Origin of the sequence: Achromobacter marplatensis, assembly GCF_002209535.1 — a bacterium.
GTDB lineage: Bacteria > Pseudomonadota > Gammaproteobacteria > Burkholderiales > Burkholderiaceae_B > Achromobacter > Achromobacter marplatensis.
Genome location: NZ_NJIG01000015.1, coordinates 1 through 55,088, shown reverse-complemented (window position 1 = coordinate 55,088; position 55,088 = coordinate 1). Strand labels below are relative to the sequence as shown.

Sequence of the window (55,088 nt, the reverse complement as noted above, 5' to 3'; positions counted from 1 at the left end):
TGGGGGTCTCCCGGAATGCAAGGATTTCCCTGGCCCCGTGCGACGCGCCAGGGTCGGGCAGCGCCATTGTAGGCGTGCCCCGACCCTGTTTTCAGCGCGAAAACATCCTGAAACGGATATCCGCTGCGCCGCGCGTTACGGCGTTGGGGGATCCTGGCGGCGCTCGAACTCCAGGACGTCGCCACCGCGCAGGTTGAACGTCAGGTGCCGCGGCGCACCGCCGCTATCCAGCGTGAACGTGTCGATGATGGTCAGGCCCCGCAGGTAATCGGCTTCCAGCTTGGCGCGCTCGGGCGCGGCGCAGGCCATGCGGGTCGAGGCGGGCGCGTTGATGAAGAGCTTGCCGCTTTCCAGCTTGTAGGAGCCCATGTAGCGATTGCAGCCCGAAAAACCGTTCACCTGGTACTGCTTGCCTTGCGCCAGGAACGTCAGGCGCACGGGTTCGCCGTTGTCGCCGTGCGGGATGTCGCGCAGCGCACCGCCGGCTTGCGTCCATCGCACCAGTTCCCAGCTGGTCTGCGCCAGGGAATCCGCGCTGCTGGCGGCGTTGGCTGCCGCTGCACCCTCGGCGCGCGCGCCCCCCGTGGACCCCGCGCAACCCGCCAATGCCACGGTCAGAAGGCTCAGGCAAAGCAACCGGCAACGCGATGACAAATGAGTAAGCATGGATGGGACTCCTAAGAAATTCACACCCTCGACTGTAACCGGCACTGGGGCGCAACGCCCTTACTCTCCCCCCTACAGCCGTATCCAAAAGCAGCAAGCCCCGCCCCCGCACTCACGCCGATGAGGCAGAGAGCTGCATCGAATGCCGCATGGCGGTGCCCCCGGGCGACGCGCAGAATCATTGCAGACCATCTTGCCGGCCCACCCGTGCAGCACGGGTAGACGCCACCGGTCACAGCGGTACCGCAGACGCAGGTGTCCGGCCCGAGGGGCCAAACAATAAGACGACCGGGAGACACGGCGATGGGCTTTTTAAGAACCTTACTGGCGCTGTCAGTGGTGCTGGACCACCTGGGCGGCGGCTATGCCGACCATCTGGTCGGCGGCCGGCTGGCGGTGCAGCTGTTTTATGTGATTTCCGGCTTCCTGATTTCCTATGTGCTGACCGCAACGGACAACTACCAGGGCGCAACCGGCAAGTTCTACGCCAACCGTTTCCTGCGGCTGTTCCCCATCTATCTGGCGGTGGCGGCGCTAACGTTGATGGCGCATGTAATGAGCGGCGGTGCGTTCTTCCGCATCTACGACGCCCTGCCCTTTTCCGCGGAACTGTTCCTGGTGCTGGCCAACCTGTTCATCCTGGGCCAGGACTGGCTGATGTTCTTCGGCATCGAGCACTCCGCCCTGGTCTTCACGGGCAGCTTCGCGCATAGCGAGGTGCCCTTGTATCAGGGACTGCTGGTGCCGCAGGCGTGGACGCTGGGCGTGGAGATGAGCTTCTATCTGGTGGCGCCCTTCGTGCTGCACTCCCCGCGCCGGCTGATAGCGCTGCGTGCGGCCTCGCTGGCGCTGCGCGCGGTGCTGGTCGCCACCGGCATCGGCATGACCGATCCGTGGACGTACCGCTTCTTCCCCACGGAGCTGGCGCTGTTCCTGGTTGGATCGTTGTCGCACCAGGTGCTGCTGCCGCGCTGCAAGGCCTGGACACGGCGCATCCACCGCCTGCCGGAACTGGGCACCGCTGTGTTGTGCGTCTATTGCCTGCTTCATTTTTCGATCGGCCTGAACCACAACGTGCGCGACGCGCTGGCAGTCCTGCTGTTCGCGGCCCTGCTGCCCCTGGCGTTCCTGTTCCAGTCGCGGCACCGGCTGGACAAGGCGATCGGCGAATTGAGCTATCCCATCTACATCTGCCATTCGCTGGTGATCATGTTCTTTAGCTGGCTGTTGAACGAGGTCGAAGTACATCAACCCATGCTCTTTGCGGCGCTGGTGGTCACGGGCTGTATCGGGTTCTCGGCACTGCTGAACGGTTTGATCGCTGATCCCGTGGAACGCCTGCGCAGCCGGTTGCGCAGCGAACCGCGGGGCCGTGGGCAAGCGCAGGCGCCGGATGTGCGGCGGCCCGCGCAACCGGGTCAAGCGTTGGGATCTATTCGCCGCGCGCCTTGATGTAGGCGGCCAGCACAAGCTCGATCTGCCGCTTTTCCTGGGAGCTCAGCCGCGAGTAGGTCGCGTACGAGACCGATTCGAACGGCCAGGCAGGCGGCTGAGCGATCTCTCCCACACTGACGGGCGGATCGGCATAACCGGAATTCAGCATCGGCCCCTCTCCGGTGCTGAGCCACATCGGGCTGACCCGCAAGGCGCGGGTCAACTTGATGAGGGCATCGCTGGAGGGTTGCAGGCGTTGCCCGCTTTCGTAGTTGCCGATGGCGCTTTGCGACAGGTTGCTTGCGACTGCCAAGTCCTTTTGAGTCCATCCCTGAAGCATTCTTGCGTTGCGCAGACGATGGCTAAACGTGTCCAATCGATCAACCTGAGACATTAATATGAATTTATTTATTTGATTAAAACATCTCAATACTGATGCCAAATAAACGGATTGCACCCCAATTCCAGGGTTAATCCGTAAATCGCAACAATCGCCTGCTTGCCTGCCGCTTCCCACAGCTCGCCCCGCTTCATCCCTTGCCGGCGAAAAATAAAAAACCCCATATCCGCCATTGACTTACCGCAAGTGCAGGGGAGTCTGTGCAGGGCGACCCTGCGCGCGCTGGGACGCTTACCGCGCCAAAAACCCGCACAAGTTTATGGGTATTTTTGGATAAAAAATAGAAAATAATGTATCGGTAATACTTAATAATTTGCTGTCGCAAACGCGAAAACAAACAGTGTTTCAACCCCTTCCTGGGGGTTTCGTCTGCTCGCAAAGTTACCAACAGAAACTACAGAAACGTATCTTCACAAAAAAACACGCCCGTGTTTAAATGAAACACGGGCGTGACTTCCATGCAGGATCGGGTCACCGGCGGCCAGCGGCGACAGCGCGTCGGCCACGCGCCGGACGGGATCCCGGACCCGGCCACAGCTGGCCGCAAGCACATAGAACCTGGGCAGTTGTCCAGACCTCTCGCCCACATTCAAACAACACCGCCAGACGGTCCCGTCATGGCGCGCAGCTTAGGGAGAGGGGGTATGCCGGGACTGCTGACGCCAACGCGCCTCCTCTTCAAGCGCCGCCTCCATGCCGCGCCACCTCATTGGAAGCATCAATGAACAACACGCTGGATGTCATTTTCCTCGGGCAGGACGATGCCAGGCACGCCAGGCTTGTGGACGCCCTGTCCCACCTGGGTTTCAGCATCCGCCGCTGCTACGACCTGGCGGATGTCTATGACCGCTATTCCCGCCGGCCCAGCCCGCTGATCGTGCTGGAGGCGCCGCTGCCCGATATCCACAACGCCGCCGTCCGCCTGCGCGCGGTGGACCGGGGCCTGGGCATCGTGGCGATCGCCACTTTCGCGGATACCGAAAGCCGCATCCGCACGCTGCTCTGCGGGGCAGATGCCTGCTTGCCGCCTGAAGTCAGCGGGCTGGAACTTGCCGCGGTGCTGCAGGCGCTGGTGCGGCGCGCGGTGGGGCTGGACGGCATGGACGCCGCGCCCGACACGCACGCGGACGAACCCGTCCAGGAAACCTGGCGCCTGGCGAACAAAGGCTGGACCCTGATCAACCCGGCGGGCCGCATACTGGGCCTGACGACGGGAGAACGCGACTTCCTGTCGCGCCTGGTGACGGCGCCCGACCGCAAAGTCAGCCGCGACGCCTTCTACGCCGATGGCGCGGAAGATGCCGACAGCGGCATCACGCGCCGCCGCTTCGTGGACGTGATGATCAGCCGCCTGCGGCGCAAGGCGGCCGCCAATCAGATGACGCTGCCGATCCGGGCGGTGCATGGCTGGGGCTACATGTTCGCTGCGGACATCACGCTGGATCTGGACTATCGGGATGTTGGGGATGACAGCCGCGGAGACGGGCTGGAAGACTGGCGCCGGGAGACGGCGGACGCAAGCGCGTCAACGTAAGGCGACCCCATAAGGCGAGCCGGACAGCAAGGCCCGGCGGCCCGGCCAGTCGTGCAATGCGACAGGCGAAAAAAACGCGGCGCTGCCCCCGAGAGGTAAGACGCCGCGCTAAAACAACACGTGAACCCGGAGTCATCAGCCGGCACTGATGCCTTCTACCTGGATCACGCGATTCCAACATTCGTGCCTCATACTACTCACGCACGGTCCGACCGTGAACCTGAGCGGGGTCTCTAGTCCCCACGCAAGCTGCAACGTGATCAACGCCCGGGGTCTGGGCCCGCCCTGACTGCTGGCGGGCTTATCGCCCGAATCAGCGGTTTTCCTCTTGGATAGCCGCGTGATGGAGGAAGTTTAGGACTTCGTGCGTGAATCCAGTAATTCTTTGTTGATAGCCTTCTATACCTATTAGATATAGCAAAGCGTTGTGGCCGCCATCCTAAAATGGCGGAAAAGGATACGCCTTCCCATGCCCATCACCCTCCCATCCCTGCGGCAGCGTTTCAGAAAAGTGCTGGCGTTCTTTCCGCCCAACTGGTGCCTGGCCATCCTGGTGGCGCTGGACGGATACGCCTTCATGCACCCGGTGCTGCGCGAGGTGCGCGCCCGCGAGTATTCGTTCTGGCTGGCACTGGACAACTGGCATGAAGTGATGCGCGTGGTGGGCCTGCTGGAAATTCCGCGCCTGGTGCTTGGCGTGGGCTTGCAGGTGATTGCGCTGGGCCTGATCCTGAAGGCCCGCATCGCGTGGGCGTTCTCGCTGGTGCTGTTGATCGGCATCGGCACCTTCGGCATCCTGGGTGACGGCGGCCGCGCGGGGCTGGGCATCTACACGCTGGTGCTGGTCATTGCGTTGATTGCGTACTGGCGGCGCTTTGACCGTGCCAGCGTCACCGCGGGTTCGCTGTTCGCGCTGGTCAGTGTCCTGTCGCTGCTGATCTACGCGGTGTTCGGCACGCTGTACCTGGGCAACGAATTCAATCCGCCCGTCACCGACGCGGGCACCGCGTTCTATTTCTCGATCGTGTCCATGTCCACGGTGGGCTATGGCGACATCACGCCGCACACCCTCACTGCCAGGCTGTTCACCGCGTCGATTATCATTCTTGGCATCACCGTATTCGCCACTTCCATCAGCGCGATCGCCGGCCCGGTGATCGGCGGGAATCTGAAGCGGCTGGTCAAAGGCAGGTTCTCCACGGCCATGCGTAAAAACCACATCATCATTGCAGGCGCGACCCCGCTGGCGCTGAGCGTCTACGAGGGCCTGCGGCGCCGCGGCGAAGAAGTCACGGTCATCGTGCCCACCGGTTCGGCGCAGGAATATCCCGCCGCCGCAGATCTGATCGAAGGCGACCCTTCAAGTGTGGAAGTCCTGCACACCGCGGGCGTGGCCCGCGCGCGCTATGTGCTGGCGCTGCGCGCCGACGACGCCGAGAACGCGTTCATCGTGCTGGCGGCCAAAGAAGCCACCGGCGACAGCGGCGCCAAGACGGTGGCGCTGGTCAACACCAGCAAGCATCTGGAAAAAATCCGCCGCGTGCAGCCCGACATGGTGTTTTCGGTGCAACTGCTGGGCGCCGAACTGCTGACGCGCGCCATCAACGGCGAGCCCATGGACAGCCAGGCCATCACCGACCTGTTCTTCGCCAAGGCCGCGACCCCGGCCAAGCCTGCCTGAACGTTTCAGGCGGGTTGAGTGCCGGGCGGCGAATGCCCGGCGTACCAGCGCACGAATTCCGCTGAAGGCATGGGGCGCGCGAACAGGTAGCCCTGGATGAACGCCACCCCGCGCGAGGTCAGGTAGTCGAACTGCACCTGCGTCTCCACGCCCTCGGCCACGACCGCCAGGTTCAACCGATGCGACAGCGTGATGATCACGTCCAGCACCGGCGCCTCTTCGCCCGTGGGCTGGATGGCATGCACGAAGCCTTTGTCGATCTTCAGGTAATCCACGGGAAACTTCTGCAGGTACGACAGCGAGCAGTGGCCGGTGCCGAAATCGTCGATGGCCACGCGCACGCCCTCTGCACGCAGCGCATCGATATTGCGGCGGGCCTGCCCGTTATCCGATATCAGGCTGCGTTCGGTGATTTCCAGCACGATCAACGGACGGCGCGCTGCGACGTTCGCCCGGAAAGCCTGAATTTCGGGCACCAGCCCGGGGCTGGACAAGTGTTCGGGCGCGATGTTCACGCCGATGTGAAAGTCCGGCGGCGTCTGCCACGTTTGCAGGTCGCGTTCGATCAACCGCAGCAGGTGTTGCGTCAGCGGAATGATCATGTCTTCGGCCTCGGCCGCGGCGATGAAGATGTCCGGCCGCACGAAGCCCACCCCTGGCCGGTTCCAACGCATCAGCGCCTCGACGCCTTCGCATTGCCCCGTCAACTGGCCATACACCGGCTGGTAGTACACCTGGAACTCATCGGCCTGCATGGCGCGGCGCAATTGCTCTTTGAACGACAGCCGGTTCGCCTGCAGGAGGTAGGCTGCAAACGCCAGCCCGGCGCCGATCAGCATGGCCACCGGCAAATAGCTCAGCATCAGTTGTTGCCAGGCGCTCACCACGCTTTCGGATGGCGCCATGACCTTGATGGACAGCGCCACACCGCCATTGTCGCGTGTGACCTCCTCGTATACGAGTTCAGCAGGGCCCTGACGCGCATTCCAGGAGTCGCTGCGAATAGGCGCCCCTTTACCCACCGTGAGCTCGAACCGGTAATCGCCCAGCGTCGCCACAGCGTTCAACAAGTCCAGCACGTAACGGCCGTCCACCGCCACCGCGCCGCTATATCCCGGCGCTCCTGGTTTGCCCAGCAGGATCGCGGGGCGGCCTGGCGCCAGCGGCGTGCCCGCCACCGAAAACAGCCAGCGCTCGGGCGGGATGCCCTCGAACCAATGCCGGAAATTGCCAAGGGTGAAGTCCACGTCTCCTACGACAGACGAACAGTAGATATGTTCGTTGTTCGCCAGGATCAGTGACCGGAAATACGGATTCAGCGAACTCCAGCGCTGCAACGTGGACAGCACCTCGGCGCAGGGCTTGGGCGTGAGTTCCGCCACGCGGTCCAGCAGGGTCCAGGCCTGGGAGAGCATGTTGTCGACCTGGACGCGAACGATCTTCGCCGCGGCTTCAGCCGCGCTGCGCTGCTCATTCTTGGCGTGCAGCCAGGTCCAGCCCACGCACAGCAGGACGGGAACGACCAAGGCGAACGCCACTGGCAGATAGCGCCAAGATGGCACACGAACCGTCATCCCTGATGTCGACAAAAGCGCCTCGCTGGATATTCCGTCAATGTGCAATGACTCCGTGCATGGATAGGACACCAAGCGGGACTCAGCGTCAAGAAACTTGCGGCGGGGTGCGCCACCACGCCCGCGCCGGGCGCAATTCTGCCCTAAGACCGGCTGCGCGTCAGGCCGCGACTTCCGGCTCGAGCAGCCGGCGGATCAGCGCCACGTGCCCCCGGCGCCGCGCCGCCAGGTTCACGCGTTCTTGCGGCCCCATCAGCGCCGACATCACGATCGTGTGGATGACGGGCGCCAACAGCAGCCAAGGGTGCTCGAGCGCCAGGCAATCGCCGCACAGCCCGCGCGCCCGGGCGCGCTGCAGCACCCTGCCGATGTCCGCCTGGCGCGCGCCGGTAGTCTCTCGGCGCCAGCGAGCGGCCAGATGCGGCACGCGGCCGCTTTCGGCCAGCAGCAGCCGCATCGTGCTGACCGTGGCCGGGTCGGCGAGGCTCGCATACAGATGGTTCACGATGCGTTCGGCCAGATGGCGCGGCGACGAGGCGCCGTCGACCACGGCATCCACATCCAGCGGGGCCGGGTCCAGATGGCGCGCCAGCAAGGCTTCGAACACTGCTTCCTTGCTGGAGAAGTGGGCGTAGAGGCCACCTTTGGACAAGCCGGCCTGCAGCGCGATGTCGTCCATCCTGGTACCGGCATAGCCGGCTTGCGAGAAAGCCTGCAATGCCGCGTCCAGAATCTGCCCGACGCGCACGGCAGGAGGTAAACGGCGGCGTTGCACGCGCATGGCGGATCCCTCGAACAATTTCCGCCATTAAAAACCGACTGGTCAGTCGCTAACTTGATGCGCATCAAGGAATGTGCGCCGCGTCCTCGGCACAATGGTTGCATGACCCGGGTAGCGGGTCCGTCCAGGCGTCGGGCCACAAGCCTGTCCGCCAAAAGACGCGCCCGGCCCACCCTGCGCTGGAGACCCATGCATGACCCGTTGTCCGCTTCCAGTCAAAACCGCCCTGCGCATCGCGCCCGCCATGCTGGCCCTGCTGATGGCGGCCGGATGCGTGTCCATGGCGCCGCCCTACAGCCGCCCTGCCCTGCCCGTGCCGGCCGCCTACGATGCGCCGGCGGCCCGCCCCGCCGAACTGTCCACGTCGTGCATCCCTTGGCGGACGTACTTCTCCGATCCCGCGCTACAGGCATTGATCGATACCGCGCTGGTCAACAACCGAGATCTGCGCACGGCGTTGGCGCGTGTGCAAGAAGCGCGCGCCCTGTACGGCATCCAGCGCGCCGATCAGTTTCCCACCGTTGGGGTGCAGGCCGACGGCACCCGCGCCCGCGTGCCGGGCGACCTGAACCTGACGGGCCAGCCCCAAGTCAGCAGCCAGTATCAGGTGGGTTTGGGGTTGGCCAGTTGGGAGTTGGACTTCTGGGGCCGCGTGCGCAGCCTGAAGGACGCCGCGCTGCAGAACTACCTGGCTACTGACGCCGCAGCGCAGGCCGCCACGCTAAGCCTCATCACGCAAGTGGCCGACAGTTATCTGACGCTGCGCGAACTGGACGAACGGCTGGAACTGACCCGCGAGACCATCGCGTCGCGCGCCGAATCACTACGCATCTTTCGCCGCCGGTTCGAAGAGGGCGCGATCTCCAAACTGGACCTGACCCAGGTGGAGACGTTGTGGCAGCAAGCGCGCGCACTAGGTGCGGACCTGGAGCGCATCCGTGCCGAACAGGCCCATGCGCTGGCACTGCTGGTGGGCGCCCCGCTGAACTTGCCTGAACAGGCAGAACCCCTGGACGATACGGCCGTCATGCGTGAACTGCCGGCCGGGCTGCCTTCGGACCTGCTGGTCAACCGCCCCGACATCGTCGCGGCAGAACACCAGCTGCAAGCGGCCAACGCCAACATTGGCGCGGCCCGCGCGGCCTTCTTGCCCAGCATCACGCTGACGGGTGCGTTCGGCACGGCCAGCGCCGAGCTCGACGGCCTGTTCTCGGGCGCAAGCCGCGCCTGGAACTTCGCACCCAGCATCAGCCTGCCGATCTTCGACGCCGGCCGCCGCCAGTCCGCGCTGGACTTGGCGGAGGCGCGGCGCGACCAGGCCGTGGCCGGCTACGAGAAAACCATCCAGGCCGCCTTCCGCGACGTGTCCGACGCGCTGTCGGCGCGGCACTGGCTGGCCGAGCAAGTGGAGGTATTGCGCGCTACCGTCGCCGCGCAGACAGAACGCGCCCGCCTGGCGCAGCTGCGCTATGACCACGGCGCGTCGCCCTACCTGGAGGTGCTGGATGCCCAGCGCGACCTCCTGGCCGCGCAACAAACACTGGTACAGACGCGCCGCGCCTTGCTGTCCAGCCGAGTCGGCCTGTATGCCGCGCTGGGCGGCGGCACGCAAGCGTCGGCTGCGGCCTCGGCCGACGCCGCCCTCCAATAATCCAAGGAATCGACACCATGCGCCTGCCCTCCCGAAAACTGATTCCCATCCTGATCGCCCTGGCGGTGGCCGCGGCGGGTTACGCCGGCTGGCGCCTGTTGGCCGACAGAGGACCGGGCGACGGTTTCATCAGCGGCAACGGCCGCATCGAGGCCACCGAGATCGACGTGGCCACCAAGCTGGCCGGTCGCGTGCGGGACGTGCTGGCCATTGAAGGCGACTTCGTCACGGCCGGCCAGCCGCTCGCCCGCATGCAGATCGACACGCTGAACGCGCAGCGCGAAGAGGCCCGCGCGCAGCATCAGCAGGCCATCAACAGCGCCGCCAGCGCCGCCGCGCAGGTGGCCCAGCGCGAAAGCGACAAGCTGGCCGCCGAGGCTGTGGTGGCGCAACGCGAAAGCGAAGCGGATGCCGCGCGCCGCCGGCTGGCGCGTTCCGAAACCCTGTCCAAGGAAGGCGCATCGTCGATCCAGGAACTGGATGACGACCGCGCACGCGTGCGCAGCGCGCAGGCTGCCGTAAACGCCGCGCGTGCGCAGGTGACCGCAGCCGCCGCCGCCATCGACGCGGCGCGCGCCGCGCAAGTGGGCGCCCAGTCGGCCGTCACTGCAGCGCTGGCCACCATCGCCCGCATCGACGCCGATATCGCGGACAGCGAACTGCGCGCCCCGCGCGACGGCCGCGTGCAATACCGCGTCGCGCAACCGGGCGAAGTGCTGGGCGCCGGCGGAAAAGTGCTGAACATGGTGGACCTGTCCGACGTGTACATGACCTTCTTCCTGCCCGAGCAGGCGGCCGGACGCGTAGCGCTTGGCCAGGACGTGCGCATCATCCTGGACGCCGCCCCGCAATACGTCATTCCGGCCAAGGTGTCGTTCGTGGCCAGCACCGCGCAGTTCACGCCTAAAACGGTAGAGACCGCCAGTGAACGCCAGAAGCTGATGTTCCGCGTCAAGGCGCAGATCAGCCAGGACTTGCTTGCGCAGCATCTGAAGCAGGTCAAGACCGGCCTGCCGGGCGTGGCCTGGCTGAAGCTGGACGCCGACGCGGCATGGCCCGCCAACCTTGAAGTCCGCGTGCCCTGATGGACACGTCCGCCCCTCCCGTCGTCACGCTGGCAGGCGTCAGCCTGCGCTACGGCAAGACCGTGGCCCTGGACGGCATCACGCTGGACATTCCGGCCGGTCGCATGGTGGGCCTGATCGGCCCCGACGGCGTAGGCAAGTCCAGCCTGCTGGCGCTGGTGGCGGGCGCCCGCGCCGTGCAGGAAGGGCGCATCGACGTGCTGGGCGGCGACATGGCCAGCAGCCGCCACCGCGACGCGGTCTGCCCGCGCATCGCCTACATGCCGCAGGGCCTGGGCAAGAACCTGTACCCCACCCTTTCGGTGGAAGAGAACCTGCAATTCTTCGGCCGCCTCTTCGGCCATGATGAGGCCGAACGGCGGCGGCGCATCGACAGCCTGACGCGCAGCACCGGCATGTCTGCATTCCTGTCGCGCCCAGCCGGCAAGCTGTCGGGGGGCATGAAGCAAAAGCTGGGCCTGTGCTGCGCGCTGATCCATGACCCCGACCTGCTGATCCTGGACGAACCGACGACCGGCGTGGATCCGCTGGCGCGTGCGCAATTCTGGGACCTGATCAACGAGATACGGGGCGAACGCCCGGGCATGAGCGTGATCGTCGCCACCGCCTACATGGACGAGGCGCAGCGCTTCGACTGGCTGATCGCCATGGACGAGGGCCGGGTACTGGCCACCGGCACCCCGGTAGCGCTGACCGAGCGCACCGGCGCAGACGGCTTGGAAGCCGCCTTCATCGCGCTGCTGCCCGAGGCCAAGCGCCGCGGCCACAAGCCGGTGGAAATCGTGCCGCTGGCCATCGACAACCAGGCTGAAATCGCCATCGAAGCCCGCGACTTGACCATGCGCTTCGGCGACTTCGTGGCCGTGGACCACGTGAACTTTCGCATCCGTCGCGGCGAGATCTTCGGCTTCCTGGGGTCCAACGGCTGCGGCAAATCCACGACGATGAAAATGCTGACGGGCCTGTTGCCCGCCAGCGAAGGACAGGCATGGCTGTTCGGCCAGGAAGTCGACCCGAAGAACATCGACACGCGCCGTCGCGTCGGCTACATGTCGCAGGCCTTCTCGCTGTATGGCGAGCTGACCGTGCGGCAGAACCTGGTGCTGCACGCGCGCCTGTTCCATGTGCCGGAAGCCGAGATTGCGGGCCGCGTGGACGAGATGGTGGCGCGCTTTGACCTCGCCGACGCGCTGGACAGCTTGCCCGAGAGCCTGCCGATGGGCGTGCGCCAGCGTCTGTCGTTGGCGGTGGCCATGGTGCATAAACCCGAACTGCTGATCCTGGACGAACCCACCTCGGGCGTGGACCCGGTTGCGCGCGACAATTTCTGGCGCTTGCTGATTGCGCTGGCCAGGCAGGACCAGGTCACCATCTTCATCTCGACGCACTTCATGAACGAGGCGCAGCGCTGCGACCGGATGTCATTGATGCATGCGGGCAAGGTGCTGGTCAGCGCATCGCCCGCCGAAATCACGCGGTTGCGCGGCGCGAAGACGCTGGAAGAGGCGTTCATCGCGTATCTGATCGACGCCGGCGCCGGCACGCAGCCCGAAGAGGGGGCCGAAGCGACCGATGCCGCGCCCGCCGACGCGCCCGCCCCGGCGCCGCACCGCGGCTTCAGCTTCCAGCGCGCCCTGAGCTACATGTGGCGCGAATCGCTGGAGCTGCGGCGCGACCCGGTGCGCGCCACGCTGGCCCTCGCGGGATCCCTGCTGCTGATGTTCGTGATGGGATACGGCATCAGCCTGGACGTGGAAGACCTGCGCTACGCCGTCATGGACCGCGACCAGACCACGCTAAGCCAGAACTACAGCCTGAATCTGTCCGGCTCCCGTTACTTCATCGAGCAGCCCTCCATCAAGGACTACCAGGACATGGATGCGCGCATGCGCAGCGGCGAGCTGTCGCTGGCGATCGAGATCCCGCAGGGTTTCGCCCGCGATGTGGCGCGCGGCAAGCCAGCGCAGATCGGCGTCTGGATTGACGGCGCCATGCCACAGCGCGCCGAGACCATCCGCGGATACGTACTGGGCATGCATCAGGGCTGGCTCATGCAGCAGGCGCGCGAACGGCTGGGAGCCAACGCCACGCAGCCAGTCAGCATCGAAACGCGGTTCCGCTACAACCCCGACGTGCGCAGCCTGCCCGCGATGGTGCCGGCGGTGATTCCGCTGCTGCTGCTCATGATGCCCGCGATGCTGACGGCCCTGGCCGTCGTGCGCGAAAAGGAACTGGGATCCATCATCAACCTGTACGTCACGCCGGTCACGCGCCTGGAATTCCTGCTGGGCAAGCAGGCGCCCTACGTGGCCCTGGCGATGTTGAATTTCCTGCTGATGACCTTGCTGGCGGTCACGCTGTTCGGCGTCCCCATCACCGGCAGCTTCGCAACCTTGCTGGCGGCCGCGCTGATCTACAACGTGGTGGCCACCGCCATCGGTCTCTTGGCCTCGACGTTCACGCGCAGCCAGATCGCGGCGCTGTTCTTCACCATGATCGGCACGCTGGTGCCCGCCGTGCAGTTCGCCGGCCTGCTTAATCCGGTGTCGTCGCTGGAAGGCGGCGGACGATTGATCGGGCAGGTCTACCCCGCCACGCACATGCTGACGATCAGCCGCGGCGTGTTCAGCAAGGCGCTGGATTTCACGGCGCTGCAAGGGTCGTTCTGGCCGCTGTTGGCCGCCATCCCGATCATCCTGGGCGCCTCGGTGCTCCTGCTGAAGAAACAGGAGGCATGAATGAGACACCTGGCCAATATCTTCCGTCTGGGCGTCAAGGAGCTGTGGAGCCTGGCGCGCGACCCGATGATGCTGATCCTGATCGCCGTGTCGTTCACGCTAATGATCTATACGGCGGCCACGGCGATGCCCGAAACCCTGCACAACGCGCCCATTGCCGTGGTGGACGAGGACGCCTCCCCGCTATCCGCGCGCATCGCGTCGGCCTTCTATCCGCCGCACTTCACGCCCCCCGCATTCATCACCGCAGCCCAGGCCGATGCCGGCATGGATGCGGGGAAATACACGTTCTCGGTCAACATTCCGCCGAACTTCCAACGCGACGTGCTGGCCGCCCGCCCGGCGGAAATCCAGCTGAACGTGGACGCCACCCGCATGAGCCAGGCGTTCACCGGCAGCAGCTACATCCAGCAGATCGTCACCGACGAGATCAACGAATTCGTCAAACGCTACCGCGCACCCACCGAACTGCCGGTGGAGCTGGCCGTGCGCATGCGCTTTAACCCTAACCTGACGCAGGCATGGTTTGGCGCGATGATGGAAATCATCAACAACGTGACCATGCTGTCCATCATCCTGACCGGCGCCGCGCTCATTCGCGAACGCGAACACGGCACCATCGAGCACCTGCTGGTGATGCCAGTCACCCCCACCGAAATCATGGTGGCGAAGGTATGGTCGATGGGGCTGGTCGTACTGGCCTCCGCTGGGCTATCGTTGACTTTCATCGTGCGTGGCCTGTTACACGTGCCGATCGAAGGGTCCGTGGCGCTGTTCCTAGCGGGAGCGGCGCTGCACCTCTTCGCGACGACCTCCATGGGCATCTTCATGGCCACGCTGGCGCGCAGCATGCCGCAATTCGGCATGCTGCTGGTACTGGTCCTGTTGCCGCTTCAAATGCTGTCCGGCGGCACCACGCCGCGTGAAAGCATGCCGGACTTTGTGCAGCACATCATGCTGGCCGCCCCCACCACGCACTTCGTGGAACTCGGCCAGGCAATCCTCTACCGCGGCGCGGGCTTAAGCGTCGTGTGGCAGCCATTCCTGGCGCTGGCGCTGATCGGCACAGTCCTGTTCGCGTTTTCTCTGGCGCGTTTTCGCAAGACCTTGAGCCAGATGGCTTGAGGCTGATTCGTTACCCCTTACCACTCTCTTAAAAGGACGGATGATGAAGAAGACTACTGCCCCCACGACCCAAGGCATCGCCGGCGCCAATGCCGCCTACTGCCAACGGCTGGCCCAGCTTGCGCAAGAAAGCCAGCAACGCTGGATGGAACTTGGCCGCCGGTTGGCCGACGACAACGCCGCCCGGTACCTGGACACCCTCGGCCCGCTGAAGCAAGGCGGAGATTGGCAACAGATCGCCCCGGCCCTGGGCGAGATCACGCGCAAGCAATGGCAATGCCAGCTGGAAGCCAGCCAGGCCATCACCCATGCCGCGCTGGAAGAGCAGGCCGCGCTGGCGGCCGGTCTGGGCGAAGCCATGAGCGGCTGGTTCAAGAGCGCTACCGGCGCCGGCATGGCCGCCGGCACGTCGCCCCTGACGCAGATGTGGTCCACGATGTCGAACCAGATGGCCGCGGCTTGCTCGGCCATGCGCGACGCCAGCCAGCCGGGTGGGCGCCATGACGGCTAAGCGCACGGCGCTGGTCACCGGCGGCGGCGGCCTGGGGCGGGCCATCGCCCTGGCGCTGTCCGAGGCCGGCCACGACGTCATCGTCACCTACCACGCCAGCGAAGACGCCACGCGCGCCTGGGTCGACGAAGAAGCGGCCAAAGGACGGCGCTTCGCCATCTATCAGGTGGACGTGGGCGACTACGCCTCGTGCCAGGCGCTGATGCGGCGGCTGGAACGCGACGGCCGCCAGATCGACATCCTGGTCAACAACGCCGGCATCGCCCGTGACGCCCGGCTGCGCAAGATGAGCTTCGAAAACTGGTCCGAAGTGATGCACAGCAACCTGGATTCGATGTTCAACATGACGCAGCCATTGTGCGGCGGCATGGCGGACCGCGGATGGGGCCGCATCGTGAACATCTCATCCGTGAACGGCAGTAAAGGCGCGTTCGGGCAGACCAACTACGCCGCATCGAAAGCCGGGATACACGGCTTCACCAAATCGCTGGCGCTGGAGCTGGCCAGCAAGGGCGTCACGGTCAACACCGTGTCGCCCGGTTATCTGGACACGCGCATGGTGCAGGCGGTGCCCGAGGAGGTATTGAAGGAAAAGATATTGCCGCAGATCCCCGTGGGCCGATTGGGCCAGCCCGAGGAAGTCGCGGCGCTGGTCACGTTCATCTGCAGCGACCTGGCGGGCTTTATGACCGGTAGCAATGTGGCCATGAACGGCGGCCAGCACATGTATTGACGCCTGGCGGGCGCGCGGCGGTCAAGGCTGGCGCGCGCCAAATTCTTCCACCAGGAAATCCACAAACGCGCGCACCTTCGCCACCATGTGGCGGCGCGACGGATAGACGGCATAGACGTAGGTCTCGACCGGTAGCCAATCTGGCAGCACGGCTTGCAGCGCGCCGCGGTCCAGATCGTCCTGCACATACACGCGCGGCACGAGGCTGACGCCAAAGCCCGCCCGCAACGCATCGCGCACCGCCAGGCTGGAACTGACCTTGTACCGCCCCTGCACGGGCACGCGTTGCGTCTGCCCCGCGCGCGTGAAGACCCATTCATCGGCGTGGCCCGACAACGTGAACTGCACGCGCTCCATGCCCCGCACCGCCTCGGGCGACGCCGGCACGCCCACGCGCCGGAAGTAGGACGGCGCCCCGCACAGTACGTGATCCAGCGTCATCAGCTTTCGGGCCACCAGGCTGGAGTCTTCCAGCCGGTCGGTGCCGCGGATCGCCAGATCGAAACCTTCCTTCACGATGTCGACGCGGCGGTCTTCCAGGTTCAGGTCCAGCGACACCTGCGGATAGCGTTCCAGAAACGCGGGAACGGCGGGACAGATGCGAAGCACGCTCAGCGACATGGGTGCGCTCACGCGCAAGAGTCCGGCGGGTTCGCGCTGCATGGGGCCCAGCGACTGTTCGGCCTCTTGCAGGTCATCCAGGATGCGGGCGACCTGCTCGTAATAGCGCGTGCCGGCTTCGGTCAGGCTCATGCGGCGGGTCGTGCGGTTCAGCAACCGCGCGGCGACGTGGCGTTCAAGCTCGGCGATGTTCTTGCTGACGGCGGCAGGCGACAAGCCCAGTTGGCGCGACGCGGACGCGAACCCGCCCTGCTCCACGACCTGCCTGAAGACCTTCAACGCCGTCAGATGATCCATTGATTATTCACCTACAGTGAATGATATTGCGAATGGAATGGATATTATCGTATGGCGGCGATTCAATTAGTCTGTAGGCCTGAGCCAAACGAGAACGACCATCATGAGCCGCAGTTCCGATCTTCTGCTGACCGCCCTGGCGCCCGCCATCTGGGGCAGCACCTACGTCGTCACCACCTTGATGCTGCCCGCGGACTATCCGCTGACCGTCGCCATGCTGCGTGCGCTGCCGGCCGGCATCCTGCTGCTGCTGGCCGTGCGCCAGTTGCCGCAGGGCATCTGGTGGCTGCGCGCGTTCATCCTCGGCGCGCTGAATTTCTCGGTGTTCTGGGCGCTGCTGTTCGTGGCCGCGTACCGCCTGCCCGGCGGCGTGGCTGCGACCTTGGGCGCAATCCAGCCGCTGGTGGTGATCCTGCTGGCCCGCACGTTGCTGGGCTCGCCGATCCGCAGCCTGTCCGTCGTGGCGGCGCTAAGCGGCCTGGCCGGCGTGGCGCTGCTGGTGCTGACGCCCAAGGCCGCGCTGGATCCGGTGGGCATTGCCGCCGGCTTGGCCAGCGCCGCATCCATGGCGCTGGGCACCGTGCTTAGCCGCCGCTGGCAGCCGCCCGTGTCCGCGCTGACTTTCACCTCTTGGCAATTGACCGCCGGCGGCATCCTGCTGCTACCCGTGTCGCTGCTTGCCGAACCCGCCTTGCCTCCGCTTACCGCCTTGAACGTGACGGGCCTGGCCTATCTGGGGCTGATCGGCGCGGCGCTGACCTATGTGCTGTGGTTCCGCGGCGTCGCAAAGCTGGAACCCGCGGTGGTGTCCTCACTGGGCTTTCTCAGCCCGATTTCGGCGGTGCTGCTGGGCTGGGGCGTGCTGGGCCAGCGCCTCTCCGCCGCGCAATTGGCCGGCATGGCGATCGTGGTGGCCAGCGTGTGGCTAAGCCAGCGCGCCCAGCGGCTGCCAGCCGCCTCGCTCGCCGCGCGGCCAACGCCTTGACCGGCAGCGCGCGGACGTCAACCTTCCTGCCGCATGCGGTGCATGGCCACGAGGTTCTTCTTCGTCTCAAGAATGTGCGCTTGAACCAGGCTTGCCGCCAACTCGCCATCCTGCTTGCGGCAGGCCTCCAGGATGCGGTGGTGATCCGCCTGCGGGCTGTCCATGCCCGCCGCTTGCGACATCACCTCGTAGGTGTAGCGGGCAGTGTTCAGGCCGTACTCCTCGATCAACCGGCGCAGGCGCGTGTTATTCGCCGGGGCGCACAGGGCCAGATGGAAACGGCGTATCGCGTCGACCCGATCCGGCACGGAATCCGCTTCGTCGTAAGCGCGTAGCAGGGCTTCCAAGGCTTCCAGGTCGGCCCGCGCCATGTTCGGCACGGCGGCGCGCACCGCATAGCCTTCCAGCGCGATCCGGATGTCCAGCAACTCGCAGATCTGATCCACGTCCATGCGGATGACGACCGCGCCGCGGTTCAGGGGATACGCCACCAGGCCTTCCGTTTCCAGTTGGCGCAGCGCCTCGCGCACCGGGATGCGGCTGGCCTGGAAACGCGCGGCCAGTTCATCTTGCTTGAGCGGCGTGCCCGCAGGCAAGGCGCCGGTCAAGATATCGAAACGCAGCTGATCGCGGATCCGGTGCGGCAAAGCCTGGGCTGAATTGGACGAGCCCTTCTTCTGGGTAATGCTCATGACGATCGGGTGTCTCTGCGGCGAAGGACGACGGCCTGCGCCAAATGTGGGGGTGGCTCCGACGGGCGGGCCCCCATCGTAGCCCAGCGGGCAAGGGTGATCGCCCCCGAAAACCAGACGCGGATGGTCAGCTGATGCAAGGCTTGCCTCCCCTGCCCGAGCGGATCAGGGGACGCACCCCGCTATCTGTACTGTCTTTTTTGTAACGCCGGCGAATCCAAAAAACTGAGCTGCCAGCCTTTCCCCTATGAGGGAGCGAGCTGGCGCACGGTTTTGCCCTAACTGATCCGCTTTTTTTCTCAGATTCTGAATCTGTACCAATCAGCGCACATATCCTAACTTCGTGGTGCAGGTTCAACACCCGTCTGCGCCTGCCGTCTTGTGACGGAACCCTCGCGCCGGCGACGAAGTCAGGAAGACCGCTATGGATAGCGACGCGCTATTGCTTGCCCGAATACAGTTCGGCTTCACCATTTCTTTTCACATCGTTTTCCCCGCCATCACCATCGGCCTGGCCAGCTATCTGGCCGTCCTGGAAGGCCTGTGGCTGCGGACGCAGAAAACCGTCTATCGCGACCTCTACCACTTCTGGACCAAGATCTTCGCCGTCAACTTCGGCATGGGTGTCGTGTCCGGCCTGGTGATGGCCTATCAGTTCGGCACGAACTGGAGCTTCTTCTCCGATTTCGCCGGCAGCGTCACCGGACCGCTGCTGGCCTATGAAGTGCTGACCGCATTCTTCCTGGAGGCCGGCTTCCTGGGCGTCATGCTGTTCGGCTGGTCGCGCGTGGGCCCGGGCCTGCACTTTTTCTCGACCGTCATGGTGGCGCTGGGCACGCTGGTGTCGGCCACCTGGATCCTGGCGTCCAACAGCTGGATGCAGACACCCGCCGGCTACGAGATCCTGGACGGCCGCGTGGTGCCCACCGATTGGCTGGCCGTGATTTTCAACCCCTCGTTCCCGTACCGCCTGGCGCACATGGGCATCGCCGCCTTCCTGGCCACTGCGCTGATGGTCGGCGCCTCCGGCGCCTGGCACCTGCTGCGCGGCGACCGCAGCCCGGCCGTGAAGAAGATGTTTGCGATGGCGATGGGCATGCTGCTGCTGGTTGCGCCGCTGCAAGCCGTGGTGGGCGACATCCATGGCTTGAACACCCTCAAGCATCAACCCGCCAAGATCGCCGCCATCGAAGGCCATTGGGAAAACGAGCCGGGCGCGGGCGTGCCGCTGACGCTCTTCGGCATTCCCGACATGGAGCGCGAAGAAACGCGCTTTGCGCTGAACGTGCCGCGCCTGGGCAGCCTGATCCTCACGCATAGCTGGGACGGCCAGTTCCCAGGACTGAAGTCGTACCCGCCCGAAGACCGGCCCAACGCGACCGTGGTGTTCTGGTCGTTTCGCATCATGGCCGGGCTGGGCACGCTGATGATCCTGCTGGCGGGCTGGGCTCTGTGGACCCGGTGGCGCGGCCGCTTGTATGAGTCGCGCGCGCTGCAGCGGTTTGCGCTGTGGATGGGGCCGTCGGGCATCATCGCGATGCTGGCTGGCTGGTACGTCACCGAGATCGGCCGCCAGCCCTGGATCGTCTACGGCGTGATGCGCACGGCGGATGCGGCCACGCCCCACGGGTTGGGTGAACTGACGCTGACGCTTGCCCTGTTCGTGGTGGTCTATCTGCTGGTGTTCGGCGCCGGCGTGTCGTACATGCTGCGCCTGATCCGCATGGGCCCCAGCCCCGCACCGGGCCACGCCCCGCTGTCCGGCGGCCCGGGCGAACCGCGCCAGCCGTCGCGCCCGCTGTCCGCAGCGTCCACCCTGGCGGGCACCGAGCCCGCGCAACGCAAGCATTCAGGAGTCTGAGGCCATGGGCATCGATCTTGCACTGATATGGGCCGTCATCATCCTGTTCGGCGTGATGATGTATGTGGTGATGGATGGCTTCGACCTGGGCATCGGCATCCTCTTTCCGCTGATCCGCGACCGCGATGAACGCGACGTCATGGTCAACACCGTGGCGCCCGTCTGGGACGGCAACGAGACCTGGCTGGTGCTGGGCGGCGCGGGCCTGATGGCGGCGTTTCCGCTTGCGTACTCCGTCATCCTCAGCGCGTTGCACCTGCCCCTGGTCTTCATGCTGCTGGGCCTGATCTTTCGCGGCGTGGCGTTCGAATTCCGCTTCAAGGCCGACGAGCACCATCGCCCGCTTTGGGACCGCGCCTTCGTGTTCGGCTCGGTGTGCGCCACATTCTTCCAGGGCGTGACGCTGGGCGCCTACATCGAAGGCATCCCGGTCGTCGACCGCGCCTATCAAGGCGGCGCATGGGACTGGATCAGCCCGTTCTCGATCTTCACGGGCCTGGGGTTGCTGGCGGGTTATGCGCTGCTGGGCTGCACCTGGCTGATCATGAAGACCGAAGGCCGGTTGCACCGCCACATGTGCGACATCGCCCGGCCACTGACGCTGGCGTTGTTGGCCGTCATCGCCGTGCTCAGCATCTGGACGCCGCTGGCGCAGCCGCAGATTGCGCAGCGCTGGTTCAGCCTGCCCAACATGTTCTGGTTCTTCCCGGTCCCCGTTCTGGTGGCGGCCGCCGGTTTCGACCTGATCCGCCGCGTGCGCGGCATGCCGGCCGCCGGACCCTTCATGCTGTCGCTGTGCCTGGTGTTCCTGGCCTACAGCGGCCTGGGCATCAGCATCTGGCCGGCGATCATCCCGCCTGACGTGTCGATCTGGACCGCAGCTGCGCCACCGCAAAGCCTGGGTTTCGCATTGGTGGGAGCTTTGCTGATCATTCCCATTATCCTGATGTATACCGCCTGGTCGTACTACGTCTTCCGCGGCAAGGTCCGCACTGGCGAGGAGTTCCACTGATGAATGCGATGAACCGCCCCTCTCACCCGCTGCCGTCGTGGCGCAGCCGTCTGTTGTGGCTGGCGCTGATCTGGGCAGGCAGCGTCGCCGCGCTGGGCGTGACCGCCTATGCACTGCGCTTGGTCATGCGGGCCATTGGTATGTCGCTATGAATGCCCCCACGCTGCACACGCTTCGCGTGCTTGCTGCCCCCCGAGGGGGCGCTTTTTACCTTGGGGCGGCCCGGCGGAAAAAGGCCCCCACGCTGCACACGCTTCGCGTGCTTGCTGCCCCCCCGAGGGGGCGCTTTTTACCTTGGGGCGGCCCGGCGGAAAAAAGGGCCCCCACGCTGCACACGCTGCGCGTGCTATCTGAACCGCGTAAATAGGACCTGCCATGAAGCGCTATGAACGGCTGACAGAAGACATCACCGCCTCGATCCGATCGGGCCTGCTGCAAGTGGGTGACCGCTTGCCCTCGGTGCGGCAGACCAGCACCAGCCGCGGGGTCAGCCCGTCTACGGTGTTCAAGGCCTATTACCTGCTGGAAGCGCGCGGGCTGATTCGCGCGCGCGACCGTTCCGGCTACTACGTGCTGCGCGACCCGCATGGCGCCCTGCCCGAACCCGAGGCGCTGTCGACCGCCAGCGCGGGCCGCCACCCCGTGGACGTCAGCGACAACGTGCTGCAGGTGCTGAACGCCACCTTGCGCCGCGACATGATCCCCTTCGGCTCGGCCTTTCCCAGCCCGTCGCTGCTGCCCTATGGCCGACTGGCCAAGTTCATGGCGTCCACCGTACAGCGGCTGGATCCGTGGGGCTCGATCGATGACCTCAGCCCCGGCGATCCGGCGCTGCGCCGCGCGATCGCGCTGCGCTACCTGGCCGACGGCGTGTCCGTGCCGGTGGACGACATCATCATCACCAACGGCGCGCTGGACGCGCTGAACCTGAGCCTTGCCGCAGTCACGAACCCGGGCGACGCGGTGATCGTGGAATCCCCCACGTTCTATGCCGCGCTGCAATCGCTGGAACGCAATCAACTGCATGCCATCGAAGTGGCGACGCATCCGCGCGAAGGCATCGACCTGCAAGCGCTGGAGCAGGCCATCCTGCAGCACCGCCCGCGCGCCTGCTGGCTGATGACGACGTTCCAGAATCCGTTGGGCAGCCTGATGCCCGACAGCAAAAAGGAAGCGCTGGTCAAGCTGTTGACCAAGCACGGCGTGGCGCTGATCGAAGACGACGTCTACGGCGAACTCTACTTCGGCGAAACGCGGCCACGTCCGGCCAAGGCGTTCGACAAGGAAGGCATCGTGATGCACTGCTCGTCCTTTTCGAAGACGCTGGCGCCGGGCTATCGCGTAGGCTGGGTGGCGGCCGGGCGCTACACGCGCAAGATCATGCGCAACAAGCTGACCACCAGCCTGGCCACCGCCGCGCCGACCCAGGCCGCCATCGCGGCCTATCTGGAAAAAGGCGGCTTCGACCGCCACCTGCGGCAATTCCGCCAGACGCTGGCCTTGCAGCAGGGCGAACTGCTGCAAGCCGTGGCCCGCTACTTTCCCAAAGGCACGCGCGCGACCCGGCCGGCGGGCGGCTACTTCGTGTGGGTGGAACTGCCCGCCCATATCGACACGCTGAAGGTGCACCGCGCCGCGCTGGACCATGGCATCAGCATCGCGCCGGGGCCCCTGTTCTCGTCGTCGGGCGCGTTCGGCAATTTCCTGCGCTTAAATCACGGCCACCCGTGGAGCGTGGACCTGGAACAAGGAATGGCGACACTCGGGAAGCTGCTGGGCAGTGCGTGATGGGAAAGTGATTAACACGTTCAAGACATGAAATTCAGATTCTTGATACAGATCGACACCGGGGCTGCCGCAGCCATCCTTTAGAGTTCGAGGCCTTTCATTTTCCTGCGGTGCCGCGTCGCGGCCCCATGCCTATGACCGCCTCATTTCCCCGTGTTCTGCCACGTTATGCGTTGGGCTGCTACGCCGGCGCATTCGCCCTGCTTTACCTGTTCAGCGCCCAGTTGCTGGCCACGTTGGACATCTGGCTGCTGCCGCGCAGCCTGCTGATCGAAATGCTGCGCTATCGCGCGATGTGGCTGGTGTTCTTCCTGACTTTGCCGACCGTCGGCTATCTGCTCTGGCGCGGGTCGGATCTGGTCGCCTGGTGGCGCGCGCCTGCCGAGCTGACGCTGGACAGCCACGCCCTGCACATCGGCCCCCGCACACTGGCCTATACCGATGTGGCGTCGATCCGGCATCAACACAATCGCGACCATCTGGTGCTGACCCTGCGAGACGGTGAACGCGTGCGCATCCGCCTGGCCATCTGGGAAGACGGCTATGCGCTTGCCGACCAGCTGGAAGAATCGGTCGGCGGCAATCTGGAGGCCACCACGCTGCGCCGCCTACAGGCCCAAGACACGGTCGGCTTCGGCCCGCTGTCCATGAATGCGTCGGGCCTGACCTACAAAGGACACATGATCCCGTGGGCCGCCATCGATTCCATCCGCACGCAATCAGACAGCGAAGGCATGGAGACCGACGAGACCCTGATCATCGTCGCGCGCGGCAAGACCCACAAGATCGACCGCTCCAAGATCGTCAATGAACCGGTCATGCTGGCCTGCCTGCGCCAGTACCTGCCCGGCGCCTGAACGACACCCATCTCCCGGCGCCTCGCGCCCACGCCCCCTTCCCCTCTTTGTGCAGCCACCAGCCATGGAAATCTACAGCTCTACCGCCCAGCAATCCCAGACGCTCGCCGATCGCCCGGTGTACTTTTCGCGCAACCGCCTGGTCGCCGGCGCCATCGTCTGGAGCCTTGCCGCCCTGGCCTTTGGCGCCCTGACACTGAACGCACGCGGCAACACCGGCGGGATGGCCTTCTTCGGTGCTATCACTGCGATCGCCATCTGGCTGGTCGTCAAATGCCTCAAGCGTGCGTTCGGCCCCGCGACGCCCGTCATTACCTTCACGCGCGGCGGCCTCAAGCTGACCGACGGCACTGTCATCCCCTGGCACGCCATCAACGAGAACACCTACGTCAACCAGAACTACGTGGGCATCCCGACCGCCAAGCAGATCCAGCTTAAGACCTCGTTGCCGGACAGGAAGCGCGTGCTGATTTCAGCGATGGCGCTGGAGATCAACGGCGACGAGTATCTGGCGCTGTGCGATGCGTATCAGGCGCGGTAACGCTGACTGAAGTGACCTCTGCGACGTGTTCGCGCAGTTGCGTTACAAGTTCTAGGCCAGGCGCCTATCGCGCACTCGTCGGGGCGGCAGCACGTACCGCCTCGACCTCGTGCATCAGGGATGCCGCGTCTGGCCGCAACGACAGGACAAGCCGGCCATGCCGGTCGATCGCGCCCCACTCGCCGCCCGACATGAAGCTGTGTTCGCCGTCTGGCGTGAAGGTCTTGCGGCAGCCCTCGCACACGACGGCCAGGCCCGCGCTGTAACGGTCGACCCATTCGTAAGGGGTGGCCAGCACGCGGTTGAGCTGCGTGTCGTAATAGGCCATGCCGCCGGACCAGGGACCGCGTGTCAGGCCGTCTTCGAAGTCGTCGGCCATGTTGTCGTAGGTGATGACGGCGGCCGACTTGCCATCGGGCCGAACCCAATACCAGGACCGATTCGTGAACACCGGCGACAAGCCATCGGCGTCGAAATCCATCTGGCCCAACAGGCCGGGGCGGAACACCAACGTGTCACCATCCACGCGCGCGCAGTGTTCGGCGGAATTCAACATTCCGCCTTCGTCTTTTTCCGCGATCATGCAGTTCAGGTCGAACGTGACGGCGGCATCCGCCGACGTCACCGTCAGCAGAGAAAACAACAGAGTCGTCAACATGGCGGGCATCCTAGCACGCGAATACGCTCGGCCGGGATAGGCGCGCCATGCTGAAGAAAGGCGGCTTGCGCCCCCCGCGTCAGTTCGCCGTTGCCCCTGAGTCCTTCACGGCTTTCGCCCAGGCCGTGATTTCGGACTGGATGAACGTGCCGAACGCGGCGGTGTTCAGGTTGGAGGCGGCAGCGCCTTCTTCCATCAGGCGCTGCTTGACGGCGGGCGCGGCCAAGGCGCCGCCCAGCGCCGCATTCAGCGTGGACACCACCGCGTCCGGCGTGCCGGCCGGCGCGACGATGCCGTGCCACGACACCGCCTGGAAACCGGGCAGGCCGGATTCCGCCATCGTCGGCACATCGGGCATCGCCGGCGAACGCTGGGGCGAGGTCACGGCCAGCGCGCGCAAGGTGCCCGCCTTTACGTGCGGCAGCACGCCGGGTATGGTGGTAAACATGAAATCGATCTGGCCGCCGATCAGGTCAGTGATGGCCGGGCTGCCGCCCTTGTATGGCACGTGCGTGAATTGCAACTTGGCCGCGCTCTTGAACATCTCGCCGGCCAGATGGCCCGGGGTGCCGGCGCCCGCCGAACCCATGTTGGTCTTGTCGCCCTGCGAGCGGATGTACGCGATCAGCTCCTGCACATTGGCGGCCTTGACGTTGGGACCGATGACCAGCACGTTCGGCACGGTCGCCAAGAGCGTGACCGGTTTGAAGTCCTTCACCGCATCGTAAGAGATGCGCGAGTACAGCGACGGATTGATGCCGTGCGTGCTGGCGGTAGCCAGCAGCAGGGTGTATCCGTCCGGCGCCGAGGAGGCCACCTGCTTGGCGGCGATGGTGCCGTTGGCCCCGCCCTTGTTGTCGATGACGATGGTCTGGCCCAGCGTCTTGGCCGCTTCGGCCGCGACCGTTCTTGCCAGGATGTCGGACGTGCCGCCGGCCGAATGCGGCACCACGAGCGTGATGGGTTTGGTGGGGAAGGATTGCGCGTGCGCCGCCGGCAATGCCGGCGACAGACAGGCGGCCAGCGCAACGCGCGCCAGCAGTCGGGTACGGAACATGGAAGTCTCCTGGGTTGTTGTTGAATGCGGCGCCTTCAAAGGACGCCGTCATGCCCGCGCGGGACGGGTCCGGTCAATCGGCCCCCAGTTGCAGCTTGTTGGGCTGGCGCTTTTCAATGGACCACTTGAGCAGCGCGGCAGACCGGTAGATGCCGTGCGCGAACTTGCCGTAGGGCAGCGTCAGGAACAGCGCCATCACCACGCCCAGGTGTATCGCCAGCAGCAAGGCCATGGCACTGCCGTCGCGTCCGGCCAGCAACGCCAAGCCCGTGGCGCTGGTCAGGAACAGCAGCATGATGAAACCGCGGTCCATCGGTTTTTGCGCCGCGTCGCCTTGTTGCGGGTGGCGCTTGACGTTCAGCCACAGCAAGCCGGCCGGGCCGATCAACAGGCCGATGCCGCCCGCCGTGCCCAACAACACCGGCGCGCTCCAGAACGGATAAGGCGCCTGCTGGCCCAGCAGGTAGTGGTAGAGCGTCGCCACACAGGTGGCCGCGAAACACAGCATGAAGCCGTAGAACGTGAAGTGGTGGAAGCGCCGGCGCCACAGGGTGAAGGCGTCGTCCGCGTTGTTGCAACCCTTGCCGTGCCCGCCATCCAGATAGCGCAGGCGCAGCGCGTCGTGCGCCGCCTCCGCCACCGCAGCGCCGGACGCAGCACCCGGACTGACGTTGCGCCAGAAGCGCGTAACGCCCACGCCCAGCGCCAGCACCGAAAAGCCGAACACCACGCCGAACATCAGCGCCAGCGTGTTGTGCGGGAACACGGCGTAGAAGTTGCCGGCCATCGGCGCGTGGAACAGGCCGCCCGCCATCAGCACCGCCAACACCAGGAACAACGCCAGGCCGCCTGCCGTGGCCAAGGACAAGGCCAGGCCATTGCGCTTGTACAGCGCGCCCAGCGCAGCGGGCCAGGCGTAGTCGGTATAGGTCTGCACCCGGACGCGGGCCATGGCCTGCGGCACGTTCACCGCGAATTCATGCGGCGGCGCGTACTGACAGGCGTGCAGACAGGCGCCGCAGTTGTGGCACAGGTTGGCCAGATAGTTCAGGTCGGCCTTGCCGAATTCCAGGCGGCGGGTCATGGCCGGGAACACCGCACAGAAGCCTTCGCAATAGCGGCAGGCGTTGCAGATCTGCATGACGCGGGCGACTTCGGTTTCGTCGGCGGTCAGCAATTCCGCTTGAGGCTTTGCCTCCTTGCCCAGCCAGCGCACCGGCTGCTCGGTCATGGCAGGCGCGGCCTCGACATGCGGGGTGGAAAAAGACTGCGCCTCGCGGGCCAGGGCTTCAAGCTGCTTCATGGGGTGCTCTTCGCAAGGGTCTGGGCGCGCGCGGCGGCGGCGGCCCGGGTGCCGGCAATGCGGCCAAACGCCGTGCCGATGGACATGCCCACCCCGGCCGTGTAGCCCTTGCCCAGCACGTTGCCGGCCATCATTTCGCCGGCCACGAACAGGTTGTCGCTGGGCACGTCGTTGAACCGCACCGCGGCGGTGTCATCCACCTTCAGGCCCAGATAGGTAAACGTGATGCCCGGGCGCAGTGCGTAGCCGTAGAACGGCGCGGTGTCGATTGGCCGCGCCCAGTGCGTCTTGGCGGGCGTGACGCCCTCGGTATGGCAATCGTCCAGCGCGGTGTGGTCGAACGTGCCGACCCGACAGGACGCGTTGTAATCGGCCAAGGTCTGCGCGAACGTGGCGGGGTCCAGGCCCAGCTTTTCAGCCAGTTCGGGCAGCGTATCGGCCTGCACGCCTGGAAACACCGGCGGCATGAAACGGCCAATGGCCTTGGCATCGATGATGGAATAGGCGACCTGGCCGGGCTGCATGGCGGTCAGCCGGCCCCAGATGGCGTAGCGCTTGGGCCAGAAGTCCTCGCCTTCGTCGTAGAAACGCACCGCGTCGCGGTTGACTACCACGCCCAGCGACACGCAATCGATGCGGGTACAGATGCCGCCGTCGTACAGCGGTGCACGCGCATCGATCGCCACGCAATGCGATTGGGACGGATCGCCGATGCTGTCGGCGCCCGCGTCCAGCATGAATTTCAACAGCACGCCCATGTTGAAGCGCGTGCCGCGGATCAGGAAATTGTCGGCAGGCCATTCGCCGCGCTCGTTCTGGCCCCACGCTTCACGCAGCCATTCCCGGTTGGACTCGAAGCCGCCCGCGGCCAGCACACAGGCGCGCGCCTCGATGCGTTCGTCGCCGATGCGCGCCGCCTTGAAGCGGCCGTCTTCAAGCTCCAGCGCGTCGACCGGGGCGTTGTAGCGGATCTGCACGCCCAGCGCCTCGGCGCTGCGGTAATAGGCATTCACCAGCGCCTTGCCGCCGCCCATGAAGAAAGCATTGGTGCGCGCCACGTGCAGCGCGCCCGACAGCGGCGGCTGGAAGTTCACGCCATGCCGGCGCATCCAGTCGCGGCAGGTGGCCGATTCGCGGATGACCAGGCGCGCCAGATGCTCATTGGTCAGCCCGCCAGTGACCTTCAACAGGTCCTGCCAGTATTCCTCTTCGGGATAGGCGTCGGTCAGCACGTCCTGCGGCGCGTCGTGCATGCAGCGCAAGTTGCGCGTGTGCTGCGAATTTCCGCCACGCCATTCACGCGGCGCCGCTTCCAGCAGCATCACGCTTGCGCCGGCCTCGCGCGCCATCAGGGCCGCGCACAGCGCCGCATTGCCCCCTCCCACCACCAAGACGTCCACCATGCCATCGTCCCCGAATCAAGGGACCGACTGTACCCAGCGGGTGGCGCTTGCGATATCAGCCGGGCGTCAATGGGTGTTCACGATTCGTGAAGGGCCACCACCGCCCACTTGCCGTCGCGTGCCAGCGTGCGCGACACATCCGCCAGCACCAGGCGCGCAGCCAAACCGGCAGGTGACAGCTCGTCGTCGGACAGGCTGGCCAGCAGATTGGGGCGGAACAGGTGGGCATCTTCAATGCGCGCCATGTGCAGCTGGCCGGGCGCAATGCGAGCCGTGGCCGAACTGGGCTGGATCGTGGCGGCGTTGCCCAGCTGCACCACGTCCATCAGCAACGACAGGCCATCGACTTCAGCCACCACGCGCGGCGTCTGCCCCATTTGCTGGAACGCGTTGTTGACCAGCGCGCGCAAGCCGTGCCGGCCGCTGGGCAGCACCAGCGGCAGATGCGCAATGGCGTCCAGCCGCGTCGTGTCGGCGTCGGGCACGCCCGGCATGTCGCGCCGGGCACAGAGGTACAGCGGTTCGTCCAGGAGCGGCATGATGCTCCAGCGCCGCGCGGACTCGGCGTGAAACACGATGGCCAGGTCCAGCAAGCGGCCGTTGAGCATGTCGGCAAGGTGGCCCGACAGCGCCTCGACCAGGTGCAGGCGAATGTCGGGATAGCGCTCGTTCATGGCTTGCAGGAACGGTGCGCCCAGAATGGCCGCCGTGGTGGATGGCAGGCCGACGCTGACGTGCCCGGCCAGCCGCGCCTGCTGGGCGGCCGTCACCGCATCGTCGGCGTGGCGCAGGGCCAGCTGGGCCTGCCGGAAAAACGCCAGCCCCGCGTCCGTCGGCACGACGCCACTGGCGCTGCGCTGCAGCAGCCGGGTCGAGAGTTCACCTTCCAGCCTGCTGATCTGCTGGCTGAGGGCCGAGGTGACCATGCCCAGGGACATGGCCGCCCGGCCGATGCTGCCCGCCTCGACGACGCGGACGAAGTAACGCAACTGGCGCAGTTCCATGGCGACCCTGGTTCCTGGAAGAATGACAGGGCCGATTGTAGAAGCTCAGTAGCGCGAGTCCTTGGGTTTCTTGCCGTTGGGGAAATCCTTCTCCTTGCCGGCGAAGTCCGGACGCGGCATGTGGGTGAAGTATTCGGCCACGTCCACGGCGTCCTGGTCGGACAGCACGTCGCCCTCGCCCCAGTTGCCGTGCGTGTTCACGCCCATCGGCATGCTGTTGCGGATGAATGCCGCAGCCTTGTACGTGCGCGCGAGACCGGCCCCGATGTTGAACGATTCGTCGCCCCACAACGGCGGGAACACGATGTCGCCCGCGCGGTCCTTCTTGCCTTCGCCATTGGCGCCGTGGCAGGACGCGCACTGCGCCGCATACAGGCCCTTGCCCCGCACCGGATCAGGCACAAGCTTGGTATCGATCGGCCAGGCGTTTTCGATCTGCACCTTTGCGCCATGCGGCACGTCTTGGGCCAGCCACTTCATGTAGGCAATCATCGCCTTCATTTCGGCAGAATCCTTCTCTAGCGGCTTGCCGTTCATCGACCGCATGAAGCAGCCGTTGATGCGGTCTTCCAGCGACACCACGCGGTTCGCGCGCGGGTTGAACTGCGGGAAGGTGTTGACCGTATTGATGTACGGCGCCCCCATCGGCTTCTTGCCTTCCTGCACGTGGCAGCTGTTGCAGTTCATGCTGGCGCCCGTGTTCTGCGGCAGCAGGCGGCGGGTTTCGTTCAAGAGGCGCTTGCCGTAGTTGATCTGGTCCGCGTTCGGTTCGCCGGCGATCTGCGTATCCGACGGGATCGTGTAGTCGGGCAGGCGTTTGCCGTCCTTGTCGATCACCGCGTACGTGTTGCGGGCGCCGGCCTGCGCGCCCGGCGCCGGCGTATCGGGCGCCGCGCTTGCGGCCATCCAACTGCCGGCGGCGACGGCAAGCGCCAACAGCGTGGCGATTCGGGTGTGCTTACTCATGCTTGCCTCCGGCGACGATGTTGGGCTTCTTGCTGGCCAGGAAATCGCGAATATGCGCGACATCGTTGTCGGCGATCGGCGGCGCCTGGTTCGTCCACGCCGTGCGGATGAAATTGATGACGTCGGTGACGTCCTGGTTGCTCAAGTGCCTGAAGCCGGGCATGGCGAACGCCATCGCGTCCGTCTCGTTGGCCGGCATCTTGCCGCCTTCCAGCGTGATCTGGATGATGGACTGCGGGTTCTGCGCATACACCGCCGAATTGCCCGCCAGCGCGGGGAAAATGCGCGGCATGCCCTGCCCGTCCGCCCGATGGCAGACCACACATTGCTCCATGTAGATGACCGCGCCGCGCGAATCGTAGCGGCCGTCGCGCAAGGCCGCGGTGGTGGTGTCGGCCTTGGGCGGGAACGCCGCAAGCTTGCCCGCGACCGGAGGCAACTGCTTCAGATAGGCCGCGATGCTGGCCAGGTCGCCGTCCGTGAAGTAGCGCGTGCTGTGCTCGACCACATCGGCCATCGCGCCAAACGCGGCGACACGGTCGGTGCGCCCCGTCTTCAGGAACATCACGATTTCTTCCGCGCTCCATGATTGCAGGCCTTGCGCTTCGCCGCGCAGGCTCTTGGCGCGCCAGCCGTCGATGACGGCGCCCGACAGGAAGGCGTCGCCGTCGGCCAGCGACAGCGCCTTTTCCTGATAGGCCAGGCCGCGCGGGGTATGGCAGGCGCCGCAGTGGCCGGGGCCTTCCACCAGGTAGGCGCCGCGCACCAGCTTTTCATCGGCGCCGGCCGGTGCCGCGAAGTCGCGCTTGCCGGCGAACAGCAGTTGCCACCAGGCCATGGGCCAGCGCATGTTCAGCGGCCAGGGGATCGTGGAATCGGCGCTGGGCTGGCTGACGGGTTCGACCTGCGACATGAAGTACGCATACAGCGCCTGGATGTCCGCGTCCGGCATGATGGCGTACGACGGGTACGGCATGGCCGGGTACAGGGGCGTGCCGTCTTTGCGGATGCCAAGCTGCACCGCGTTCTTGAAATCAGCGTAATCGTAGTTGCCGATGCCCGACTGCTTGTCAGGCGAGATGTTCGACGAATAGATCGTGCCTACCGGCGTCTGCATCGCCAGGCCGCCCGCGAAGGGCTTGCCGCCGGGCACGCTGTGACAGGCCACGCAATCGCCCGTGCGCGCGATGTAGGCGCCGGCCTCGATCAGCCGCCGGTCCTGGATGTCGACCGATGCGGCCGTGTCCACCTTGCGATTCGCGGTCAGCAGCTGCGCGCCGCCGATTGCCAGGCCCGCGGCCACCAGCAGGCCGACCACCGCCTTGATCCCGAATTTCCTCATTACTACCCTCCGTATCCGCTGGGCAGCGTGCACGTCGGGGAGTTCGTACGGCCTGTCCAGCTTATGGAGGAAGCTTACGCCTTTCGGTAATAAGCTTATGACCGAAAAGCATAACTTCTGCGGGCTTGTTTGATCTCTCGCAAACCCGCATCAGGCGGCCCGGAAAGGGCCATGCTGCGGCCGCCGGATCAGGCGGCCGCAGCCATCCACATGCCGTCAGGCAGCCGGAATCGTCAGGCCCTTCACCACGGCCGGACGCGCCACAAAGGCTTCCAGCACGCGGGCCACGTTCTTGAACTGCGAGAACCCGACCAGTTCGCCGGCCTCGTAGAAGCCGACCAGGTTGCGCACCCAGGGCAGGATGGCGATGTCGGCAATGGTGTATTCATCGCCCATGACCCAGTCGCGGCCTTCCAGGCGCTGGTCCAGCACGCCCAAGAGGCGCTTGGATTCGGCTACATAGCGGTCGCGCGGGCGCTTGTCTTCGTATTCCTTGCCGGCGAACCGATGGAAGAAGCCCAGCTGGCCGAACATGGGGCCGATGCCGCCCATCTGGAACATGACCCACTGCAGCGTTTCGTAGCGCCCCGCCGTATCCGCCGGGATGAACTGGCCCGTCTTGCTGGCCAGATAGACCAGGATGGCGCCGGATTCGAACAGCGCCAGCGGCTTGCCGTCCGGGCCATTGGGATCCAGGATGGCCGGAATCTTGTTGTTCGGGCTGAGCGACAGGAATTCAGGCGAAAACTGGTCCTGCGTATCGAAACTGACGCGGTGCGGCTCGTAGGGCAGACCCAGCTCTTCCAGCAGGATCGACACCTTCACGCCGTTGGGCGTGGGCAGCGAATACAGCTGGATACGGTCGGGATGCGCGGCGGGCCACTTCTTGGTGATGGCAAACGAATCAAGGGAGGTCATGCGAGGGGTTCTCCAGGGGAGCGGAAACTGCAGCGGGAATTTGCGCGGTAATCCTAGCGCAAATACGGGAAATTCCGCGACATTCCCGGGTTGCCGACCGGGCCGAACGCAAGCTGTCCTAGCCCGCGCGCCGGGCGCACAACCGCCAAAATACCGCCCTGAACGCCACCACGGCCAGTGCGAGGGGCAGCACCAGGTGCCACTGCGCCAGGAACAGCTCGCGCGTCGCCTCGCCCGGCGCCCAGGTATTGCCGAACACCACCGGCGCGGGCGGCGCCAGGTAGAGGGCGATGAGCGCGGCGGCCAGGGTCGCCGCCAGCCGCCCGGCCAGCGACCGGCGCACCGCCTGGAAGCGTTCGGCCAGCATCAGTGCGATCAGCCCGGCCAGGCCTGCCATGACGGCGTCAGCGTAGAAGTCGCGCGGCCCGTACACGTATGGGGCGTCGGGGACCACCCAGCCGTAGGCGTCGGTCGTCAGGATCGAGGTCAGGCAGGCGCCGAAAGACGCCGCGGCGGCGGCCAGCAGCAGCAGGTCACACACACGTAGCAGGAAGGTTCGCATTGCGGAAAGGCGCGTCGCGCGGGTTGAAGATCGGCCGCAGCATGCCACAGGCCGGCCCCGGGCGCAGCCCACGCCACGGGCGCCCGTCCCGCGCTACAGTAAGCAGCCCCCTCTCCTGCCCCGGACGTCCATGCTTGCGCCCCGCCTGCTGCCAGCCTTGCTCCTGACCGCCGCCCTGCTGGGGCCGGCATCGGCCGCCCCGCTGATGGACCAGCGCTACGGGCCGGATGCCGCCCAGATCGCCGACGTCTATCTGCCCGAAACTCCCGTCCCCGGCGGCGCCCCGGTGCTCGTCGTCGTCCATGGCGGTTCGTGGAAGAACGGCGACAAGGCCGCGCCCGAGGTCGTCCAGAACAAGTTGGCCTACTGGCTGCCGCAAGGCTATGTCATCGTGTCGGTCAACACGCGATTAATGCCGCAGGCACGCCCCGAAGCGCAGGCCGAAGACCTGGGCCGCGCATTGGCATGGATCGGCCAACGCGCCCACACCTGGGGCGCCGACCCGGACCGGCTCATCGTCATGGGGCATTCGTCCGGCGGCCACTTGCTGGCGCTGCTGGCCGCCGATGAGCCCATGCGGCAACGCACCGGCGCGCGGCCCTGGCTGGCCAGCGTCGTCCTGGACGGCGCGGGTTTCGACCTGCTGGACGTCATGCCCCGCACGCACGCCCCCTTCTATGACGAGGCCTTTGGCGCCGACCCCGCGCAATGGGCGGCGGCATCACCGGCCGCGCAACTGCGTGGCCCGCAGCCTCCCGCCCTCTTCGTGTGTTCCACGCTGCGCCCCGATCCCTGCCGCCGATCGCAGCGCTATGCCGATCTGCTGAAAGCGCACGGCGGCCAAGCGGAACTGGTGGGCATTGCGCGCAACCACGCCCAGATCAATGCCGACGTGGGCGCCGACAACGACGAGACACGCGCGATCCACACGTTCATCGAGGCACAGCTGCGTCGATAGCGGCAGGCGGATTCGCCCCGGCTCGCGTTGTCGTGCACAATCCGGCCACGCGAACCTTCCCGCGGCCCCCCAAGCAGTCCCCATGACGCCTTTGCAGCACACCCCGATCACCCCGCTCGTGTTCGCCGCCGCCCTGTGGCTGCTGGCGCCCGGCGCCCACGCCGCCGACACCACCCCGCCTGAGAAATCCGCCGTCCGTTCGACGTCGCCGCCTGCCGGTATGCCGCAATATGGCGTGGGCACGCACGGCCGCAGCCTGACGCTCGCCTTGCCCAACAGCCGGTCCATTGCGCCCGCCCCCAACACACCGTACCGCCTGTTCCTGACCGGCAAGACCGACGCGATCCAGAACACCCCCAGCAACGACGGGATCCTGCACGGCGTCACCGACGCGCAGGGCCGCACCGCCTGGGTCTGGACCGAGCAGCCGCACGCCGCCGCGGACTTCACGCTGATCCGTCGCGTCGGCGACGGTGCGTGGGGCCATTTCTTCCAACTGAATTCCAGTGGCGACAACACGCCGCTGCCTGCCTGGCCCTACATCCTGACGCTGCGCCAACGCTGGGGCGAACAGTGGGTCGACCTGGGCTACACCACCCGCCAGGGCGCCACGGCCTACTTCAGCCATGACATGCCCGCCAGCCCCTTGTCCCTGTCGATCGACGGCGCAGTCACCGACAACGCGGCGTGCTTTGCCGAACTGGACGCCATCAATCTCAAGTTCGCGCAGAAGGACGTGGACGGCGCCCAGCAATTGATCAGCGCCATGCGCTGCGCCGACACCCCGCAACAACAACTGGACCTTGCCCACCTGCTGTTGATGGTCGGCCAGCAAGACCAGGCCCGGCAATGGGTCCAGCGCGCCCGCCAGTGGCGCTTCCCGGAATCGCTCAAACGCCCCACCAAGGCCGTGCTGCAAGACCGCCTGAACCTGGAACGCCTGCTGGGCATGCCGGAACTTGCACTGGCTGACACGCAGGTGCTGCAGCAACGCCAAGCCAAGCGCGGCCGCGCACGGCAGCCCGACGACCCGGACCTGGCCAACGAAATCGCCTACTACCTGGCGGACTTTCCCGACTTTTTGCCGCAGGCCGAAGCCCAGGTGCGCGAGTCCATCCGCCGCACGGGCGCAAACCCGTACAACCAGGGAACGCTGGGCTGGATCCTAGCGCTTCGGGGCGACACCGACGAAGGCCTGCGCCTGATTCACGAGTCCTACCGCGACATTCCGCGCAACGAAGAAATCGTGGCCGACTATGGCCTGACGCTATGGCGGAACGGCCAGCCGGAACGGGCCGCGCGGCTGTGGGACCAAGCGCAAGCGCAATGCGTGTGGGGCCGGCGCATGTACGACGCGATGCGCCAGGCGGGATATCCGCATCCATACTTCCAGCCGACGAGTTCCCCGGCCGTGGAAGGCTATCGGCAGCGCTGCGATCGGCCGTGGACCAAACCGAAAACCCAGGCAGCCGCTTCCCGCGACGGCACGGGCAAGTCCGGTTAGTCCGGGATCACCGGATACGTATCGAAGGTCTCTTTCACCAATTCCCGTAGCCAGACGATGGCGGGATCTTGATGAAAGCGCGGATGCCAATGCTGCCGCAACGCGAAGGACGGCAACGGCATCGGGGGTTCAAGCACCCGGACCGATCCGTAGCCGGCGAACACGTTGCCCAATTCCTGAGGCACGGTCGCGATCAGGTCAGGGTGCTGGTCGATCAGCAGCGGCACCACCAGGAAATGCGGCGTCGACAGGTAGATGTTGCGTTTGATCCCCTGCTCTTCAATCGCGCTGTCGTAGGCTTCGGACGACCTTCCCGCCAGCGTCACGACGATCTGCGGCATCCGCTGGAACTGCTCCAGCGTCATCGTGTCCCCTACCTCTGTGTTCTTGACGCTGACCAACGTGACGAACTTGTGCATGAACAGCTGCTGCTGGAACAAGCCGGACGGCGCGGCCCGCAGCGACCCCAGCACCAAATCGACTTCCCCGGATGCCAGCAGGGGTTCGATCTGCGCCACGGGCACCTGCCTGGACCGCAGCGTGCAATGCGGCGCCAGCTTGCGCAGGCGCTTGATCAGGGGCGGCAGGAAGACCAGCTCGCCCATGTCGGTCATGCACAGCGTGAAAGCGCGTCTGGCGACCGCAGGGTCGAACTGCGCCTGAGACAGCACCTGCGCCCTGATCGTCGCCATCAGGTCCAGCACGGTCGGCGCCAGGCTTTCTGATTTAGGGGTGGGTTGCATGCCCTGCCCCGTCTTCACGAACAACGGGTCGTCGAAAAACGACCGAAGCCGGTTGACTGCGTGGCTCATGGCGCTTTGCGACAGGCCCAGCTGTTCGCCCGCGCGCGTCACGCTGCGTTCGCGCAGCAGGCTGTCGAAAACCGCCAGCAGATTCAGGTCGAACTTCTCGTTATGCATGACGTGCATTTCCAGTATTAGACCCATGACATTGACGCATATTCGGCGTCTGCCTATCTTGCTGTCAAGCGCCGCGCAGATCGGCGTTCCGACAAGGAGACAAATCTTGAAACCCCAAAATCGCCTCATCTCAGGGGCGCTGTTTTCCTGCGCCCTGCTTTCCTGTAGCCCCGCTATCGCCGACATCAACGTCGGCGTCGTCCTATCCCTGACCGGACCCGCGGCGTCGCTGGGCGTGCCGGCGAAAAATGCCATCGACCTGCTGCCCCGCGAACTCGCCGGCGAGGCGATCCGCTACATCGTCCTGGACGATGCCTCCGATACGACCCAAGCCTCCCGCGCCTTTCGCCGCCTGGTCGACGAACACAAGGTGGACGTGATCCTGGGCACCTCGGTTACGCCTTCGACCTTGGCGCTGGTGCCCATCGCGCTGGAAAAGCAGGTGCCGCTGCTCAGCCTGGCTGCCAGCGTCAAGATCGTAGAGCCGATGGACCCGCAACGGCGCTGGGTGTTCAAGGCCATCCAGAACGAAAACCTCATGGTCGCCGCCACGCTTGCCCACATGAAAGCCCAAGGCGTCAAGACGTTGGGCTACATCGGCTTTGCAGATGCCTATGGCGATAGCTGGTTGGCTGAAACGCGCGCGCAAGCCGAACCCGCCGGCATCAAGGTGGTGGCGGCAGAGCGTTACGTGAAAACCGACACCAGCGTCACCGCGCAGACCTTGAAACTGCTGGGCGCACGCCCTGACGCCGTGTTGGTGGCGGCCTCCGGTACGCCCGGCGCCCTGCCCCAGAAGTCGCTACGCGAACGCGGCTATCAAGGGGGGATCTATCAAACCTATGGCATCGCCAACCGCGAGTTCCTGCGCATCGCCGGCAAGGATGCCGAAGGCGCGGTCTTCGCCGTCGGCCCGGTGGTGGTCGCCAGTCAGCTGGACCCCGCCAACCCGATCCGCGCGGTCGCCACCGACCTGACTCAACGCTACGAGGCCGCCTACGGCAAGGATTCCATGTCGGTCTTCGCCGCCAATGCCTGGGATGCCAGCATCGTGCTCCAACATGCGTTGAAGACCGCAATGGGCACGGCAAAGCCCGGCACCGCCGAATTCAGGTCCGCTTTGCGGGACGCGCTGGAGGGCACGCGCGACGTCGTGACGTCGCAAGGCGTATCCACCATGTCGCCCAACGACCACGTCGGATACGACGCGCGCGCCGCCGTCATGGTCCAGATCAAGAACGGCGCTTGGCGCTACGTGCAATAGGAGCAGGATCATGTTCGTCAAAAACACCTGGTATGTGGCCGCCTGGGATAACGAAGTCGGCGACGAAGGCCTGTTCTCGCGCACCATCATCGGCGTCCCGGTGCTGATGTATCGAGATAGCGCCGGCCGGTTGGTGGCGTTGGAGGACCGCTGCTGCCACCGCGGCGCACCGCTGTCCGTGGGGCGGCGCGAAGGCGACTGCGTGCGCTGCCTGTACCACGGCCTGAAATTCGACGCGACCGGCGCGTGCGTGGAAGCGCCCGCCCAGCCCCGCATCCCGCCGCAGGCCCGCGTGCGGACCTTTCCCGTCGAAGAACGGCACCGCTGGATCTGGATCTGGATGGGCGACCCGGAGCGCGCCGACAGGTCGCTGATTCCGGACACGCAGTGGCTGGACCATCCCGACTGGTGCAGCCAGGACGGCTACATTCACTATGACGTCAACTACCTGCTGATCGCCGACAACCTGCTGGACTTCTCGCATCTGCCGTTCGTCCACCCCACAACGCTTGGCGGCAGCGAAGACTACGCGGCGGTGTCGCCCAAGGTGGAGCGGCTGGCCGACGGCGTGCGCATCACACGCTGGACCATCGACACGGAGGCGCCCGCGTTCGCCACCAAGGTCAAGCAGTGGCCCGGCCGGGTCGACCGCTGGAACATCTACAACTTCACCATTCCCGGCATCCTGCTGATGGATTCCGGCATGGCGCCCACCGGCACCGGCGCGCAGGAAGGCAGACGCGTGGATGCCGCCGAATTCCGAGGCTGTCAGGCATTGACACCGGAAACGGAAAACTCGACCCACTATTTCTTCGCGCACCCGCACAATTTCGCGATCGATCAGCCCGAGGTGACCGCGTCCATTCATCAAAGCGTAGTCGCCGCGTTCGACGAAGACCGCGACATCATCACCGCGCAGCAACGCTCCTTGTCGCTGGCGCCGGACTTCAAGATGGTGCCGCTGTCCATCGACGCCGCGCTGTCGCAATTCCGCTGGGCCGTGTCACGGCGGCTGGAGCAAGAGCAGCAGCAGCCCGCCGTCATTCCGATTTCTCCGTCACGGGACGTGGCCTGACATGTTGCCGCTGATCATCACCCGCATTACGCGTGAGGCCGACGGCGTGCGGGGATTGGAACTGCGCAGCCCCGACGCCGCCGACCTGCCCGCCTATGCCGCGGGCGCCCACGTCGACGTGGATCTGGGCAACGGCCTTATTCGGCAATATTCGTTGTGCGGCGATCCAGCCGATCGGGGCGCCTACCGGCTGGCCGTCGGACTAGCCGCCGATTCGCGTGGGGGGTCGCGCCATATCCACGAGGCGTTGCGCGAAGGCGACGTGCTGAACGTCGGCGTCCCGCGCCAGCTTTTCGGACTGCACGCGCCGGCCGCCGCACACCATTTCATTGCGGGCGGCATCGGCATCACTCCCATCCTCAGCATGATCCTCGCCTGCGAACAACGACGGGAACCCTGGACGCTGCTGTACTGCGCGCGAAGCCGCAAGCACGCTGCTTTCCTGAGCGAGCTAGCCGCCTACGGCGATCGCGTCCACTTGCACTTCGACGACGAGCAAAGCGGCGCGCGTTGCGATCTGGACAAGCATCTGTCCAATACCCTGCAGATGGCTTCCCATGTCTATTGCTGCGGGCCCGGGCCCTTGATGGATGCGGTCGCGTGGGCCTGCGAACGCCAGCGCATACCCGAAGAGAAGCTGCATGTTGAACGCTTTTCCGCACCTGCAGCGCATGCCGACGCCCGCGATTCGGCGTTCACCGTCGTGCTGGCCCGAAGCGGCGGGCGCTACGCGGTACCCGCCGGAGAATCGGTGCTGAATGTGCTGGAGGCAGCTGGCGTCGCCTGGCCGCATGCCTGCCGCGAAGGGCTTTGCCGCAGCTGTGAAGCGGGCGTGCTGTCCGGCAAGGTAGATCACCGCGACTATGTGCTGAGCGATGAGGAGCGCGCCGGCAACCGCAGCATGATGGTTTGTGTATCCCGCGGCTGCGGCACGCTGGAGTTGGACATCTAGCGCTGCGCCCTATAATCGTCTTCATACGCTGCACGCTACGCGCCTGCTGAGGGGCAGCCGCAGGAGAGACCGTCATGAATTCCCCGTTCAAGCACCTGATCGCCCTGCTTGCCGCCGCTTTCCTGCTTGGCGGCTGCGCCTCTGGCAACGGGGGCCCGCCCCACCCGGGCGCCGTCAATCCCTACAGCAGCGGCGGCTTCCACGATGCCGGGCCCAATTACCCGGATACCGGCCGCTAGGCCATCTGATCAAGCCCCGTCCCGGATTGCCGCGATCACGCTGTTCAGCTCCGCGTCGCGATCCGGTTCGTTCGCGCTGGCGTAGCGCGGTTCCGGGTAGGCTGCCAGCTGCACCACCACCAGCGCGTGGCGGCGGTCAATGTAGATGCGCTGGCCGGAATGGCCCATCGCCATCATCGCGCCGTCATCGCGCAGCCACCAGCTATAGCCATACGCCGTCAGCCCCAGCGCCTGGCGGCTGGCGGAATGGAAGGCTTCGGGCACCGCATGGGCCACGGCGCCGGCCTGGTCGATCCAGCCTTCGGGCAGCACTCGCTTGCCGCCGATCACGCCGTCGTCCAGCACGAACTGGCCCACCCGGCCCAGATCCCGCAAGGTCATGCCGGCGCGGCTGCCGCCGATCTCCTGGCCGTTTTCGGATTCCAGCGTGTAGAAGGCGTCGAACTCCATCCCGTAGGGCTGCCAGATCTTCTGCGACAGGTAGTCGGCCAGCGTCATGCCGGTGGCCGCCGAAAGCAGCGCGCCCAGCAGATAGGTGTCGCCCGTGTTGTAGTGCCACACCGCGCCCGGCGCATGCAGCCGCGGGCACGCGCGCAGCAATGCCAGCACGCCGCCCGGCACCTTGTCCGCCAGCGACTTGCTGTAGCGGTTCACATCCGATTGCTTGTCCGTGTAGTCCTCGGTCCATTCCATGCCCGATGACATCGTCATCAGGTGCCGCACGGTCACCTGGTCGTAGGCGCAGCCCTGCATAGCGGGCAGGTACCGCGTGACGGGGTCGTCGATGCTGTGGATAGCGCCGTCCTGCACGGCCGCGCCCACCAGCAGCGACGTCACCGACTTGATGGTGGACATCGTGGACCAGCGGTCGTGCGGCTGCAGGCCCAGGCCGTAGCGTTCCAGCACCACGCGCCCGGCGCGCATCGCCAATAGCCCGGCCACGTTGTTGCGGTCCATGAATTCCGGCAGGCCGCGCTGCACGCCATCGGACTCGTACTGCACGCGCGCTTCGGGGCCGCGCTCCAACTCACGCGTCGCCGGGCCACGCGCCACGCTGCGGGTAGCGAACAACTGGTCGACGATGCGGTAGCCATAAGCCTGCAGGCACGGCGGCCAAAGCAGGAAGTCTTCGCTGCGGGGCAGATGGACGGCGGGCCGGGCGATGGCTGCGGCGGCGGAAGGAAAAGACAAGTCGGTCATGGGCAAGGCTCGATGCGTGGCGTCCCGCCGGCGATGCAGCGGTGCTGAAGGGATGAGACGGGGATCAATCGTTCTGGATGCCCAGCCGCTTGATGATCGGCCCCCAGGTCGCGGATTCGCGCTGCATGGCTTGCGTCACGGCCTGCCCGCCAAATTCGGCCGGCGGCAGCATGTAGATCTGCGCCATCTGCGCCCGCGCGTCGGGGTCGGCCCAGAACTTCTGCGTGGCCTCGGTCAGCCGCGCAAGCACGGCGGGCGGCGTCCCTTTGGGAGCCATCAGGCCGTACCAGCCGTCGCTGGGAAAATCGGTGGCGCCCACTTCATAGATCGTCGGCACATCGGGCAGCTCGGCCACGCGTTGGCTGCCGAAGACCACCAGCGGCACCGCCTTGCCCGTCTTGATTTGCGGAATCGCCCCCGAGAGCGCATCCGCCGTCAGATCGATCTGCCCGCCCACCAGGTCCATCATGGCGGGCGCCGCCCCCTTGTAAGGCACATGCGACATGTCCAGCCCGAAATGCTGCGCCAGGAAGGCCACGTTCAAATGCGTCGAATTGCCCATCCCGGCCGAGCCGTAATTCAAGACGCCGGGCTTGCTCTTGGCCACCTTGACCAGGTCCTGGACGCTCTTGATGCCGCTGGCCGGATTCGTCACCAGCACCTGCGACGTGCCGGCAATCATCGTCACCGGGTCAAAGTCACGCACCGGGTTGTAGGCCAGGGTCTTGTACGAGAACGGGTTCAAGGACATGTTCGACGTGCTGCCGAACAACAGCGAATAACCGTCCGCGGGCTGCTTGGCGACGAAGGCGGCGGCAATGCTGCCGTTGGCGCCCGGCTTGTTCTCAACGATTACCGTGCCGCCGATCGCCTTGGACACATAGCTGGCCCAGGCGCGCGCCAGGGCGTCCGCCGCGCCGCCGGCCGACACCGGCACCACCACGGAAACCGGCTTGGCCGGAAAGCTCGCCTGTGCCCATACCGGGGCGGCCACGGCGGCGCTCAGGCCTGCCGCCACCATGAATCTGCAGAGCGCCCCCCGCAGATGGCCGATCGAAACGGCCGGGGCAGCAAAACGGGATGACAGCGTCGGGACCATGGCGGCTCACTGAATGGCGGGTGTCGGAATGCGACGGATGAGCAGCGATCTTAGGATCGCCACTAATTGCCGTCCAATGCATAATCAGCTTACCTTCCATAATCAAAATGAATAATTCTGGCAGGCCGCATGAATCTTCAGCAGTTGGACCACTTCCTGGCCGTCGTCGAAACCCAGTCTTTCAGCCGCGCCGCCGACAAGCTGCACCTGACCCAGCCCGCGCTTAGCCGCAGCATCCAGGCGCTGGAAGAGGAACTGGGCGGGCCGCTGCTGGAGCGCGGCAAGAACAAGACGCTGACTGCCCTGGGCGAATTGGCGCTGGCCCGCGCGCGGCGGGTGCGGGTCGAGCTGGCCGAACTGCGGCGCAGCGCCAAGATCCTGGCGAACGTCGAAGCCGGCACCCTGCGCCTGGGCCTGGGCCCTGCCCCGACGGCGATGCTGTCCGTGCATCTGCTGCAGCACATGATGCAGCGCTACCCCGCCATCAAGGTACAACTCAGCGGTGGCACCGCCGACATGCAACTGCAGGAACTGCGCGAAGGCGCCGTCGACGCGCTGATCCTGCACCGTAGCCAGGTCCCGCCGGACGACGACCTGAACCTGGACCTGTTCCCGCGCACCCCGTTGGGCTTCGTCTGCCGTGCGGGGCATCCGCTGGAGCACCGCCGCGCGCTCAGCTTCGCCGAACTGCGCAAGTACCCGCTGGCGGCCAGCGGCCGCGCGATGAGCAATGACGTGATCCACCGCTTGAATGAATACTTCGGCAACCGCACGCATTTCTACGATGCGATCCAATATCAATCGAACGATGTGAACGCCCTGGTGGAAGTGGTGCGCCGCACGGACGCCGTGTTCTTCGGCGTGCTGCAGGTGGCGCGCACCCTGCTGGACCGCGGCGAACTGGTGCTACTGCACCTGTCGCCGCCGCTATCGCTGAGTTCGGAATTCATGTTCGTGACGCTGGACGGCAAGACGCCACCGCCCGCGCTGGAAAAAATCCGCGACTGGTGCGCGGCGCAGATGGCGGGCTAGGCCTAGCCCGGCTGCGCCAGCAGGCGCTGGATCTCGGCCTCGGTCTCGGCATAGTTGCCTTCGCCAAAATGGCGATAGACGATCTGGCCTTGCTTGTCGATCAGATAGACCGCCGGCCAGTACTGGTTGCGATAGGCCTCCCAAGTGGCATAACGGTTGTCCTGCGCCACCGGGTACGTGATCTTGAAGCGTTCCAGCGCCTTCTGGACGTTGGGCGTCGAACGCTCGAACGGGAACTCCGGCGTGTGCACGCCCACCACGACCAGGCCCTGGTCCTTGTACTTCTGATGCCAGCTGGTGACGTACGGCAGCGTGCGGATGCAATTGATGCAGGTGTAGGTCCAGAAATCCACCAGCACGACCTTGCCACGTTGCGACGCCAACGTCAGCGGAGGGCTATTGAGCCAGTTTTCGATACCGGTGAATTCAGGCGCGGGAACAGGCGTGCCAGCAGCCCGCGCAGCGCCCGGCACCACCGACGCCGCCAGCGACGTAGCCAGCAACGCGCCCAGCGCGATCTTCTTCATGGAAGCAAACATGGTCGGACTCCTTGGGGTCAGGGGAGAAAGGTCAGTTGAAAAGGTTGCTGATCCAGGCGTAGGCCAGGATGTCGTACTGGAAATAGATGGCGGCCGCGGTCAGGACCAGCAGCACGCCGAAGCCCTGTTGCAAGCGATGCGTGTAGCGCGACAGCCCGCGTACCCGGGCGGCGATGGCTTGGCCGCCATAGGCGATGGCCAGCATGGGAATGCCGGCGCCGATGGCGAACACCAGCAGCAAGGTGCTGGATTGCGTCAGGTCCTGCGCCTTGGCGGCCAGCACCAGGATCGACGCCAGCACGGGGCCCGCGCAGGGCGTCCACACGGCGCCCAGCGACAGCCCCAGCAGAAAGCCGCCCGCATTCCCGCTGCCGGCCCCGCCGGCGCTGAACGCCAGCTGCTGCAACGGCCCGCCAAAGCGGGCGATCAGGCGGTCATAGGGTTGCGGCCAGATCCGCACCAGCCCGAACAACGCCAGCAACGCAACCGAGGTGGACCGCACGGCTTCATGCACCGAGGCATTTAGGTTGGACAGCAGGCTGAGCGCGATGCCCAGGCCAGCGAACGCCAGCACGAAACCGAACACGACAAAAAAGGGACGCATCCGGTCGGAGCGTTCCAGCGAGGTGCCTAGCAGCACCGGCAACAAGGGCAGCACGCACGGCGACGCGATGGTCAGCATGCCGGCCAGGAGGGCGATGGGGGTGTTGATCAGGTCCATGGGGTGTCCTTTGGAAAGAGGCCCCATTGCACCCGCGACACGTATCCGGCTTGTGCCGGTTTAGCGTCGTTTTTCCTGCTTATGTATCCGTCGCCCGCGCGTATACAGTACGACACACATCCCGGCTCGGGCGGCGCTATAAACCGTTCATCGCAGTCTGTGGAGCCCCTCCGATGAAACGTTTTCTTGCCGTCCTGTTGCTGCTTTTCGGCGGCTTTACCGCCGAAGCCGCCAAGCCATTCCAGTGCCAGCTGATCGCCAATTCCCGCCCGCGTCGGGATCCCCTGCCCCCGGTATCATGAGCGCCACGCCCTCCCACCCTGAAAAGGCATCCTCCGATGGATCACGTTGATCACGTCATGATCGTCGACGACGATCGCGAAATCCGCGAACTGGCCGGCAATTTCCTGAAGAAGAACGGCTTGACCGTCACGCTGGCGGCGGACGGCCGGCAGATGCGGTCGCTGCTGGAAAGCCTGTCCGTCGACCTCATCGTGCTGGACATCATGATGCCCGGCGACGACGGCCTGGTGCTGTGCCGCGAGTTGCGCAGCGGCAAGCACCGCCGCATCCCCATCCTGCTGCTGACGGCGCGCAGCGACGACATGGACCGTGTCCTCGGCCTGGAAATGGGCGCCGACGACTACCTGGTCAAACCCTTCGTGGCGCGCGAACTGCTGGCGCGCATCAAGGCGATCCTGCGCCGCACGCGCATGCTGCCGCCCAACTTCCAGGTGACCGAGCCCGGCCGCGAGATCGCGTTCGGCAACTGGCGGCTGGACACCACCGCGCGCCATTTGCTGGATGCTGACGGCACCATCGTGTCGCTCAGCGGCGCCGAATACCGGCTGCTGCGCGTATTCCTGGACCATCCGCAACGCGTGCTGAACCGCGACCAGCTGCTGAACCTGACGCAAGGTCGCGACGCCGACTTCTTCGGACGCTCCATCGACCTGCTGGTCAGCCGCCTGCGCCAGCGCCTGCGCGAAGACGCACGCGAACCGATGTACATCAAGACCGTGCGCAGCGAAGGCTATGTGTTCTCGGCCGCTGTCGACGTCTCGGAACCCGATCAGTGACCACCGCCACCCCGCGCCGCTTCCCCTGGCCGGGCACGCTGGTCGCGCGCCTGTTCCTGATCTTCCTCGTCGGCCTGCTGCTGGCGTATGGCCTGTCTTTCGCGTCGCTGTTCTATGAACGCTACAGCACCACCAAAACCATGATGCTGGGCGACCTGGAACGCGACGTCGCCATCGCCATGGACATCCTGGACCGCCTGCCCGCCGCGGAGCGCCCCGCCTGGCTACCCCGCCTGTCCAGCGGCAACCGCGAATACCGCCTGGGCAACGGCGACGCCGACCAGCCGCTTGAGCTGGATGCCGCCCGCAGCGTCGCGCAATCCATCCAGGCAGCGCTGGGCAACGCTCGCCCGGCGACGATACGGGCCATGGGGGACGACCCCCGCCATATCCAGGCGCGCGTCGTCTTGTCCGATGGGCAGCCCGTGATCCTGGACATCCATCTGTCGTCAATGCGCCCCGCGCCATGGCTGGGCGTCGTGCTGGCGGTGCAACTGCTGCTGCTGATCGGCTGCGCCTGGCTGGCCGTGCGCCTGGCGGTGCGTCCGCTGACGCGGTTGGCGCGCGCCGCCGAAGCGCTGGATCCGAATGCCAAGAGTCCCCTGCTTAGCGAACACGGCCCCGCCGAAGTGGCAAACGCCGCAGTCGCCTTCAACGCCATGCAAACGCGCATCGCGGCCCACGTGGCCGAACGCATGCAGATACTGGGCGCCATCTCGCATGATCTGCAGACGCCGATCACCCGCATGAAGCTGCGCACGGAATTCATGGACGCTTCGGTCGACCGCGACAAGCTGGCGCAAGACCTGAACGAAGTGGAGCGCCTGGTGCGCGAAGGCATCGACTACGCGCGCAGTGCCCACGGCAAGGTGGAAACGCCCGTGCGCGTGGAGCTGGCCGCGTTTCTGGAAAGCCTGGTCTATGACTACCAGGACACCGGCAAGACGGTCAGCCTGTCGGGCAACAGTGCCGGGCCGCTGTCGACCCGTCCACACGCCTTGCGCCGCGTGCTGGGCAATCTGATCGACAACGCCCTGAAGTTCGCGGGTGCGGCAGAAGTCCGTGTCGACGCTGCCGAAGGCGGTCCCGTGTCGATCTTCGTGCTGGACCGGGGGCCTGGCATTCCCGCGCATGAACTGGACGCCGTGCTGCAGCCTTTCTATCGCCTGGAAAGCTCTCGCAACCGCGACACGGGCGGCACCGGCCTGGGGCTGGCCATTGCGCAGCAATTGGCCGAGGTCCTGGGTGCGAAGCTGATCCTGAGCCCCCGCGACGGCGGCGGCCTATCCGTTGAACTGCGCATCGCCCGCTAGCGGCGACCCCGCCCCAGGAGCTTCCCATGAAACGCCTCTTCGCCATCGCTCTACTGGTAGCGGCATCCACGGCGGGCGCAGCGCCCGTCAGCACGGTTGAAATCCTGTCAACCGGGCAGCAATTTGCCGAAGGCACTATCTTCGTCGGCTCGACGCTCTATTACGTGGACTACGGCCGGTCGGCCGTCTACCGCCTGGAGGACAAGCAGCCCCGGCAAGTCTGGCGGCAGGCCGGCAGCGGCGCCAACGGCTTGGTCCAGGACGGGGAAGACCTGCTGGTGGCGGGCTACGACAACGGCACCATCGTGCGCATCAGCCAAACGGGAGACACCCTCGCCGTCTATGACCACGACGATGCGGAACGCCCCTTTGTCCTGCCCAACGATCTGGCGTCGGACGGGCGCGGCGGCATCTACTTCACCGCATCGGGCGACGAGGGCGACACGCTGGGCAAGGTCTACTATCTGGCGCCGGGCGAACTGCCGCATGAAGTCGCCGGCGGTATCCACAACGCCAACGGATTGGTGGTCTCGCCCGACGGCAAGACGCTGTATGTGGCAGAAAGCAGCACCGACCGCCTCTTCCGGTTTGATGTCGGCGCCGGGGGCACCCTGTCCCACAAACAGGAATTCCTGGCGCTGGATACCGTGCTGGCCGATGGTGTCAATCCGCGCCATACGCCGGACGGCGTCCGCATCGACCGGCAAGGCCGGCTCTTCGTCAGCCTGTATCACGGAGGCGGTTTCGCCGTGTTCGCACCGGACGGCAAACTGCTGGCGCGGGTGGACCTGCTCGGCCAACATCACGCGAACCTGGCCTTGACGCCCGATGAAAAGTTCGTGGAAGGCACCATCGCCAACGACAGCGAGGTCGATGGCTACCTTGGGGCGTTGTACCGCGTCGCCAATCCGGTATCAGGCGGCTGACAGCGCGCCCGACTTCAATAGGGGCGCCAAGATGCCCGCCGTATAGACCCGCGCCACCTTCTCCAGAAATGCCGTGAAGTCGGTCTTGGCGGCATGGTCGGCGCGATCGGAAATCACGCGCATCACCGCAAACGGAATGCCGAACTCATAGCAGACCTGCGCCATCGCCGCGCCTTCCATCTCGACGCACAGCGCATCAGGCAAGCGCTTGCGCAATGCCTGGGCCTCGTCATTGTGGCTGACGAAGATGTCGCCGGTCGCGATCAACCCCGCATGGACCTTGGGCTGCGCAAGCGTGGCGCCCGCGGGATCGCCCGCTGCCCCGTACCGCCGGACGAAGTCCTGGGCGCTGTCGTGCAACAGCTTGCTCAGGGCGGCATCCGACTCGAACTGCACCCGGCCCAACAAGGGGATCTCATGCTGGCCGAACAGCGGCCGGGCGTCCATGTCGTGCTGCATCAAGGTATTGGCCACCACCACGTCGCCCACGTCCACATCCGCATGCAGGCCGCCCGCCAACCCCGTGAAGATCACCTGCGACACCTGGAACTCCCGGATGACGATAGACGCCGTCGCAGCTGCCGCCACCTTGCCGATACGGCTGAGCGCGATGACGCACGGCGTGCCCCACAACGTACCCACGTGAAAATCGCGCATGGCGATACGGTGAATCGTCGCGCCCGGGTCCATCGCCGCCAGCAGGTCGGCGATTTCTTCGTGCAACGCGCCAAGGATGGCGAGACGTTCCATGGTGTCCTTTGAGATGTCTGGCGACACGGCTGACTGCCGCGCAGGGGGAACATACTTTAAACGGCGTCTGGGTATCAACAGGCGGTGATGTGCGTTCTATGTGTTGCGTTCTTCGTTCTGTGTGGAGTGCGCGATCTGCGGTGCTCTGTACCCCAACGTATCCAACGGGCCTGGTGATACACGGCAATGCAGTGCCGCTACCCAGGCGACACACACCGGATACAGGCACTTGTTGCAATGCAGGCTCCATTCCACCTTCGCGGTCACGCCGCGGCATCACCGGGAGCCATCATGGCCAAGAAACTTGAAGAAGTCCTCTACACCGCCAACACCCACACCACCAGCGGCCGCGACGGCACGGGCCGCAGCAGCGACGGCGCGCTGGACGTGCAACTGAGCCCGCCCGGATCCGGCAAGCCGGGCACAAATCCGGAACAACTGTTTGCCGTGGGGTATTCCGCCTGCTTCATGGGAGCAATGAAACGCGCGGGCGCCGCGAATGGCATCGCCGTTCCGAAGGACGTGGCAATTGATGCCAGTGTGTCACTGGGCAAGGTCGACGGCGGGGCGAATTTTGCACTGGGGGTCGTGCTGGCGGTGTCGCTACCGGGGCTGAGCGGGGAGGAGAAGCGGGTGCTGGTGGAAGCAGCGCACCAGATGTGCCCGTATTCGCGCGCGATCAAGGACAACGTGGACGTGCGGTTTGAGGTGATTTGAGGGCGGGATGGGGCGGTGGCTTTGCTACCGCCCCATCTGGGATACAGCGGCTTCAAAAATGCAGTCTGAAATCTTATGTTCCTAAATCCGGACCTGCTATTCCTCGACAAACCTCAGGGCCGCCGCGTAGGCTGATCCCTCTGCCGCTTGGGCGGGCATTGACCTAAGCAGGCACGACGAGAGGGTCAACAAGGTCGCGGCCATCACCCGTTGGACAGGCGAGAAGGCGTGTCGTCAACCTTAGCGAACAAGCATTCCATGGCTTCACCCGAGGTAATGGGTCCTATGGGCAGCAGGAGGTATTGCTGCTCCGGCTAGGCGGTCAAGCTCTGATCACGTAGGCCAATTTAAATGGATGCGAAAAAAGTGCCCATTGAATTCCCGCGTGGTCGAAAATGCAGTCTGACACCTTATCAACACCCTTGACGGGCAAGACGGCATCTTATTTTCTGGCACCTTAATTTCTAGCAAAGCTTCCTCACATCCAAATTATATATATCCATTACCGCCCGCACCCCTCTTTCTTTATTTCCCGCTAAAAATTCCACCTTCAACTCAGTCAATTTCTCACTAATAAATTCAATTTTGTCCCGATCGCGCACTAATCTTGGCGCGATTTCTGCCCACAACTCTTCAAGATCTTTCATATTAGATTCGAAATTTATTAGATCCGGAAAATCATAGCCATCGGGAGCTGATGTCGCATCAGCCAGTGCGCCGCTGAAATTTAATAAATTTTCTCGGAGTGACATCACATACCTTTACCGTTTCTTATTGGCCTATACGATTCAAGTGCGGGGCGCGGTACCGCGTAGGAGCCAGTCGAGCCAGACACTGGGCCCGGCATTACTGACGGCCGAATGATCAGTATATTACCTGGTCTAATAGAGTACCAATTCTGGATCTGTGGCGAATACGCCCCTTTCAACGCCACCGTCGTATCCGAATACAAACTCGCTCCAATTCTATTATCCGGAATTCCATAAACAGAAGATGAATCATCTTTGAGTCGTCTGTTTACTGCCCATATCATGGATGCAGAATTATCAACCAAACCCTCTGATTTCGCAAAATTTCGTAGTGCAGCCCGGACGCGATCGTCTATAAATATACCCAGCTTTAACGATCGCTCATTAGGCTTGGCTCTCAACTCACCAGAAGCAAGAAGCTCCGTTCCTCTCTCATAAGACCCATCAACAGAACGCTGCTGAATATCCAGAACCCTTTTCTCAAACTCCAAAGGAGTCATTTGAGATTTTCCAATCCGAAGTGAGGCATAATTATTGCCCCACATCTCTTTCAACCTATTATCACGAACAAATCCCTCGTAGGCTTGCCGAAGATTCTCAGCCGTAGCAACATAATCTCGCACAGTTCTTCCGACACCGTCTGGTCCAGCTACAAGCGCATCGGAGTAACTAGGCACACTCTTCATCCCAGCGTCTGCCATAGCAGTGCGCCACGCCTCTATTTGACGCTCTGCTCGCATGTTGGTCAATTGATTGAGATCCTGCTTCAGCGAGGTCATGTCACCCAGCAGACCAAATGGATCCGAAGCAACGTTCAGAGCAGCATCCCAATTTCCATTTCTCACCATTTCAAACTGCCCAGACACGCCTCTCGGGGCGGGTCTCGCTGGCCCTCCCACGGGTACCAACCGTCCCTCGGAGAGTTCCAGTTCGCGGAAAGCATCCCTAACCACTTCACGACGAATTTGATCTTCGACCGTTGAGTGAATTGAAAGTGTCAGACTGCATTTTCAACAGAATGAAAATGCAGTCTGACACTTTAAATCGCTTTAAATCGAACGACAGCGAGGTCGACGGTTACCTTGGCGCGTTGTACCGCGTCGCCAATCCCGTCTCAGGCGGCTGACAGCGCGCCCGACTTCAATAGGGGCGCCAAGATGCCCGCCGTGTAGACCCGCGCCACCTTCTCCAGAAACGCCGTGAAGTCGGTCTTGGCGGCGTGGTCGGCGCGGTCCGAGATCACGCGCATCACCGCAAACGAAATGCCGAATTCATAGCAAACCTGCGCCATCGCCGCGCCTTCCATCTCGACGCACAGCGCATCAGGCAAGCGCTTGCGCAACGCCTGGGCCTCGTCATTGTGGCTGACGAAGATGTCGCCGGTCGCGATCAGCCCCGCGTGGACCTTGGGCTGCGTAAGCGTGGCGCCCGCGGTATCGCCCGCTGGCCCGTAGCGCCGGACGAAGTCCTGGGCGCTGTCGTGTAGCAGTTTGCTCAGGGCGGCATCCGACTCGAACTGCACCCGGCCCAACAAGGGGATCTCGTGCTGGCCGAACAGCGGCCGGGCGTCCATGTCGTGCTGCATCAAGGTATTGGCCACCACCACGTCGCCCACGTCCACCTCCGCATGCAGACCGCCCGCCAGCCCCGTGAAGATCACCTTCGACACCTGGAACTCCCGGATGACGATAGACGCCGTCGCTGCCGCCGCCACCTTGCCGATGCGGCTGAGCGCGATGACGCACGGCGTGCCCCACAACGTGCCCACGTGAAAATCGCGCATGGCGATGCGGTGAATCGTCGCGCCCGGGTCCATTGCCGCCAGCAGATCGGCGATTCCTTCGTGCAAGGCGCCGAGGATGGCGAGACGTTCCATGGTGTCCTTTGAGATGTCTGGCGACACGGCTGACTGCCGCGCAGGGGGAACATACTTTAAACGGCGTGAGGACACCAATAAGCGGCGTTGTGCATTCTGTGAGTGGCGTTCCTCGTCCGGTGTGGGGTGTGCGATGTACGGCGTTCTGTACCCCAACGTATCCAACCAGCCGGGTGATACACGGCAATGCTGTGCGACTGCCCGGGCGACACACACCGGATACAGGCACTTGTTGCAATGCAGGCTCCATTCCAACCCCGCGGTAACGCCGCGGCATCACCGGGAGCCATCATGGCCAAGAAACTTGAAGAAGTCCTCTACACCGCCAACACCCACACTACCAGCGGCCGCGACGGCACGGGCCGCAGCAGCGACGGCGCGCTGGACGTGCAACTGAGCCCGCCCGGATCCGGCAAGCCGGGCACGAATCCGGAACAACTGTTTGCCGTGGGGTATTCCGCCTGCTTCATGGGAGCAATGAAACGCGCGGGAGCCGCGAATGGCATCGCCGTTCCGAAGGACGTGGCAATTGATGCCAGCGTGTCACTGGGCAAGGTCGACGGCGGGGCGAATTTTGCACTGGGGGTCGTGCTGGCGGTGTCGCTACCGGGGCTGAGCGGGGAGGAGAAGCGGGTGCTGGTGGAAGCCGCGCATCAGATGTGCCCGTACTCGCGCGCGATCAAGGACAACGTGGACGTGCAGTTTGAGATGGTTTGAGGGCGGGATTGAGGCGGTGGCTTTGCTACCGCCCCATCTGGGATACAGCGGCTTCAAAAATGCAGTCTGAAATCTTATGTTCCTAAATCCGGACCTGCTATTCCTCGACAAACCTCAGGGCCGCCGCGTAGGCTGATCCCTCTGCCGCTTGGGCGGGCATTGACCTAAGCAGGCACGACGAGAGGGTCAACAAGGTCGCGGCCATCACCCGTTGGACAGGCGAGAAGGCGTGTCGTCAACCTTAGCGAACAAGCATTCCATGGCTTCACCCGAGGTAATGGGTCCTATGGGCAGCAGGAGGTATTGCTGCTCTGGCTAGCTCAGCCTGACACCTTAGATTCCCGTCTAAACGCTTGACGGGCAAGACGGTATCTTAATTTTTAGATAAATCTTAGCTTATAGCGTCAACGGGTGGTGATAGAGCCATCTTCGTTCCAGAACTTCCAGGTCCCAACTTCCTTTCCTTCTTCATAGACTCCTTCCGCCGCAACATGTCCGTTCGCATGGAAGTCTCGCCACGGTCCATCCTCCAAGCCATTCCTAAAATGCCCTTCCGACGCGACGGTTCCGTCGGGATAGTAAGCTCTGAACAAACCGTGCCGCAACCATCTCGAACCATCGTCCGCCATGTAACGCGTGTAGCGATAATGCACTTGGCCTGACTCATAAAAAATTTCGGCAATGTTCAAATCAGCCATCATTTCTTCCACGGCATGAATTCGTTAGGGTTATACAGCTCTGTCACGACCGGAAGGCCGGTTTTTGGATCATAGCGCTGGATTGCAATAGTACGTGGCTGCGTTCCGGTACTTTCTCTAAATAAGGTGTCAGACTACATTATTAAAATGCAGCCTGACACCTTAAATCAATTTGAACATTAAATAAATTAAGGCAGGCTATACAACAATAAATATTGCCTTAAAAATGAGTAGAAATTCGGCGAAATTTTACGATCAACCTTACGCCGAAAAACGTCATAACTTACCACAGGCCACTCACCCCCTTCATTCTCGCGGGCATCGAGACACCAACATACCTCGTCGTCATGAAAATAGATCACTACCAAACCTTCTGGCAATTGATATCTAGCTCGACATTCTCGAGTATCTCCCAACACCGTACCGCCCGATTGAATTCCCGCATCACCGCTTTCTATTCCAGAGATCTCCGCACCAATGACCCCCCCTCCACCGTAATGCTCGAGAAATTGTTCGAATGAAGGCGGAAGATTTGTTCGCAAGCTACTTTTAAGGTGCTCAATCTGCGCTTTACCAGCCCCCCCAAACCAAAAAATCTCATTTCCCGCGTCTTCTACCGCCTGCACCAATAGGTCGTATTCGGTCATATTTATCCTACTCAAAATCGGTCACCCGGCTCTTCCACCAATCGCGCCGGGAATCGTTATATTGCCTATTTAGAATCGGATCATTTCGAAAACTCCGCCCGTCCTACAGAAACCCATGCAGCTGCCGCGAGAACTTCTGATGAGTTGATGAGGTCAACTGGTGCGAAAATGCAATCTGAATCCTTAAATTCAACAGCAATTCCCATAATCTCCCCGTAAGCACCCCCGTCAAGTAGACATTGGTTGATAGACGATCGGAGCGAAGGTTAGCCGAGGCATGAATTGCACCGGCGGGAGGCCACCCAACGATTCGTGCGGGCGGTACTGGTTGTA

The 55,088-nt window shown here is 64.6% G+C and carries 56 protein-coding genes (1 of these 56 running past the window's edge); 29 read left to right on the top strand and 27 right to left on the bottom strand.

All coding sequences use genetic code 11. The features are described from left to right. Together CEY09_RS25245 and CEY09_RS25240 are read right to left on the bottom strand one after the other, a co-directional pair. On the bottom strand, position 1 holds a 1-nt sliver of the coding sequence (locus tag CEY09_RS25245) for an META and DUF4377 domain-containing protein (protein WP_088590712.1). 797 nt of this gene lie to the left of the window's left edge; only 1 of the gene's 798 nt is visible here; the start codon is cut by the window's left edge — 1 of its three bases falls inside, at position 1; its stop codon lies beyond the left edge, outside the window. Positions 2-135: 134 nt separating this feature from the next. Further along, positions 136-666, bottom strand: a complete 531-nt coding sequence (locus CEY09_RS25240; RefSeq protein WP_035213732.1) for an META domain-containing protein — start codon at positions 664-666, stop codon at positions 136-138. A 303-nt stretch (positions 667-969) separates the two neighbouring features. On the opposite strand from CEY09_RS25240, the gene CEY09_RS25235 reads away from it, so the two are divergent. Then, on the top strand, positions 970-2,118 hold the full coding sequence (locus CEY09_RS25235) for an acyltransferase family protein (protein WP_088590711.1): 1,149 nt from the start codon (positions 970-972) through the stop codon (positions 2,116-2,118). Here the strand turns inward: CEY09_RS25235 and CEY09_RS25230 are convergent. After that, positions 2,099-2,494, bottom strand: a complete 396-nt coding sequence (locus CEY09_RS25230) for a helix-turn-helix domain-containing protein (protein WP_081534315.1) — start codon at positions 2,492-2,494, stop codon at positions 2,099-2,101. The two genes, CEY09_RS25235 and CEY09_RS25230, sit on opposite strands and share 20 nt — an antisense overlap. Before the next feature lie 727 nt (positions 2,495-3,221). On the opposite strand from CEY09_RS25230, the gene CEY09_RS25225 reads away from it, so the two are divergent. Then, a complete protein-coding gene (locus CEY09_RS25225) occupies positions 3,222-4,034 on the top strand; it encodes a response regulator transcription factor (RefSeq protein ID WP_088590710.1) in 813 nt (270 codons plus the stop codon). A 469-nt stretch (positions 4,035-4,503) separates the two neighbouring features. Further along, entirely contained in the window at positions 4,504-5,715 is a 1,212-nt protein-coding gene (gene kch, locus CEY09_RS25220) for a voltage-gated potassium channel protein (RefSeq protein WP_088590709.1), read from the top strand. A gap of 5 nt (positions 5,716-5,720) precedes the next feature. On the opposite strand, the gene CEY09_RS25215 is transcribed toward kch, so the two are convergent. Together CEY09_RS25215 and CEY09_RS25210 are read right to left on the bottom strand one after the other, a co-directional pair. Beyond that, positions 5,721-7,241, bottom strand: coding sequence for an EAL domain-containing protein (locus tag CEY09_RS25215; RefSeq protein WP_377785559.1), 1,521 nt, complete (start codon positions 7,239-7,241; stop codon positions 5,721-5,723). A 208-nt stretch (positions 7,242-7,449) separates the two neighbouring features. Then, positions 7,450-8,070, bottom strand: a complete 621-nt coding sequence (locus CEY09_RS25210) for a TetR/AcrR family transcriptional regulator (protein WP_088590707.1) — start codon at positions 8,068-8,070, stop codon at positions 7,450-7,452. 193 nt (positions 8,071-8,263) lie between these two features. Here CEY09_RS25210 and CEY09_RS25205 point away from each other — a divergent pair, with 193 nt between their 5' ends. The 6 genes from CEY09_RS25205 to phbB are packed head-to-tail and all read left to right on the top strand — an operon-like array spanning position 8,264 to position 15,913. After that, the gene (locus tag CEY09_RS25205; protein ID WP_088590706.1) at positions 8,264-9,721 is read left to right on the top strand and encodes an efflux transporter outer membrane subunit; all 1,458 of its coding nucleotides are present in this window, start codon (positions 8,264-8,266) and stop codon (positions 9,719-9,721) included. Positions 9,722-9,738: 17 nt separating this feature from the next. Continuing rightward, complete coding sequence (locus CEY09_RS25200; protein ID WP_088590705.1) at positions 9,739-10,806, top strand: HlyD family secretion protein; 1,068 nt, start codon at positions 9,739-9,741, stop codon at positions 10,804-10,806. Next, complete coding sequence (gene rbbA / locus CEY09_RS25195; RefSeq protein WP_088590704.1) at positions 10,806-13,544, top strand: ribosome-associated ATPase/putative transporter RbbA; 2,739 nt, start codon at positions 10,806-10,808, stop codon at positions 13,542-13,544. The genes CEY09_RS25200 and rbbA overlap by 1 nt, the downstream gene beginning before the upstream one ends. Beyond that, positions 13,545-14,669 carry an ABC transporter permease gene (locus CEY09_RS25190; protein ID WP_088590703.1) on the top strand — a complete coding sequence of 375 codons (1,125 nt, stop codon included), beginning with the start codon at positions 13,545-13,547 and terminating at the stop codon, positions 14,667-14,669. A 40-nt stretch (positions 14,670-14,709) separates the two neighbouring features. Next, positions 14,710-15,180 carry a hypothetical protein gene (locus tag CEY09_RS25185; RefSeq protein ID WP_006226164.1) on the top strand — a complete coding sequence of 157 codons (471 nt, stop codon included), beginning with the start codon at positions 14,710-14,712 and terminating at the stop codon, positions 15,178-15,180. Next, on the top strand, positions 15,170-15,913 hold the full coding sequence (gene phbB, locus CEY09_RS25180; RefSeq protein WP_088590702.1) for an acetoacetyl-CoA reductase: 744 nt from the start codon (positions 15,170-15,172) through the stop codon (positions 15,911-15,913). The genes CEY09_RS25185 and phbB overlap by 11 nt, the downstream gene beginning before the upstream one ends. Before the next feature lie 21 nt (positions 15,914-15,934). Here phbB and CEY09_RS25175 read toward each other — a convergent pair whose 3' ends face one another. Beyond that, positions 15,935-16,831: a LysR family transcriptional regulator gene (locus CEY09_RS25175; protein WP_088590701.1), complete on the bottom strand. Its 897-nt coding sequence runs from the start codon at positions 16,829-16,831 to the stop codon at positions 15,935-15,937. A gap of 103 nt (positions 16,832-16,934) precedes the next feature. Between CEY09_RS25175 and CEY09_RS25170 the strand changes: the two genes are divergently transcribed. Continuing rightward, complete coding sequence (locus CEY09_RS25170; protein ID WP_088590700.1) at positions 16,935-17,816, top strand: EamA family transporter; 882 nt, start codon at positions 16,935-16,937, stop codon at positions 17,814-17,816. Positions 17,817-17,833: 17 nt separating this feature from the next. On the opposite strand, the gene CEY09_RS25165 is transcribed toward CEY09_RS25170, so the two are convergent. Then, entirely contained in the window at positions 17,834-18,508 is a 675-nt protein-coding gene (locus tag CEY09_RS25165) for a GntR family transcriptional regulator (protein ID WP_088590699.1), read from the bottom strand. 424 nt (positions 18,509-18,932) lie between these two features. Here CEY09_RS25165 and CEY09_RS25160 point away from each other — a divergent pair, with 424 nt between their 5' ends. The 6 genes from CEY09_RS25160 to CEY09_RS25135 all read left to right on the top strand — a co-directional run bounded on the left by CEY09_RS25160 (position 18,933) and on the right by CEY09_RS25135 (position 24,567). Then, complete coding sequence (locus CEY09_RS25160; RefSeq protein WP_088590698.1) at positions 18,933-20,369, top strand: cytochrome ubiquinol oxidase subunit I; 1,437 nt, start codon at positions 18,933-18,935, stop codon at positions 20,367-20,369. 4 nt (positions 20,370-20,373) lie between these two features. Next, positions 20,374-21,381: a cytochrome d ubiquinol oxidase subunit II gene (gene cydB, locus CEY09_RS25155; RefSeq protein ID WP_006226157.1), complete on the top strand. Its 1,008-nt coding sequence runs from the start codon at positions 20,374-20,376 to the stop codon at positions 21,379-21,381. Between the two features lie 8 nt (positions 21,382-21,389). After that, a complete protein-coding gene (locus CEY09_RS25150; RefSeq protein WP_081534318.1) occupies positions 21,390-21,533 on the top strand; it encodes a DUF2474 domain-containing protein in 144 nt (47 codons plus the stop codon). 223 nt (positions 21,534-21,756) lie between these two features. Continuing rightward, a complete protein-coding gene (locus tag CEY09_RS25145) occupies positions 21,757-23,169 on the top strand; it encodes an aminotransferase-like domain-containing protein (protein ID WP_006226155.1) in 1,413 nt (470 codons plus the stop codon). A 134-nt stretch (positions 23,170-23,303) separates the two neighbouring features. Then, complete coding sequence (locus CEY09_RS25140; RefSeq protein ID WP_088590697.1) at positions 23,304-24,026, top strand: hypothetical protein; 723 nt, start codon at positions 23,304-23,306, stop codon at positions 24,024-24,026. 64 nt (positions 24,027-24,090) lie between these two features. After that, positions 24,091-24,567: a hypothetical protein gene (locus tag CEY09_RS25135; protein WP_088590696.1), complete on the top strand. Its 477-nt coding sequence runs from the start codon at positions 24,091-24,093 to the stop codon at positions 24,565-24,567. A gap of 64 nt (positions 24,568-24,631) precedes the next feature. Here the strand turns inward: CEY09_RS25135 and CEY09_RS25130 are convergent, their stop codons facing one another. The 9 genes from CEY09_RS25130 to CEY09_RS25090 form a co-directional block, all read right to left on the bottom strand. Beyond that, positions 24,632-25,225 (bottom strand): hypothetical protein, encoded by a 594-nt coding sequence (locus CEY09_RS25130; protein WP_088590695.1) that lies wholly within the window; start codon positions 25,223-25,225, stop codon positions 24,632-24,634. 79 nt (positions 25,226-25,304) lie between these two features. Continuing rightward, on the bottom strand, positions 25,305-26,282 hold the full coding sequence (locus CEY09_RS25125) for a Bug family tripartite tricarboxylate transporter substrate binding protein (protein ID WP_088590694.1): 978 nt from the start codon (positions 26,280-26,282) through the stop codon (positions 25,305-25,307). A gap of 73 nt (positions 26,283-26,355) precedes the next feature. After that, the gene (gene tcuB, locus CEY09_RS25120; protein ID WP_088590693.1) at positions 26,356-27,585 is read right to left on the bottom strand and encodes a tricarballylate utilization 4Fe-4S protein TcuB; all 1,230 of its coding nucleotides are present in this window, start codon (positions 27,583-27,585) and stop codon (positions 26,356-26,358) included. Next, positions 27,582-28,988 carry an FAD-dependent tricarballylate dehydrogenase TcuA gene (gene tcuA / locus CEY09_RS25115; RefSeq protein WP_088590692.1) on the bottom strand — a complete coding sequence of 469 codons (1,407 nt, stop codon included), beginning with the start codon at positions 28,986-28,988 and terminating at the stop codon, positions 27,582-27,584. Before tcuA ends, tcuB begins: the two co-directional genes overlap by 4 nt. A 77-nt stretch (positions 28,989-29,065) precedes the next feature. Continuing rightward, positions 29,066-29,992, bottom strand: coding sequence for a LysR family transcriptional regulator (locus CEY09_RS25110; protein ID WP_088590691.1), 927 nt, complete (start codon positions 29,990-29,992; stop codon positions 29,066-29,068). 45 nt (positions 29,993-30,037) lie between these two features. Further along, a complete protein-coding gene (locus tag CEY09_RS25105; protein WP_088590690.1) occupies positions 30,038-30,958 on the bottom strand; it encodes a c-type cytochrome in 921 nt (306 codons plus the stop codon). Further along, positions 30,951-32,300 carry a c-type cytochrome gene (locus CEY09_RS25100; RefSeq protein ID WP_088590689.1) on the bottom strand — a complete coding sequence of 450 codons (1,350 nt, stop codon included), beginning with the start codon at positions 32,298-32,300 and terminating at the stop codon, positions 30,951-30,953. The genes CEY09_RS25105 and CEY09_RS25100 overlap by 8 nt, the downstream gene beginning before the upstream one ends. A gap of 216 nt (positions 32,301-32,516) precedes the next feature. Beyond that, positions 32,517-33,218, bottom strand: coding sequence for a glutathione S-transferase N-terminal domain-containing protein (locus CEY09_RS25095; RefSeq protein ID WP_088590688.1), 702 nt, complete (start codon positions 33,216-33,218; stop codon positions 32,517-32,519). Positions 33,219-33,336: 118 nt separating this feature from the next. Continuing rightward, positions 33,337-33,780 carry a hypothetical protein gene (locus tag CEY09_RS25090; RefSeq protein WP_088590687.1) on the bottom strand — a complete coding sequence of 148 codons (444 nt, stop codon included), beginning with the start codon at positions 33,778-33,780 and terminating at the stop codon, positions 33,337-33,339. 130 nt (positions 33,781-33,910) lie between these two features. Here CEY09_RS25090 and CEY09_RS25085 point away from each other — a divergent pair, with 130 nt between their 5' ends. Together CEY09_RS25085 and CEY09_RS25080 are read left to right on the top strand one after the other, a co-directional pair. Next, positions 33,911-34,738 (top strand): alpha/beta hydrolase, encoded by an 828-nt coding sequence (locus CEY09_RS25085; RefSeq protein ID WP_088590686.1) that lies wholly within the window; start codon positions 33,911-33,913, stop codon positions 34,736-34,738. A gap of 82 nt (positions 34,739-34,820) precedes the next feature. Beyond that, a complete protein-coding gene (locus tag CEY09_RS25080; protein ID WP_088590685.1) occupies positions 34,821-36,242 on the top strand; it encodes a tetratricopeptide repeat protein in 1,422 nt (473 codons plus the stop codon). Here CEY09_RS25080 and CEY09_RS25075 read toward each other — a convergent pair. Next, positions 36,239-37,189: a LysR family transcriptional regulator gene (locus tag CEY09_RS25075; protein WP_234818396.1), complete on the bottom strand. Its 951-nt coding sequence runs from the start codon at positions 37,187-37,189 to the stop codon at positions 36,239-36,241. The genes CEY09_RS25080 and CEY09_RS25075 overlap by 4 nt on opposite strands. Positions 37,190-37,268: 79 nt before the next feature. Here CEY09_RS25075 and CEY09_RS25070 point away from each other — a divergent pair, with 79 nt between their 5' ends. The 4 genes from CEY09_RS25070 (at position 37,269) to CEY09_RS25055 (ending at position 40,692) form a co-directional block, all read left to right on the top strand. Continuing rightward, positions 37,269-38,426, top strand: a complete 1,158-nt coding sequence (locus CEY09_RS25070; RefSeq protein ID WP_234818395.1) for an ABC transporter substrate-binding protein — start codon at positions 37,269-37,271, stop codon at positions 38,424-38,426. 10 nt (positions 38,427-38,436) lie between these two features. Then, the gene (locus tag CEY09_RS25065; protein ID WP_088590682.1) at positions 38,437-39,501 is read left to right on the top strand and encodes an aromatic ring-hydroxylating dioxygenase subunit alpha; all 1,065 of its coding nucleotides are present in this window, start codon (positions 38,437-38,439) and stop codon (positions 39,499-39,501) included. A gap of 1 nt (position 39,502) precedes the next feature. Then, on the top strand, positions 39,503-40,453 hold the full coding sequence (locus tag CEY09_RS25060) for a PDR/VanB family oxidoreductase (protein WP_088590681.1): 951 nt from the start codon (positions 39,503-39,505) through the stop codon (positions 40,451-40,453). Positions 40,454-40,527: 74 nt separating this feature from the next. Beyond that, the gene (locus CEY09_RS25055; protein ID WP_088590680.1) at positions 40,528-40,692 is read left to right on the top strand and encodes a hypothetical protein; all 165 of its coding nucleotides are present in this window, start codon (positions 40,528-40,530) and stop codon (positions 40,690-40,692) included. Between the two features lie 9 nt (positions 40,693-40,701). Here CEY09_RS25055 and CEY09_RS25050 read toward each other — a convergent pair whose 3' ends face one another. Both CEY09_RS25050 and CEY09_RS25045 read right to left on the bottom strand, forming a co-directional pair. Continuing rightward, on the bottom strand, positions 40,702-41,892 hold the full coding sequence (locus tag CEY09_RS25050; RefSeq protein WP_088590679.1) for a serine hydrolase domain-containing protein: 1,191 nt from the start codon (positions 41,890-41,892) through the stop codon (positions 40,702-40,704). A gap of 64 nt (positions 41,893-41,956) precedes the next feature. After that, the gene (locus tag CEY09_RS25045) at positions 41,957-42,913 is read right to left on the bottom strand and encodes a Bug family tripartite tricarboxylate transporter substrate binding protein (RefSeq protein WP_088590678.1); all 957 of its coding nucleotides are present in this window, start codon (positions 42,911-42,913) and stop codon (positions 41,957-41,959) included. Positions 42,914-43,120: 207 nt separating this feature from the next. Between CEY09_RS25045 and CEY09_RS25040 the strand changes: the two genes are divergently transcribed. After that, on the top strand, positions 43,121-44,023 hold the full coding sequence (locus CEY09_RS25040; protein ID WP_088590677.1) for a LysR family transcriptional regulator: 903 nt from the start codon (positions 43,121-43,123) through the stop codon (positions 44,021-44,023). A 2-nt stretch (positions 44,024-44,025) separates the two neighbouring features. On the opposite strand, the gene CEY09_RS25035 is transcribed toward CEY09_RS25040, so the two are convergent. Together CEY09_RS25035 and CEY09_RS25030 are read right to left on the bottom strand one after the other, a co-directional pair. Then, a complete protein-coding gene (locus CEY09_RS25035) occupies positions 44,026-44,562 on the bottom strand; it encodes a thioredoxin family protein (RefSeq protein WP_088590676.1) in 537 nt (178 codons plus the stop codon). A gap of 31 nt (positions 44,563-44,593) precedes the next feature. Next, positions 44,594-45,283: a cytochrome c biogenesis CcdA family protein gene (locus tag CEY09_RS25030; protein WP_088590675.1), complete on the bottom strand. Its 690-nt coding sequence runs from the start codon at positions 45,281-45,283 to the stop codon at positions 44,594-44,596. 173 nt (positions 45,284-45,456) lie between these two features. On the opposite strand from CEY09_RS25030, the gene CEY09_RS32720 reads away from it, so the two are divergent. From CEY09_RS32720 to CEY09_RS25015, 4 genes are read left to right on the top strand one after another with little or no spacing between them, the layout of a single operon-like run. Then, positions 45,457-45,585 carry a hypothetical protein gene (locus CEY09_RS32720; RefSeq protein ID WP_272938472.1) on the top strand — a complete coding sequence of 43 codons (129 nt, stop codon included), beginning with the start codon at positions 45,457-45,459 and terminating at the stop codon, positions 45,583-45,585. Between the two features lie 36 nt (positions 45,586-45,621). Beyond that, complete coding sequence (locus CEY09_RS25025) at positions 45,622-46,362, top strand: response regulator (protein WP_088590674.1); 741 nt, start codon at positions 45,622-45,624, stop codon at positions 46,360-46,362. Further along, on the top strand, positions 46,359-47,675 hold the full coding sequence (locus CEY09_RS25020) for a sensor histidine kinase (RefSeq protein WP_088590673.1): 1,317 nt from the start codon (positions 46,359-46,361) through the stop codon (positions 47,673-47,675). Before CEY09_RS25025 ends, CEY09_RS25020 begins: the two co-directional genes overlap by 4 nt. Before the next feature lie 26 nt (positions 47,676-47,701). Continuing rightward, positions 47,702-48,601, top strand: a complete 900-nt coding sequence (locus CEY09_RS25015) for an SMP-30/gluconolactonase/LRE family protein (protein WP_088590672.1) — start codon at positions 47,702-47,704, stop codon at positions 48,599-48,601. Here CEY09_RS25015 and CEY09_RS25010 read toward each other — a convergent pair. After that, positions 48,590-49,351 carry a 5'-methylthioadenosine/adenosylhomocysteine nucleosidase gene (locus CEY09_RS25010; protein ID WP_088590671.1) on the bottom strand — a complete coding sequence of 254 codons (762 nt, stop codon included), beginning with the start codon at positions 49,349-49,351 and terminating at the stop codon, positions 48,590-48,592. The genes CEY09_RS25015 and CEY09_RS25010 overlap by 12 nt on opposite strands. A 291-nt stretch (positions 49,352-49,642) precedes the next feature. Here CEY09_RS25010 and CEY09_RS25005 point away from each other — a divergent pair, with 291 nt between their 5' ends. Next, a complete protein-coding gene (locus CEY09_RS25005) occupies positions 49,643-50,068 on the top strand; it encodes an organic hydroperoxide resistance protein (protein ID WP_088590670.1) in 426 nt (141 codons plus the stop codon). A 464-nt stretch (positions 50,069-50,532) separates the two neighbouring features. On the opposite strand, the gene CEY09_RS32620 is transcribed toward CEY09_RS25005, so the two are convergent. From CEY09_RS32620 to CEY09_RS24995, 3 genes are all read right to left on the bottom strand, one after another. Beyond that, on the bottom strand, positions 50,533-50,820 hold the full coding sequence (locus CEY09_RS32620) for a hypothetical protein (protein ID WP_234818394.1): 288 nt from the start codon (positions 50,818-50,820) through the stop codon (positions 50,533-50,535). Continuing rightward, complete coding sequence (locus tag CEY09_RS32045; protein WP_143219580.1) at positions 50,820-51,683, bottom strand: hypothetical protein; 864 nt, start codon at positions 51,681-51,683, stop codon at positions 50,820-50,822. Before CEY09_RS32045 ends, CEY09_RS32620 begins: the two co-directional genes overlap by 1 nt. Before the next feature lie 248 nt (positions 51,684-51,931). Then, positions 51,932-52,693 (bottom strand): 5'-methylthioadenosine/adenosylhomocysteine nucleosidase, encoded by a 762-nt coding sequence (locus CEY09_RS24995; RefSeq protein WP_088590668.1) that lies wholly within the window; start codon positions 52,691-52,693, stop codon positions 51,932-51,934. A 291-nt stretch (positions 52,694-52,984) separates the two neighbouring features. Between CEY09_RS24995 and CEY09_RS24990 the strand changes: the two genes are divergently transcribed. Then, positions 52,985-53,410 carry an organic hydroperoxide resistance protein gene (locus CEY09_RS24990; protein ID WP_088590667.1) on the top strand — a complete coding sequence of 142 codons (426 nt, stop codon included), beginning with the start codon at positions 52,985-52,987 and terminating at the stop codon, positions 53,408-53,410. A 404-nt stretch (positions 53,411-53,814) separates the two neighbouring features. Here CEY09_RS24990 and CEY09_RS24985 read toward each other — a convergent pair whose 3' ends face one another. Both CEY09_RS24985 and CEY09_RS24980 read right to left on the bottom strand, forming a co-directional pair. Continuing rightward, complete coding sequence (locus CEY09_RS24985; protein ID WP_337360721.1) at positions 53,815-54,111, bottom strand: toxin-antitoxin system YwqK family antitoxin; 297 nt, start codon at positions 54,109-54,111, stop codon at positions 53,815-53,817. 185 nt (positions 54,112-54,296) lie between these two features. Next, positions 54,297-54,755, bottom strand: a complete 459-nt coding sequence (locus tag CEY09_RS24980; protein ID WP_088590666.1) for an SMI1/KNR4 family protein — start codon at positions 54,753-54,755, stop codon at positions 54,297-54,299. Positions 54,756-55,088: the final 333 nt, after the last annotated feature.

What these genes read in the sequence shown, in the direction of transcription:
- CEY09_RS25110 (WP_088590691.1), bottom strand. Translation starts at nt 29,992, where the DNA reads ATGGAACTGCGCCAGTTGCGTTACTTCGTCCGCGTCGTCGAGGCGGGC.
- CEY09_RS25230 (WP_081534315.1), bottom strand. Translation starts at nt 2,494, where the DNA reads ATGTCTCAGGTTGATCGATTGGACACGTTTAGCCATCGTCTGCGCAAC.
- CEY09_RS25145 (WP_006226155.1), top strand. Translation starts at nt 21,757, where the DNA reads ATGAAGCGCTATGAACGGCTGACAGAAGACATCACCGCCTCGATCCGA.
- CEY09_RS25090 (WP_088590687.1), bottom strand. Translation starts at nt 33,780, where the DNA reads ATGCGAACCTTCCTGCTACGTGTGTGTGACCTGCTGCTGCTGGCCGCC.
- CEY09_RS32620 (WP_234818394.1), bottom strand. Translation starts at nt 50,820, where the DNA reads ATGTCACTCCGAGAAAATTTATTAAATTTCAGCGGCGCACTGGCTGAT.
- CEY09_RS25055 (WP_088590680.1), top strand. Translation starts at nt 40,528, where the DNA reads ATGAATTCCCCGTTCAAGCACCTGATCGCCCTGCTTGCCGCCGCTTTC.
- CEY09_RS25235 (WP_088590711.1), top strand. Translation starts at nt 970, where the DNA reads ATGGGCTTTTTAAGAACCTTACTGGCGCTGTCAGTGGTGCTGGACCAC.
- CEY09_RS25085 (WP_088590686.1), top strand. Translation starts at nt 33,911, where the DNA reads ATGCTTGCGCCCCGCCTGCTGCCAGCCTTGCTCCTGACCGCCGCCCTG.
- CEY09_RS25010 (WP_088590671.1), bottom strand. Translation starts at nt 49,351, where the DNA reads ATGGAACGTCTCGCCATCCTTGGCGCGTTGCACGAAGAAATCGCCGAC.
- CEY09_RS25030 (WP_088590675.1), bottom strand. Translation starts at nt 45,283, where the DNA reads ATGGACCTGATCAACACCCCCATCGCCCTCCTGGCCGGCATGCTGACC.
- CEY09_RS25150 (WP_081534318.1), top strand. Translation starts at nt 21,390, where the DNA reads ATGAACCGCCCCTCTCACCCGCTGCCGTCGTGGCGCAGCCGTCTGTTG.
- tcuA (WP_088590692.1), bottom strand. Translation starts at nt 28,988, where the DNA reads ATGGTGGACGTCTTGGTGGTGGGAGGGGGCAATGCGGCGCTGTGCGCG.
- CEY09_RS25210 (WP_088590707.1), bottom strand. Translation starts at nt 8,070, where the DNA reads ATGCGCGTGCAACGCCGCCGTTTACCTCCTGCCGTGCGCGTCGGGCAG.
- CEY09_RS25130 (WP_088590695.1), bottom strand. Translation starts at nt 25,225, where the DNA reads ATGTTGACGACTCTGTTGTTTTCTCTGCTGACGGTGACGTCGGCGGAT.
- CEY09_RS25065 (WP_088590682.1), top strand. Translation starts at nt 38,437, where the DNA reads ATGTTCGTCAAAAACACCTGGTATGTGGCCGCCTGGGATAACGAAGTC.
- CEY09_RS25165 (WP_088590699.1), bottom strand. Translation starts at nt 18,508, where the DNA reads ATGAGCATTACCCAGAAGAAGGGCTCGTCCAATTCAGCCCAGGCTTTG.
- CEY09_RS25135 (WP_088590696.1), top strand. Translation starts at nt 24,091, where the DNA reads ATGGAAATCTACAGCTCTACCGCCCAGCAATCCCAGACGCTCGCCGAT.
- CEY09_RS25005 (WP_088590670.1), top strand. Translation starts at nt 49,643, where the DNA reads ATGGCCAAGAAACTTGAAGAAGTCCTCTACACCGCCAACACCCACACC.
- CEY09_RS24980 (WP_088590666.1), bottom strand. Translation starts at nt 54,755, where the DNA reads ATGACCGAATACGACCTATTGGTGCAGGCGGTAGAAGACGCGGGAAAT.
- CEY09_RS25160 (WP_088590698.1), top strand. Translation starts at nt 18,933, where the DNA reads ATGGATAGCGACGCGCTATTGCTTGCCCGAATACAGTTCGGCTTCACC.
- CEY09_RS32720 (WP_272938472.1), top strand. Translation starts at nt 45,457, where the DNA reads ATGAAACGTTTTCTTGCCGTCCTGTTGCTGCTTTTCGGCGGCTTTACC.
- CEY09_RS25045 (WP_088590678.1), bottom strand. Translation starts at nt 42,913, where the DNA reads ATGGTGGCGGCAGGCCTGAGCGCCGCCGTGGCCGCCCCGGTATGGGCA.
- cydB (WP_006226157.1), top strand. Translation starts at nt 20,374, where the DNA reads ATGGGCATCGATCTTGCACTGATATGGGCCGTCATCATCCTGTTCGGC.
- CEY09_RS25205 (WP_088590706.1), top strand. Translation starts at nt 8,264, where the DNA reads ATGACCCGTTGTCCGCTTCCAGTCAAAACCGCCCTGCGCATCGCGCCC.
- CEY09_RS25060 (WP_088590681.1), top strand. Translation starts at nt 39,503, where the DNA reads ATGTTGCCGCTGATCATCACCCGCATTACGCGTGAGGCCGACGGCGTG.
- CEY09_RS25040 (WP_088590677.1), top strand. Translation starts at nt 43,121, where the DNA reads ATGAATCTTCAGCAGTTGGACCACTTCCTGGCCGTCGTCGAAACCCAG.
- CEY09_RS25100 (WP_088590689.1), bottom strand. Translation starts at nt 32,300, where the DNA reads ATGAGGAAATTCGGGATCAAGGCGGTGGTCGGCCTGCTGGTGGCCGCG.
- CEY09_RS25050 (WP_088590679.1), bottom strand. Translation starts at nt 41,892, where the DNA reads ATGACCGACTTGTCTTTTCCTTCCGCCGCCGCAGCCATCGCCCGGCCC.
- CEY09_RS25025 (WP_088590674.1), top strand. Translation starts at nt 45,622, where the DNA reads ATGGATCACGTTGATCACGTCATGATCGTCGACGACGATCGCGAAATC.
- CEY09_RS25015 (WP_088590672.1), top strand. Translation starts at nt 47,702, where the DNA reads ATGAAACGCCTCTTCGCCATCGCTCTACTGGTAGCGGCATCCACGGCG.
- CEY09_RS25075 (WP_234818396.1), bottom strand. Translation starts at nt 37,189, where the DNA reads ATGGGTCTAATACTGGAAATGCACGTCATGCATAACGAGAAGTTCGAC.
- CEY09_RS25035 (WP_088590676.1), bottom strand. Translation starts at nt 44,562, where the DNA reads ATGTTTGCTTCCATGAAGAAGATCGCGCTGGGCGCGTTGCTGGCTACG.
- CEY09_RS25170 (WP_088590700.1), top strand. Translation starts at nt 16,935, where the DNA reads ATGAGCCGCAGTTCCGATCTTCTGCTGACCGCCCTGGCGCCCGCCATC.
- tcuB (WP_088590693.1), bottom strand. Translation starts at nt 27,585, where the DNA reads ATGAAGCAGCTTGAAGCCCTGGCCCGCGAGGCGCAGTCTTTTTCCACC.
- CEY09_RS24990 (WP_088590667.1), top strand. Translation starts at nt 52,985, where the DNA reads ATGGCCAAGAAACTTGAAGAAGTCCTCTACACCGCCAACACCCACACT.
- kch (WP_088590709.1), top strand. Translation starts at nt 4,504, where the DNA reads ATGCCCATCACCCTCCCATCCCTGCGGCAGCGTTTCAGAAAAGTGCTG.
- CEY09_RS25175 (WP_088590701.1), bottom strand. Translation starts at nt 16,831, where the DNA reads ATGGATCATCTGACGGCGTTGAAGGTCTTCAGGCAGGTCGTGGAGCAG.
- rbbA (WP_088590704.1), top strand. Translation starts at nt 10,806, where the DNA reads ATGGACACGTCCGCCCCTCCCGTCGTCACGCTGGCAGGCGTCAGCCTG.
- CEY09_RS25225 (WP_088590710.1), top strand. Translation starts at nt 3,222, where the DNA reads ATGAACAACACGCTGGATGTCATTTTCCTCGGGCAGGACGATGCCAGG.
- CEY09_RS25140 (WP_088590697.1), top strand. Translation starts at nt 23,304, where the DNA reads ATGACCGCCTCATTTCCCCGTGTTCTGCCACGTTATGCGTTGGGCTGC.
- CEY09_RS25125 (WP_088590694.1), bottom strand. Translation starts at nt 26,282, where the DNA reads ATGTTCCGTACCCGACTGCTGGCGCGCGTTGCGCTGGCCGCCTGTCTG.
- CEY09_RS25190 (WP_088590703.1), top strand. Translation starts at nt 13,545, where the DNA reads ATGAGACACCTGGCCAATATCTTCCGTCTGGGCGTCAAGGAGCTGTGG.
- CEY09_RS25185 (WP_006226164.1), top strand. Translation starts at nt 14,710, where the DNA reads ATGATGAAGAAGACTACTGCCCCCACGACCCAAGGCATCGCCGGCGCC.
- CEY09_RS24985 (WP_337360721.1), bottom strand. Translation starts at nt 54,111, where the DNA reads ATGATGGCTGATTTGAACATTGCCGAAATTTTTTATGAGTCAGGCCAA.
- CEY09_RS25105 (WP_088590690.1), bottom strand. Translation starts at nt 30,958, where the DNA reads ATGAGTAAGCACACCCGAATCGCCACGCTGTTGGCGCTTGCCGTCGCC.
- CEY09_RS24995 (WP_088590668.1), bottom strand. Translation starts at nt 52,693, where the DNA reads ATGGAACGTCTCGCCATCCTCGGCGCCTTGCACGAAGGAATCGCCGAT.
- CEY09_RS25080 (WP_088590685.1), top strand. Translation starts at nt 34,821, where the DNA reads ATGACGCCTTTGCAGCACACCCCGATCACCCCGCTCGTGTTCGCCGCC.
- CEY09_RS25095 (WP_088590688.1), bottom strand. Translation starts at nt 33,218, where the DNA reads ATGACCTCCCTTGATTCGTTTGCCATCACCAAGAAGTGGCCCGCCGCG.
- phbB (WP_088590702.1), top strand. Translation starts at nt 15,170, where the DNA reads ATGACGGCTAAGCGCACGGCGCTGGTCACCGGCGGCGGCGGCCTGGGG.
- CEY09_RS25240 (WP_035213732.1), bottom strand. Translation starts at nt 666, where the DNA reads ATGCTTACTCATTTGTCATCGCGTTGCCGGTTGCTTTGCCTGAGCCTT.
- CEY09_RS25200 (WP_088590705.1), top strand. Translation starts at nt 9,739, where the DNA reads ATGCGCCTGCCCTCCCGAAAACTGATTCCCATCCTGATCGCCCTGGCG.